Genomic DNA, 57372 nt, shown 5'->3' on the forward strand with positions numbered 1-57372 from the left:
CTTTTGAGGTCAATGCGGCGTTTTGCCGGGCCTGCGGTGCGGAAGCGCCAATTCGGCATGCGATAAGATGCAAGGTTGCACGGTGCGGCGGCTGTGTTGCTGCGAGGCCGCAGCAGAAAGCCGCCAGCCTTTGGGCCAGCGGCTCCCTCTTGTTGTGGTGGGGGAGATCAGGCGAAGCGGACGGTCGTGTTCGCCGCCCGACGGCGGCGGAGCGCGCCACCTGCCATGCCGACGCCGGCAATCATCATCGCCCAAGCAGTGGGTTCTGGGACCGCGGATGCGGTGGCAATCTGCTGTACGCCAGCCTGAGAGATGCCACCCCCGAAGTTCTTAACAGTGATGCTGATGCGGTTGTAGCTGCCGCCGCAGAGAGCGCTGCCGGTATAGCAGAGAAAGTTGATGGTCGAGCCAACCTGCGGGTTCTGGAACAGAACGGCCCCGGAGCCGGAGAAATCGAAGAACAGGCCCGTTGCCGTTGCGGTCAGCGCGGGGGCGTTGAAAAACAGAAGTTGTGAATTGGAGGGGCCATTGATCAGGAACGATCCGCCGGCGTCCGTGAGGTTAAACTGCCAGTCGAGGACGTTGACGCGCGCGAGAAGGCCCAGCGTCCCGTCGGTCTCGATAGAACCTGTTGCGCTGACGCCGTTGCCCGACACGTTTACGATGTAGGTGGCCGCAGAAGCAGGCGTGGCCATCGCCATCGCCGTCGCTGCCGCAAATGCAAGCATCTTGGTCTTCATCATGCCTATCCCCTCCAAAACGGGTTATGTTGCCGTTGCAGGATATATTTAACGAAGTCCGCGCACGTATAATAGTATGAAGTTTTTGGAATAGTCACAGAGTCCCGAATCGGGACTTTAGTCAGATATCGAGTTAGATTTACGCTAGCGGCACAAGAACTTAGCACCCGTATTTGAAATTTCCGGATTTGGATGTCCAAACGATGTAAAGACAAATGTCGACATACAGGAATATGTCAACGACCGCACTGGGCAGGAGGCGCTAGTGTGGAATTGCTGATGCCGAGCACCACCGCTGCGCGACCCATCAGGACTGCCATCGGCCGGTTTCAGCCCAAACGGTCGTTCTTACCCGTTTATGGGAACGGCTTAAGTTGGTCGACTGCGGCCTCCGCGTGCTGCTGATCGGCAGTGGCGGCGTTTCCCATACGACTAACCTCGATTGTCAGCCGCTTGTCCGAACTTTCCGTTCAACACCTTCGCACCGTCGCGCAGGAAGTCGAGGTGGTCGGACCAGTGCTGCATCATGCGCACGCGTTCGTCCCAATATTCGCCTCGGGTGTAGGCGCGGCGGACGGCATTGTTGTCGCAGTGCGCGAGCTGTCGTTCGACGGCGTCGGGGTGCCATAGACCCATTTCGTTGAGCAGCGTGGCCGCCATCGCGCGGAAGCCGTGGCCGGTCATTTCGTCCTGCGCATATCCCATTCGGCGGAGTGCCGCATTGATCGTGTTCTCCGACATCGGCTTTCGGACGGATCGGAGGGATGGGAAGAGATAGCTGCTATAGCCTGCGTCGTGCTCGATCGAGGCGAGGATCGCGAGCGCCTGGCGGGAGAGGGGGATCGCATGCGCTCGCCGCATCTTCGTCTTGTGCGGCGGAATGGTCCAGATCGCCCGTTCCAGATCGAAGTCCTGCCATTCTGCGAAACGTAGCTCGCCAGGGCGGACGAAGACGTGTGGCAGGAACCGCAGCGCCGCGAGGGTGTTCGGCTGCCCCTGGAATCCCTCTATGGCCCGCAGAAGCTCTCCTGCGGCCTTTGGCGTGGTAACTGCGGCACGATGTGCTGGCTTGGGCGCGATCAGTGCGCCGCGGAGGTCGGCGGCGACGTCACGCTCGGCGCGTGCGGTCGCAATCGCGTAGCGAAATACCTGCGAGCAGGTACTGCGGAGCCGCTTTGCCGTCTCGTAACGCGCGTTGCCCTCCATCTTCCGCAGCATCAGAAGCAGTTCCTGTGCGGAGATCGCAGCGATCGGACGTTTGCCGATCGACGCGTTGATGAAACCGAGGAGCCAGCGAAGCTTCTTCATCGTGACCGGCGAACGGCCTTCTTTTTCGACCTTGGACAGCCATTCGTCCGCAACCGCTTCAAAGCTGTTGGAGGCAGCCACGGTCGCCGCTACCCGATTGAGTTTGATCCGCTCGGCGGGATCTTCGCCGCGGGCCAGCACCTTCCGCGCGGCATCACATTCGGCGCGTGCTTCTGCCAGACCGGTGTCGGGCCAAACGCCGAAAGCGAGGGTCTTTTGCTTCCCGTAATGCCGATAGTTCATGCGCCAATAGCGTCCGCCGGATGGCGTCACGAGCAGGTAGAGCCCGTCTCTATCACTTAGCTTGTACGCCTTGCCGCGAATCTCTGCGGCTTTGATGGCAACCACCGACAGCGCCATGATGGTATCTCCCGTCGAAGCGACCGGCACATGCCATCAAAAATACCATCAGCTTGCTGGTATGTAGTGGGATTCTGCCAGCTTGAACGAGAGACTTATACCACCAAAAAACCGCAGAAAACAGCCAGTTATGGCATGCTCTGGAATGCCTTGGGAAGGCAATTTGGTGACCCCTACGGGAATCGAACCCGTGTTTCAGCCGTGAAAGGGCCGCGTCCTAACCGCTAGACGAAGGGGCCAACTGCGTGGCGTGGAGCGGCCGAATAGGGGGCGATTCCAAAGCCGTCAAGCACTCATTCTGCCCATGCAGCATCTTCTATGTGCAATTCTGCTGCCGGGCGGCTCCCCCAGGTGTCCACCTTGGCGCGGCCGGCCAGCCACAGGCGGCGGTGCGACGGGGCGGAGAGCAGCGCCTGGCCCAGCTCCGAATCGGCTTGGCGGAAGGCGACGGCCTTCAGGCTCTGCCCGTCCGGCCCGGCGACGATCACGCGGACATGGCCACCCGAGCCGACCACATCCGCCTTCAACACCCGGACCGGACCCGCCGCGATTCGCGGTGCCGGCCAGCCCATGCCATATGGCCCGCCCGCTTCCATCGCCTCGACCAACGACGGGTTCACGCCCGCCGGGCTCAGCACCGCATCGAGGAGCAGGGCGCGCTCGCCCCGCGCCGCGGCGATTCGCCCGGCAAGGCGCTCCTCAAGAAACGCCGCCAACGCTTCCACCTGGTCGCCCGCTACCGTAACGCCGCAGGCCATCGCATGGCCGCCGCCGGCGATCAGGAGGCCGGCATCCTTGGCCGCGAGCACGGCCGCACCCAGATCGACGCCGGGGATCGATCGACCCGATCCCTTGCCGATCCCGTCCTCGCCCAGCGCGATGACCAGCGCGGGCCGGCCGAACTTCTCCTTCAGCCGTCCGGCGACGATGCCGATCACGCCTGGATGCCAGCCGTCTCCGGCGACCAGCGCGACCATCCGCTCGCCGCTCGCCATGCACAGCGACTCGGCCGCGGCCTGCACCTCCGCCTCGATCGCCCGGCGCTCCTCGTTGAGCAGGTCCAGTTCGGCGGCGATGGCGCGCGCCTCGGCGGGGTCGCGGGTGGTGAGCAGGCGGACGCCGAGATCCGACTTGCCGACCCGCCCGCCGGCGTTGATTCGGGGGCCCAGCGCGAAACCCAGATCGGTGCAGGTCGGCGCGCGGGTAAGGCGCGAGGACTCGATCAGCGCGGCGATGCCGATGTTCCGGCGCTGGGCCATGACCTTGAGGCCCTGCGCCACGAAGGCGCGGTTCAGCCCCTTGAGCTGCGCCACATCCGCGACGGTGCCGAGCGCGACGATATCGAGCAGGTCGAGCAGGCGCGGTTCGGCCCGGGTGGCGAAATAGCCGCGGGCCCGCAGGGTGCGCACCAGCGCCGCGCCGAGCAGGAAGGCGACGCCCACGGCGGCGAGGTGGCCATGTTCCGCGCCTTCGGTCTCGTCCAGCCGGTTCGGGTTCACCAGCGCGTGGGTGACCGGCAGTTCGGTCGTGCATTTGTGATGATCGACGACGATCACATCGGCATTGGCATCCCGCGCCATCGCCAGCGCCTCGAATGCCTGCGCGCCGCAATCGACCGTGACGATCAGCCCGTGGCCCTGTTGCTTCAATCGCACCAGCGCCTCGCCGGACGGGCCATATCCCTCCATCAGGCGATCGGGGATGTAGGGGGTCGCTTCCAGTCCCAGATCGCGGAGCAGCAGGATCAGCAGTGCGGCGGAGGTGGCGCCGTCCACGTCGTAATCGCCGAAGATCGCGACCTGTTCGCGCCCCTCGACGGCGTCGGCCAGGCGTTCGGCGGCGCGGTCCATGTCGCGGAAGATCGAGGGGTCGGGCATGAACGCGCGGATGCTCGGGGTGCGGTGCCGCTCGAGGTCGGCGCGGTCGACCCCGCGGGTCAGCAGCAGCTGGGTGACGAGATCGTCGGGAGCGAAATTCGGGTCGCGCGCGTCGGCGGCGAGACCCCGCCAGCGCCAGGGCTGACCGAGGATCGAACAGTGAACATTTAGAGCTGGGGACATGGCCCTGATGTGGCCGGGGGGGTGCCGAATGTCGAGGGGGCGCATCGAAACGCCCGCCCGGCACGCGCCGCGAAACGGCGTGCCGGGCGGGCAGGCTGTTCAGGCGGCCTGGAGCATGTGCTCCAGATCGGTGCGGGCATCGCCGGTCGGGCGGATGTCGAACTTGTCGATCAGGATGCCGAGCACTTCGGGGGTGAGGAACTGCGGTAGTGTCGGGCCCAGATGGATCCGGCGCAGGCCGAGGTGCAGCATGGTCAGCAGCACGGCGGTGGCCTTCTGCTCGAACCAGCTGATCGCGTAATGCAGCGGCAGGTCGTTGACGCCGACGTTCAGCGCCTCGGCAACGGCGGTGGCGATGCGGATCGCCGAATAGGCGTCGTTGCACTGGCCGATGTCCAGCACGCGGGGAATGCCGTTGATGTCCCCCAGATCCTCCCGGTTGAAGCGGAACTTGCCGCACCCGAGGGTAAGCACCAGGCTGTCCTTAGGCGTCGCCATGGCGAGGTCGTGGAAATAGTTGCGCCCTGGCCGCGCACCGTCGCAACCGCCGATCAGGAACAGGTTGGTCACCTCGCCCCTGCCGATCATGCCGAGCAGCGTATCGGCCACGCCCATCACCGTGTTGCGGCCGAAGCCGATGGTGATCGTCTGCTCCGGCGCGTCTTCCGCAAAGCCGGGCTGGCTGAGGGAGCAGGCGATGGCAGGTGCGAAATCATGGTCCGTCAGGTGCGGCAGGCCGTTCCAGCCTACCGGCCCGGCAGTGAAGATACGGCCGGCATAGCCCTTCAGGTTCGGGTTGATCAGGCAGTTCGAGGTCATCACGATCGCGCCGGGGAAGGCGTCGAAATCCTTCTGCTGGTCCTGCCAGGCGCCGCCATAGTTGCCGGCAAGGTGGCTATACTTCTTCACGCCAGGATAGGCATTTGCGGGAAGAAGCTCACCATGGGTGTAAACGCGGACGCCGGTGCCTTGCGTCTGCTGGAGAATGGCTTCCAGATCGCCCATGTCGTGGCCGGAAACCAGCAGGCACTTGCCGGCGCGCGGCGTCATCCGCACGGCGGTGGGCTCCGGGTGGCCGAAGCGACCGGTGTTCGCCGCGTCGAGCAGTTCCATCACCTTGAGGTTGAGCGCGCCGATGGCAAGCGCGTTGCCGAGCAGCGCGTCGACATCCGTGGGATCGGTCGCGAGGAAGGCAGCGATGCGGTGGAACTCGGTGCTGATGGCGCCGTCTTCGAAACCGAGCACGCGGGCATGCTCGCCGTATGCGGCCGTGCCCTTGAGGCCATACAAGATCAGGTTGCGCAGGCCGACGATGCTCGGGCCGTCGCGGTCCATGTAGCGCTGGATCGCTGCGAACGGCGCCGCGGCGGCGAGCTCGGACGGCGTGGTGCCCGGGTTCCAGGTCGCCGGCTCCGGCAGGGCGGAGAGATCGGCGCCGGCATTCTCGGCCAGCGTACGCGCATGGGCCCGCATCGCCAGGGCCTTGGTGATCAGCGCCACGAAGCGGGTGTCGTCGAAATTGACGTTGGTGAGGGTGGTGAACCAGGCATGCGGCGTGAAGGCATCCACTGCTGCATCCCGCGCACCACGGGCCGCCGCGCGATCGGCATAGACCGACACGCCCTGCATCACCCGCAACAGCACGTCCTGCAGGTCGGCGACCTGCGCCGTCTTGCCGCAGGAGCCCATTTTGGCGGCGCAGCCACCCTTGTTCGATTGTTCGCACTGGACGCAGTACATCGCCGGTCTCCGGTAAAGCTGAATTGCAAATTCCGGTTATGCCGCGTTCAAGCTCCGCTCTTTGACCGGCATCAAACCCTAGTAGATGTCCCAGGTGCATCTGCACGTTTCGACAGCTAGGGAGCGGATGTCCCATGCAACTGACCCGCCATACCGATTACGCACTGCGGCTGCTGATCCACCTGGGCAGCATGGCAGAGCCGCGTATCGCCATTGCGGCGGTAGCGGAGGTGCAGGGGATCTCGGCAACGCATCTCATGAAAATCGCCAACGGCCTGGCCCATGCCGGCTTCATCGAGGCGTTGCGCGGCCGGGGCGGCGGCATTCGGCTGGCGCGCGATCCGGCAGAGATCAATCTGGGCGCCGTGCTGGAGGTCACCGAGCCACGCTGTGCACTTGTCGATTGCACCGGCTGCCGCCTCGCGCGGCGCTGCAGCTTGCCAGGGGTGCTCGACGAAGCAAGGCGCGCCTTCATGGCGGTGTTGCAGCGCTACACCCTGGCAGACGTTCTGCGCGGCCGTGTTGCCGGGATTATCGCGCCTGTAGCCGCGTAACGCTCAGTCCGCGTCGGCGTCGACCACGCCCGAACGATAGGTCTGGATCGGCGCCTTTATCCAGGCGGCTTCACGGAACCACTTGGTGATGATGTACTTGGTGCCTTCCACCACGCGCATGCCCTCGTGCAGCGTGTCGTAGTTGGGACTGCCGTCCGGGAGCATGTTGTTCCACATCACCAGCAGCCCGCGCTTCGGCTTGAAGCGGATGCCGGCGCGCGGAAACCAGGTGGCGCCGCCCTCCTCGACATTGTTGAGATACGCCATCGCCGTCCAGGTGCGCTGGCCGCCGGTTTCCAGCATCTTTTCCCAATAGACGCTGTCTTCGTGGAAATAGTCGCAATGCGCGCGGAACTGCTGGTTCTCCGCATAGCGCTGGCCCTGCATCGTTTCGGCATTCTCCACGGGAATGCCGAGCAGATCGGCGATCCGGTTGTCGACCGCCAGCACGTCCGGCGACCAGCGGTACAGGTCGGAGCTGTGGCTGGTGCGGTATTCGGGATCGTCCGTTGCAGCGAGCAGGGTAGAGGGGCGCGCATTGCTGTCGATCAGCGCCATCAGCATGTCGCAATCGGCGTCGCTGAAGAAATCAGGATAGGTATAGACCTGGGCGCGCTCCACCTTGGCGCGCCGCACGTTCGGATTGGCATCCAGCCGCGCCGCCACCTCACGCCCGATCCTCGCCCGTTCGGGGGAGGGCGACCCCTTGCTGTTGCCGTTCGTCTTGCTCACGGCAAAACTCTTTGCCGTCCACTTCGACGATTGCAAGCGGGAGCGGACGGCATCGCGGCCGCCCGCTCCCCTCGCTCACCAGAAGATGCCGTAGATCACGTCGACGACTTCGCCGGTATCGACGTCCACCAGCAGCGCATCGTCGTAATAGCGGACCCAGCGATACGGTCCCCAGACCTCCGGAAGGCGGTAGGAATAAGGATTGCCGATCCAATATTGCTGCGCGAACAGGAAACTGTCGAGCCGGTAGCCGATCGAGAACCGGCGGTATCCGTAGTTCCAGCGCGCCGGCGGGTAATAGCGCGGCAGGCGGTACAGGCTGCGGTTATAGTCGCGATAGCCGCGCCAGTCATAGCGGTGGTCGTTCCGCCAGCCATTGTTCCACACACCGCGGTCGCCTCGCCACCGATCGCCGCGATCCCAGTCACGGCGATCGTTCCAGCGACGATCCCCATCGCGACGTCCCCAGTCGCGGCCGCTGTTCCACTGGGTACGCGAACGATCGTCCGTGCGCCTGTCCTGCCAGGACTGCGGGCTGCGCACATCGCCGCGGTTTTGCCAATCGGGTCGCTGTCCGCCGCGCCAGTCACGCTGCGGCTGGACGGGGGCGGGGGTGCCCTGCGGCTGCTGAAAGGCCGGCCGGGGCTGGCCTTCGGGCCGGCGCCAGTCGCCGCGATCCATCGCCTGCGGAGCGCCCTGCGGGCGTTGCCAGCCGGGATTGCCCTGCGGTCGCTGCGCCGCGCCGCCATCCTGTGCCTGCGGCACCCCTTGCGGACGCTGCCAGCCCTGGCCGCCCTGCGGCCGCTGCCAGTTGCCGCGATCCTGCCCTTGTGCCTGGCCGCCACCCCAGCGCTGTCCGTCGCCGCGCGGTCCCTCGGGCCGGCTCCAGCCGCCGCGATGCTCGCCACGCTCCTGCGCGAGCGCGGCGGCGGGAACCAGCGCGGTTGCGGCGGCGATTGCCGCCAACAGCATCCTCTTCATCGAACCATTCTCCGGTGGCAGCAGCGAAGTCGCCCTGCCGATGCTGCTCTGATACGCGCGAAAGGCTGAGCCGGTTCTGAACTGCCCCGTCAGCCGATTGAAAGCTTTCATCCACCTTCCGCAGGGTCGCCGCGGGCGATGCGGGCCGCGTCCTGGATCGCGGCGACCAGTCGCGGATAGATCCCGCAGCGGCAGATATTGGGAATGCCCTGGCGAATGTCTTCCTCGGACGGGTTGCGATTGGTGCGGATCAGTACCGACGCCGCCATCACCATGCCGGGAATGCAATAGCCGCACTGGACGAGGTTGGCGGCAAGGAAGGCCTGCTGCACCGGGTGGCTGCGATCGGGCGACAGGCCTTCGATGGTGGTGACGAAGGTCCCCTCGATCGCGCCGATCGTCTCGCGGCAGGCGAGCCGCGCCGCCCCGTCGATGTCGACCGTGCACGCGCCGCAATCGCCGGTGCCGCAGCCATATTTGGTGCCGGTGAGGTTCGAGGCGTCGCGCAGCGCCCAGAGCAAAGGCGTCTGCGGATCCATGTCGTACTGGACCGGCTGGTTGTTGACGGTGAACCGAGTCATGGCGGCGACCCTAGCGGGAAACGACGGGTTTCCGAAACCGGCATTGTCGTGGGCGGCGGCGCGAGCGACATTCCGGCCATGACCTTACCCGCGCTCTTCCTCCCCCATGGCGGCGGCCCCTGCTTCTTCATGGACCCCGCCGGCGGCCCGCCCGATCCGATTTGGCAGCCGATGCAGGCCTATCTCGCCGGGCTGATCGGCAGCCTGTCCGAACACCCGCGCGCCATCCTGCTCGTCTCGGGCCATTGGGAAGAGCATGACGTTACGGTGCATGTCGGAGATGGTCAGCCGCTGCTGTTCGATTATTACGGCTTTCCCGAGCACACCTACCACCTGCGCTGGGACGCGCCCGGCGCGCCGGACATTGCGATGCGCGCCAAGGCATTGCTCGACGCAGCCGGCTTCGCCACCGGCGTCGAGCGCGAGCGCGGCTGGGACCACGGCGTGTTCGTGCCCATGAAGGTCGCGGTGCCGGGTGCGGATATCCCGCTTGCCCAGCTGTCGCTGCGCGCGGACCTGGACCCGGCCACGCATGTAGCGATCGGCAAGGCGCTCGCCCCCTTGCGCGACGAAGGCGTGCTGATCGTCGGCTCGGGGATGAGCTTCCACAATCTCCGCGCCCGTGGGCCGCAGGTGACGCCCTATGCCGATGCGTGGGACGATGCGCTCGTCGCGGCGGCTACCGATCCTGACCGAGCACGACGAGAGCAGCGGATCGTCGCCTGGCGCGAGTTGCCCTATGCCGAGTTCGCTCATCCCCGCGAGGAGCATCTTCTGCCGCTGATGGTGGCGATGGGCGCGGGCGGCGAGGGCGGCGAGGGCCCTGCAGTCTGCGATTACCGCGACCATGTGTTCGGCTGGGCAGTGAGCGGCTTCCGGTTTGGGTAAATGACCGAGTGCCTGGCGCTGCTACTTGGTCAGCCATACCTCTGAGACAGCACCATCGCACTTCGCGATATGAAGCGAAAGTTGACCGCCGCCGTGCGTGATGCGCATCTCACCATTCGGCAGCTTCTCTGGCGGTCGCGAGCGATACACGGACCAGTAGGATCCATGATCGACGGCCTTCACGGCCGGAAAACCATGCTTGTCCGGTTTGATGCTGAAGTCGTCAGCGATGGCCGTGTAGATCGCCCTCGCTGTCGCGGCGCTTTTCACAAGCGGTTCACCGGGTTTGCCCCATCGTTGCGGGCACATCACAGGTTCTGGGTTAGGCAGCCAGACCGCGACAATCAGCATCGGCAAGATCATAGGAACCTCTCGTTACCCAGCCTGAAAGTTGCACGCCCAGCGCCTCTCAGCAACTCAGGCGTATGACGCCTGCCGATTACGCCTACAGTCTAGTCCCGCCAGCTGCGATCGATGCGATCCACCAGCCGCACCATCGCCGCGAAGTCCGCAGCACCTGGGCCGCCGGGCACCTGCGCCATGTGCACGTCGCGCTGGTGGACGGCGACGACCTCGGGCGAAATCTCGATCGGCTGGCCCATGCTCATCGTCGCGACCTGGATCTCGCAGGCGCGCTGCAGCGCCCAGTGCTTGACGAACGCCTCGGGCAGCGTGCGCCCCATGGCGAGGATGCCGTGATTGCGCAGCAGCATCATGCGCTTGTCGCCGAGATGGGCGAGCAGCCGTTCGCCTTCCTCGTCGCGTACGGTGACGCCTTCGAAATCATGGTAGGCGATCTGACCGATGAAGTTGCACGCGTAGAAATTGGTTGCTCGCAGCCCGCCTTCCAGCGACGCGACCGCCATGCCGGCGGTGGTGTGGCTGTGCATGATGCAGTGCGCGTCGGGCAGATGCCGGTGGAACAGCGCGTGCTGGACGAAGCCCGCGCGGTTGACCGGATAGGGCGACTCGTCGAGCTTGTTGCCGTCGATGTCGATCTTGACGAGGTTCGAGGCCGTCACCTCGCTGAAGTGCAGCCCGAACGGGTTGATCAGGAACGCGCCTTCCTGGTCCGGCAGCTTCACCGTGATGTGGTTGTAGATCATCTCCGACCAGCCGAGCATGTCGAACACGCGGTAGCAGGCGGCGAGCTGCCGGCGCGCCTCCCACTCGGCGTCGCTGACCTGCGAAGTGGGGGCGAGCGCGGTTGCCATGGAACCTCTCCGATATCTTTTTAGAGGTTCGGGTATGCCATGAAGCGCCGGGCGCCCGCAAGCGTCAGCGAAAGCCGTAGGGCACGGCGCGGCGGCGATCGGGATCGATCTCGATCACCGATCCGGCGGGCGGGAAGGCGCGCTGGTCGCAGTCGAGTCGCGGGCAGATGCGGCACGATGCGCCGATCGGCGTCGCCGCGCCGCCGGTGCGCAGCGCGTCGGCATAGACGAAGTCGGCGGCGTGGGCCTCCTCGCAGCCCAGCGCCACCGCGTAGCGCCGCGGCGGGCGGGCAAAGCTGCCCGAGGGTTTCACCAGCCCCTTGGCCATCGAGACGTAGCGTGTCCCGTCGGGCATCTCGGCGAGCTGGACGAGGATGCGGTCCGGGATCGCCACCGCCTCATGGACGATCCAGAGCGGGCAGGCGCCGCCCAACGCCGCGAACTGCAGCCGCGTCGCCGAGTGCCGCTTGGTGATGTTGCCCGCCATGTCGACGCGGCAGAAGAACATCGGCAGCCCTTGCGCGCCGGGGCGCTGGAGCGTGGAAAGCCGGTGGCAGGCCTGCTCGAAGCTCACCGCGAAACGCTGGCGGAGGCGGTCGATGTCGTGGCGCACTTCATAGGCGGCGGCGCGGAAGCGGCCATAGGGCATCAGCAGCGCCCCCGCGGCATAATTGGCGAGCCCGACGCTCAGCAGCTCGCGCGCGGCGGGTGAGGCGAGGCCGGCGCGATCGATCACCACGCGCATTTCGTTGGCGAATTCATAGCGTACCAGTCGATGCGCGAGCAGGAAGGCGCGGCTTTCGGGCGGCAGCGCGTGATTGAGCGCCAGCGTCCGCGCGGCCTCGTCGAAGCGGCTGAGCTCGCTGCCGTCGCCTTGCGCGCCGATCACCCGCACGCCGTGCCACAGCCGCAGCCGGTCCTCGAACGCGCGGACGACATTGTCGTCGTCCAGCGCCAGCGCGTCGGCGAGCCCCTCGGCGGAACGATCGATCGCGTCGATATAGTTGCCCTCGGCCTGGAACCAGTCGCGCACTTCCTCCCAGGGCAGTGGCGCGGCGTCGCTCGAGCCGGTGTCGAACCGATCGTCGAGCACGCGCAGCTGCTCCTGGCTGCGGCGATAGGCGTCGTGCAGCGCGACCATCCGCCGCGCGAGCAACGGCTGCTGCTCGATACCGCGGCGGACATCGGCTTCGTCGATCCGGTCGGCGGCGACGCTGCTGTCGGTCGCCGCGTCGATCGCGCGGAGCAGCGCGGCGGTGCCGCCCTCGCCATTGATCTCGGCGGCCTCGACCGGAAATTCGCGGGCCAGCGCCAGCAGTACCCCGTCGGTGATCGGCCGGTCGTTATTCTCGATCTGCGAGAGGTAGGAGACGGAGATGCCCAGCCGCTGCGCCATCGCGGCCTGGGGGATGTTCAGACGGCGTCGCAGATCGCGCAGCCGAAAGCCTTCGAACAGGCGGCGGCGCGGGAGCAGGGGGGCGTGGCTGGCCATGGGTTCGCATAGTCTGCAAACCTCAAGCCCGCAACTTTGCAACATTGCATTTGCAGGGCTGCCGTGGCCCGGTGCAGAAGCCGCGTCCACGGAGAGAGATGCCGATGTCGTCGACGATCGAGGAACTGGAACACCGCCGTGCCGCTGCCCGCCTGGGCGGTGGCCAGAAGCGGATCGACGCGCAGCACGCCAAGGGGAAGCTGACGGCCCGCGAGCGCCTCGACGTGCTGCTCGATCAGGGCAGCTTCGAGGAGCTCGACATGTATGTCGAGCACAATTGCACCGATTTCGGCATGCAGGATCAGGTGATCCCCGGCGACGGCGTGGTCACCGGATCGGGTACGATCAACGGCCGCCTCGTCTTCGTGTTCAGCCAGGATTTTACCGTGTTCGGCGGGTCGCTTTCGGAGCGGCACGCGCAGAAAATCTGCAAGATCATGGACATGGCGATGAAGGTCGGCGCACCCGTGATCGGCCTCAACGACAGCGGCGGCGCGCGGATCCAGGAGGGCGTCGCCTCGCTCGGCGGCTATGCCGAGGTATTCCAGCGCAACGTGCTGGCCTCGGGCGTCGTTCCCCAGCTCAGCCTGATCATGGGGCCCTGCGCCGGCGGGGCGGTGTACAGCCCCGCAATGACGGACTTCATCTTCATGGTGAAGGATTCGTCCTACATGTTCGTCACCGGCCCGGATGTAGTGAAGACCGTTACCAACGAGATCGTCACGCAGGAGGAGCTGGGTGGAGCGGTGACGCATACCACGAAGTCGGGGGTCGCGGATGTGGCCTTCGAGAACGATATCGAGGCGCTGCTCGCGGCCCGCGACTTCGTGGACTTCCTTCCCGCCTCGAACCGCGAGGTGCCGCCCGAACGCGCCAGCGACGATCCCTGGGACCGGATCGACGAGAGCCTCGACACGCTGATCCCGCCGAGCGCCAACCAGCCGTACGACATGCACGAGCTGATCCGGAAGACGCTCGACGAAGGCGAATTCTTCGAGCTTCAGCCAAGCCATGCCGGCAACATCCTGATCGGCTTCGGCCGGATCGAGGGGCGCACGGTCGGCGTGGTGGCGAACCAGCCGATGGTGCTGGCGGGGTGCCTCGACATCAATGCTTCCAAGAAGGCGGCGCGGTTCGTGCGCTTCTGTGATGCGTTCGAGATTCCGATCGTCACTTTCGTCGACGTGCCGGGCTTCCTCCCGGGCGTCGGGCAGGAGCACTCGGGCATCATCAAGCACGGCGCGAAGCTGCTGTTCGCCTATGCCGAGGCGACGGTGCCGAAGATCACGGTGATCACGCGCAAGGCCTATGGCGGCGCCTATGACGTCATGGCGTCGAAGCATCTGCGCGGCGATCTCAACTATGCCTGGCCGACCGCAGAGATCGCGGTGATGGGTGCCAAGGGCGCGGTGGAGATCATCTTCCGTGGGCGTACGCCCGAGGAGATCGCCGAGCGCACCGCGGAGTATGAAGCGCGCTTCGCCAACCCGTTCGTGGCGGCGAGCAAGGGCTTTGTCGACGAGGTGATCATGCCGCACTCCACACGTCGGCGGATCGCGCTGGGTCTTCGCAAGCTGCGCAACAAGCAGCTCGAAAATCCTTGGAAGAAGCACGACAACATCCCGCTGTGAGGGTTCATGGCTAAGCTAAGTACGAAGATTGTCGGTGCAGCAGGCCAACACTTCGTTATGTACGAGCTGCTTCGCCGGAACTTTGTGGCAGCACTTACGCCGGAGGGTGTTCCAAGCGTAGATATTCTTATCTCCGATTTGGATGGTGGGAACTTGGCATCTCTTCAGGTAAAAACAGCCAGCGCCTCCAGGTCAACATGGACACTTGGGGCGAAGAACGAAGCTTTGGTGGCAGCCCGCTTATTCTATTGTTTCGTTATGCCGCGGGATGAGGAGATGGCATCACCAGACTGCTGGATAGTGCCACGCAGCGTTGTTGCGGAGCACGTACGGGTATCGCACAGAACCTGGCTCGAGGGCCAACCGAAGCGCGGACCATCGAGGAATGATAGCGACCGTCGAGCGATGCATAAAAGCTGTGAGCCTTTAGACCGGTATCCGGTCGGGTGGCTCGATCGATACAAAGATAACTGGGAAATCCTCAGAAAATGAAACTCGGCCGTCTCAACCATGTCGGCGTCGCCACGCCGTCAATCGAAGCGTCGATCGCTTTCTATCGTGACGTGATGGGCGCGACGGTAATCCGGGAACCCTTTGACCTGCCGGCGCAGGGCGTGAAGGTGTGCTTCGTCGATACGCCCAACAGCCAGATCGAGCTGATCGAGCCGCTGGGTGAGGGGTCGCCGATCCATGGCTTTCTCGCCAAGAACCCGGCCGGCGGCCAGCATCATCTCTGCTACGAGGTGCCCGACATCCACGAAGCCAAGGCATGGTTCGAAGCGAAGGGCTGCAAGGTCCTCGGCGAGCCCCGCATCGGCGCGCATGGCACGCCGATCTTCTTTGTCCATCCCAAGGACATGGGCGGTATCCTGACGGAAATTATGGAGACGCCGCGTGACGCGCATTGATCCTACCCGCGCTCCTGCGAAAGCAGGTGCCCAGAGCCACGGGCGATGCGCTTGCAACCCTGCGCTCCTGCTTTCGCAGGAGCACGTGGCGTGACCGATAAGCCGACGCTCGACCGATGGTCCGCCGCCGCTTCGAAAGAAGTGAAGGGCAAGGACCTCACCTGGCAAACGCCCGAAGGTATTGCCGTCAAGCCACTGTATACCCAAGAGGATGTTGCAGGCGTCGATCCCGGCCTGCCGGGCTTTGCGCCGTTCACCCGCGGCGTGCGCGCGTCGATGTATGCCGGTCGCCCATGGACGGTCCGCCAGTACGCCGGCTTCTCCACCGCCGAGGAATCCAACGCCTTTTACCGCCGCAATCTTGCCGCCGGGCAAAAGGGCCTGTCGGTCGCCTTCGATCTCGCGACGCATCGCGGCTATGACAGCGATCATCCGCGGGTGGTCGGCGATGTTGGCAAGGCGGGGGTGGCGATCGACAGCGTCGAGGACATGAAGATCCTGTTCGACGGCATTCCGCTCGACCAGATGTCCGTCTCGATGACGATGAACGGCGCGGTGATCCCGGTGCTGGCCTTCTTCATCGTCGCGGGCGAGGAGCAGGGGGTTCCGCAGGAGAAGCTCGAAGGCACGATCCAGAACGACATCCTCAAGGAGTTCATGGTTCGGAACACCTATATCTATCCGCCCGAACCGAGCATGCGAATTATCTCGGACATTTTCGCCTATACCAGCCCGAAGATGCCGAAATTCAACAGCATTTCCATATCCGGCTACCATATGCAGGAAGCCGGCGCGACGCAGGTGCAGGAGCTCGCCTTCACCATCGCCGACGGCATGGAGTATGTGAAGTACGGCGTCGCCAGCGGGCTGGATATCGACGCGTTCGCAGGACGTCTGAGCTTCTTCTTCGCAATCGGTATGAACTTCTTCATGGAAGTGGCCAAGCTGCGGGCCGCGCGCGTGCTGTGGCACCGAGTGATGACTCAGCTCGGCGCGCAGGACGAGCGTTCGAAGATGCTGCGCACGCACTGCCAGACTTCGGGCGTGTCGCTCACCGAGCAGGACCCGTACAACAACGTCGTCCGCACCACGATCGAGGCGATGGCGGCGATGCTGGGCGGTACCCAGAGCCTCCACACCAACGCGCTCGACGAAGCGATCGCGCTGCCGACCGACTTCTCCGCCCGCATCGCCCGCAACACCCAGATCGTGCTGCAGGAAGAAACGGGGATGACCAAGGTCGTCGATCCGCTCGGCGGCAGCTATTATGTCGAGAGCCTGACGCAGCAGCTGGTCGACAAGGCCGGGGAGATCATCGCGCGGGTCGAGGCCGAGGGCGGCATGGCCAAGGCGGTCGCCGCAGGCTGGCCCAAGGCGATGATCGAGGAAGCAGCGGCCGCGCGCCAGGCGCGGGTCGATCGCGGCGAGGACGTGATCGTCGGCGTCAACAAATATCGGCTGGCGAGCGAGGATCTGCTCGAAACGCTCGAGGTGGACAACGCAGCCGTGCGCGAAGGCCAGATCGCCCGTATCCGGCGCGTGAAGGAATCGCGCGACGAGGCGGCCTGCCTGGCGGCGCTCGATGCCCTGCGCGAAGGCGCGCGAGGCGGCGACAACCTGCTCGAACTGGCCGTCGTGGCGGCGCGCGCCCGCGCAACGCTTGGTGAAATCAGCGCGGCGATGGAGGACGTGTTCGGCCGTTACGCGACGCAGCCGACGCCGGTGAAGGGCGTCTACGCCGCACCCTATGCCGAGGACAATCGCTGGGCGGAGGTCGTGCGCGGCGTCGAGGCGGTCGAGCGTCGGCTGGGGCGCAAGCCGCGCCTGCTCGTCGCCAAGATGGGGCAGGACGGGCATGATCGTGGTGCGAACGTCATCGCCTCGGCCTTTTCCGACATGGGGTTCGAGGTCGTCAGCGGGCCGCTGTTCCAGACGCCGGAGGAAACCGTGGTGCTGGCGCTCGACAGCGGCGTCGACGTGGTAGGTGCCTCCAGCCTGGCTGCCGGGCACAAGACGCTGGTCCCCGAGCTGATCCGCGGGCTTCGCGAGGCCGGGCGGGGCGACATCAAGGTGATCGCTGGCGGCGTGATCCCACCGCAGGATTATGAGATGCTGCGCGCGGCGGGCGTGCAGGGCATCTATGGGCCGGGTTCGAACGTCGTCGAATGCGCGGCGGACGTGCTTCGGCTGCTCGGCCACAACATGCCGCCGATCGAGGCCGCTGCCGAATGAGCCTGGGCTTCTCCGTCGAGGCGCTGATCCCGCGCGCCCGCGGCGGAGGGCCGCTGCGCATGGGACTGGTGCGGGTGCCGGAGGCCGCGTGGCTGACCCCGGAGGCGGACCTGACGGCGCGGGCGGCGGCGTTCGCGGCGGTGCCGGATTGTGTGCAGGTGCTGCCGGAGGCGGAAGCGGCGGTAGAAGAAGTCGCGGCCATGCTCCCATATCAAACTCGCGCCCAAAGCCGTCATCCCGGCGGAAGCCGGGATCCATTCGCGTCACCGTCTGACGATAGAGCCGAACCGCAGCGGGCAATGGATCCCGGCTTTCGCCGGGATGACGGCCTAGAGGGAAAGCGCCCAATTACCGACGTGCTGCGTGCCGCCGCTATGTGCGTGTGGGAAGACCTGTGCATACTAACCCCGGACGCTTCCGGGCAATACCGCCTGACCGCCGCCGCGCTGGCCTTTCCCACCGACTGGCACCTCGCCGAAAAGCTCCGCCAGGCGCTCACCCCCATCCACGCCCCGATCCACGGCTATGCCGAGCAGCTTGCCGCGGGCGTCGACCATTTCTTCGCGACGCTCCAGCCGGGCCCGATCTTCGGTCGCACCAACTGGTTCGTCGTGGCGAGCGATGCGTGGCGCTATCTGCCGCAGGGCGACGCGCAAACCCGCTTCGCGCATGTGACCGCCGACAATGCCGGCGCGACGCTGTTCGTCCGCTGCGAACGCCAGACGCTGCGCCGGCTGCCCCAATCTGGTGCAGTGCTGTTCACCATCGGCATCCATGTCGAGCCGCTCGATCGCCTGAGCAGCGCGGCGGTCGCCTGCGTGGCCCAGTCCGTCGGGGCGATCGGCACCGGCGAACACGAACGCCGCGCCGCGCCCTTTTACGCCGAGGCTCTCACCCGCTATGCCGAGCGGCGTAACCGAACTCCGGAGTTGATTGCTTGACCCTCGAATCCACCCCCGTGCGCACCGACTGGACCCGCGACGAGATCGCCGCGCTGTTCGACCTGCCGTTCACCGAACTCGTGTTCCGCGCGGCCGAAGTCCACCGCGCCAACCATCCGGCGAACCAGGTCCAGCGCTCGACCCTGCTCTCGATCAAGACCGGCGGCTGCCCCGAAGATTGCGGCTATTGCAGCCAGTCGGTGCATGCCGATAGCGGCCTCAAGGCGACCAAGCTGATGGATCCGCGCGCGGTGCTGCAGGCGGCGGCGCAGGCCAAGGACCATGGCTCGACCCGCTTCTGCATGGGCGCCGCCTGGCGCAATCCCAAGGATCGCGACATGCCCGCCATCGTCGAGATGGTGAAGGGCGTCCGCGCGATGGGCATGGAAACCTGCATGACGCTGGGCATGCTCACCGACGGCCAGGCGAAGACGCTCGCCGATGCCGGGCTCGATTACTACAACCACAATATCGACACCTCTCCGGAGCGGTACGGCGAGGTGATCACCACCCGCAGCTTCGAGGAGCGGCTGGAGACGCTGGAGCATGTCCGCGAGGCGGGCATCAACGTGTGCTGCGGCGGCATCGTCGGCATGGGCGAGACGCGCGGCGACCGGGTAGGCTTCATCCATGCGCTGGCGACGCTGCCGGTCCATCCGGGCAGCGTGCCGGTCAACGCGCTGGTGCCGGTGAAGGGCACGGTGCTGGGCGACATGCTGGCCGACACGCCGCTCGCCAAGATCGACGATATCGAGTTCGTCCGCACCGTGGCGGTGGCGCGCATCACCATGCCGGGCTCGATGGTCCGCCTCTCGGCCGGGCGCGAGAGCATGAGCGATGCGACCCAGGCGCTGTGTTTCCTGGCGGGCGCCAACTCGATCTTCACCGGCGACAAGCTGCTGACCGCCGGCAATGCCGGCGACGACAAGGACGCCGCGCTTTTCGCACGCCTCGGCATCACGCCGATGGCAGCGGAGTGCAAGGTGGAGCTGGAGGCGGCGGAGTGAATTTACCTCGCAAGCTGGCATTGGCGGGCTTTGTTGTTCTTACCGTTTGCTCGCTTGCGTATATTCCGCTTCTTTGGATCTCAATGAACCTGTTGAGCTATCCTTGCGAAGATCCGGCAGGCCAGCTGTCTTGCCAAGAAGTCGTGATCCGGGATTTTGCCTACCAGGTAGTTCCGCTTCTTCTGTTTTGGTTGGCCCTCGCATGGCTTTCATTCCGCAAATGGGGAAAATAGTGTTCAAGAAAATCCTCGTCGCCAACCGTGGTGAAATCGCGTGCCGGGTGATGCGGTCGGCCAAGAAGATGGGCATCGCCACGGTCGCGGTCTATTCGGATGCGGATGCCCGCGCGCCGCATGTGCGGATGGCGGACGAGGCGGTGCGGCTCGGGCCCGCGCCGGCGGCGGAGAGCTATCTGCGGGCGGACCTGATCCTGCTCGCGGCCAAGGAGACCGGCGCCGACGCGATCCACCCGGGCTATGGCTTCCTCTCGGAGCGGGAGAGCTTCGCCAAGGCCTGTGCCGAGGCGGGCATCGCGTTCGTCGGCCCGCCGCCGGGGGCGATCGCGGCGATGGGCGACAAGATCGAATCGAAGAAGCTTGCCAAGGAAGCCGGCGTCAACGTCGTGCCCGGCTTCCTGGGAGAGATCGCCGATACCGAGCATGCGGTGCGGATCGCCACCGAGATCGGCTATCCGGTGATGATGAAGGCCTCGGCCGGCGGCGGCGGCAAGGGCATGCGGCTTGCCTTTAGCGAGCAGGACGTGCGCGAAGGCTTCGAGGCGACCAAGCGCGAGGGGCTGGCCAGCTTCGGCGACGACCGCGTGTTCATCGAGAAGTTCATCGAGAGCCCGCGCCATATCGAGATCCAGGTGCTGGGCGACCAGCACGGCAACATCGTCTATCTCAACGAGCGCGAATGCTCGATCCAGCGCCGCCACCAGAAGGTGGTGGAGGAAGCCCCGTCGCCCTTCGTCACGCCCGAAATGCGCAAGGCGATGGGTGAGCAGGCGGTCGCCCTCGCACGGGCTGTCGGCTATTACAGCGCGGGCACGGTCGAGCTGATCGTCTCGGGCGCCGACAAGACCGGGCAGGGCTTCTACTTCCTCGAGATGAACACCCGGCTCCAGGTGGAGCATCCGGTGACCGAGGCGATCACCGGGCTCGACCTGGTCGAGCAGATGATCCGCGTCGCCGCCGGCGAACCGCTCGCCTTCGGGCAGGACGGGGTGAAGCTGGACGGCTGGGCGATCGAGAACCGCGTTTATGCCGAGGATCCCTATCGCGGCTTCCTGCCGAGCACGGGCCGGCTGGTGCGGTATCGACCGCCAGCGGCGGAGAATGCAGGGCAGGGGTACATTCGCGTCGACGACGGTGTGACCGAAGGCTCCGAGATCAGCATGTTCTACGATCCGATGATCGCCAAGCTGATCACCTGGGCGCCGACCCGCGACGAAGCCGCCGACCTGCAGGTGCGGGCGCTCGACCGCTTCCGCATCGACGGCATCGGCCACAATATCGATTTTCTCTCGGCGATCATGCAGCATCCGCGCTTCCGCTCGGGCGAGCTGACCACCGGCTTCATCGCCGAGGAATATCCGGAAGGCTTTCACGGCGCACCGGCGGACGAGGGCCTGGTGCGGCGCCTCGCAGCCGTCGCGGTGGTGCTGGACCTTGCCCGCACCGCGCGGGCTGCGGAAATCTCCGGCCAATTGGGCGGCCATGCGGCGCTTTCCACCGAACGATCCGTGCGGATCGGCACGCACCACTTCGACGTGACGGTGGACGGCTGCGCGACCGGACTGCTGGTCAACCTGTCCAGCGACGAGGCGCCGCTGGAAGTCTCCGGCCACTGGCGCGCGGGAGACCCGCAGTTCGTCGCGCGCATCGATGGGGCGGAATTCGCTACCGCGGTCGACCGGACCCGCACCGGCTGGAAGCTCACCGCGCACGGCGCCGCGCATTTGGTTGAGGTGCTGCCGCCGCACGTCGCGGAGTATCGCGATCACATGATCGAGAAGGTGCCGCCGGACATGAGCCGCTTCCTGCTCGCGCCGATGCCGGGGCTGCTCACCCGGCTGCACGTCCAGCCCGGTGACAAGGTCGAGGCGGGGCAGGCGCTGGCGGTGATCGAGGCGATGAAGATGGAGAACATCCTCCGCGCCGAGCGTGCAGGCACCGTGAAGCACGCCCATTTCGGCGCCGGAGACAGCCTGGCCGTCGATGCCGCGATTCTTGAATTCGAGTGACTTAGGATCGATACGTCTCACATCGATACGACGTCGTATCGTTTTTGCAATTGCCCTCCTTCTGTTTCCGGGCTTGTGGGGTTTGGTAAACTCGTGTCTCAATCGCGGTACAAAGGACACGATCGACGGCTCACCCCGAAGACCGCAAGCCCTCAGAGGATGGCAACGTGCAGGAAGAGGATGGCTTCACCCGCTGGATCGAGGCGTGCGCGGCGGGCGAGTTGCTCGGCATCGGTGCTGCCGCATTGTGGTGGGTTACCGTCGATCGCTTTGACCCCGTGCCGGTGGGGGCAGCGGCCGAGTGGCTGGTATTTTTCGGCAAGGCCCTGAGCGGATTGATCCAGGGATTGATGCTCGGCCTGCTGCAAGGCTGGGCGCTCCGGCGCCAGTTCCCTGCACTTAACCTGCGTGCCTGGGTGGCGGCGACGTCGCTGGTCGGCGTTGCCGTGTGGTCGATCGCGGCCTGGTATTCGGTATTTCCGCCGCTTGACGGCGATCCGCTGCTGCCGCCGGTGGAAACGCTGTTCCAGACCGCTGTTGCCTCGGCCGGCTTCGGGCTTGGGCTGGGCATCCTGTTCGGGGCAGCGCAGGCGCTGGTGCTGTACCGTGCGGCCGGCCAAGTGCATTGGTGGGTGGCGGTGAGCGCGATCGGCTGGGGCGCGGCCTTGCCGTGCATCTATGTCGCCGCCTCGGTCGGCAGCGCCCAGCCGAACAGCCTTGAGATTGCCTTGCGCGGGCTCACCGGCGGCGTCGTATCCGGTGTTGTGCTCGGCACGATCACCGGCCTGTCCTTTGCGGTGATGCCGGCGCGCCGTCTCGCCTGAGCCGCTCAGCCCAGGTGCGGCGCGAACAGTTCGAGAAGCCGTCCGTACAATGCGCGCTTGAACGGCACGATGAGGTCCGGGAGGTCGGCTGGCTCGGCCCAGCGCCACGCGCGGAACTCGGGATGCGCCGTGGCGATGTCCACGTCCGCATCCTCGCCCAGGAAGCGCAACAGGAACCAGCGCTGCCGTTGGCCGCGCCACTTGCCCTTCCACACCTTGCCGATGAGATCGTCGGGCAGGTCGTACTGCAGCTCTTCGGGCGCCTCGGCGATCAACTCGGCATGGTGCCGGGCAACGCCGGTTTCTTCCCACAACTCGCGGAACGCTGCTTCCAGCGCTTCCTCGCCGGGATCGATCCCGCCCTGCGGCATCTGCCACGCCTCCAGCGTCGAATCGAGCCGCTGGCCGACGAACACGCGGCCGTCGCGGTTGAGCAGCATCACGCCGGCACAGGGACGGTAGGGGAGCGAAGCGATATCGGTCATGGGCCGACCCTAGGGCGGCGAACGACCTGGCGGAAGGGGCGTCTTTCGATCGCGATCACGGCTTCCTAGATGGTCGGCGTGATACCCGTCGTGCACCACCCCGATTATGTCGCACCGGCCCCGGCGGGCAGCGCCTATCTGTGGAACAAGAATGGTCTGGTGCGCGACCTGCTGCAGGCCGAAGGGGGCCGCATCGCCTGGCATGTGCCCGACGCCATGCCGCCGCACTGGCTGGAGGCCGTCCACGATCCCGATTATGTCGCCGAGGTGCGGGACGCGCGGGTGCCGGCGCACAAGACGCGGCGGATCGGTTTTCCCGTCACCCCCGCGGTCGCGCGGCGATCGGAGCGGGTTCCGGGCGGGACCTTTCTCGCAGCGCAGATCGCGCAAGCCGAAGGCTATGCGGCGAACAGCGCGGGTGGCAGCCACCATGCACTGGCCGATACCGGTGCGGGGTATTGCGTGTTCAACGATCTCGCCATCGCCGCCGTGCGGCTGACCGAGGAGGGCCATGCCCCCCGCGTGCTGATCGTCGACTGCGACGTGCACCAGGGCGACGGGACGGCCGCATTGACCGCCGGCCGGCCGGAGATCGCCACCTACTCGATTCATGCGGAGAAGAACTTCCCGGTGCGCAAGGCGCGCTCGACGCTCGATGTCGGGCTCGCCGACGGTACCGGAGACGATGCGTATCTCGAAATGTTGGAGGCGACCTTGCTCCCGCTGCTCGCCCAGTTCGATCCGCACCTGGTGCTCTACCAGGCCGGCGTGGATCCGTTCGCGGACGATCGCCTGGGTCGGCTCGCGCTCAGCGGCGCAGGGCTGGTCGCGCGCGACCGCTGGGTGGCGGAGACGTTGCGGCGCCGCGGCATCCCGTTCGCCAGCACGCTGGGCGGTGGCTATGGATCGGACGCGCTGGAGGTGGCGCAGCGGCATGCCACCTCGATCCTCACGCTCGGCACGGCGGCGCTTGGCGACGCTTGCAACCTGCGCAACCAAGGCGCATCTGACGCCGCATGAGCCAATACCCCGCGCTTCGCCTCCGCCGCTCCCGGGCTTCGGCCTGGAGCCGTCGCCTTCATGCCGAAACGGTGCTCACTCCGGCCGATCTGATCTGGCCGGTATTCGTCACCGACGGCGAGGACGAGGAGCCGATTGCGGCGCTTCCCGGAGTGTCACGCTGGGGGCTGAAGGGCATTGTCGACCGCGCGCGGGAGGCGCGGGATCTCGGCATTCCGTGCCTAGCGCTGTTCCCCAACACCCCGCATGCGCTGCGGACCGAAGATGGGCGGGAGGCGCTCAACCCCGACAACCTGATGTGTCGCGCGATCCGCGCGATCAAGGATGCGGTGCCGGAAGTCGGCGTGCTGACCGACGTGGCGCTCGATCCCTATACCAGTCATGGGCATGACGGGATCGTCGACGCCGCCGGCTACGTCCTGAACGACGAAACCTCGGCGGTGCTGACCGAGCAGGCGCTGGTCCAGGCGCAGGCAGGCGCGGACATCGTGGCGCCCAGCGACATGATGGACGGCCGCGTCGGCCAGATCCGCAGCGCGCTGGAGGCGAACGGCCATGTCAACGTGCAGATCATGGCCTATGCCGCCAAATATGCGAGCGCCTTCTACGGCCCGTTCCGCGACGCGGTCGGCAGCCGCGGGCTGCTGAAGGGCGACAAGAAGACCTACCAGATGGATCCGGCCAATGCCGAGGAAGCGCTGCGCGAAGTGGCGCTGGACCTCGCCGAGGGTGCGGACAGCGTGATGGTCAAGCCGGGGCTGCCCTATCTCGACATCGTCACCCGCGTGAAGAGCGCGTTCGAAGTGCCTGTGTTTGCCTATCAGGTTTCCGGCGAATATGCCATGATCGAGGCCGCTGCCGCCGTCGGCGCGGGGGATCGAGAGGCATTGGTGCTGGAGACGTTGATGGCGTTCAAGCGGGCGGGTTGTTCGGGCGTTCTCACCTATCACGCGCCGCTGGCGGCACGGCTGCTCGGCGCGTGATCGAGACGGAGCGGCTGCTGTTGCGGCCGCCCGAGCCGCGCGATTTCGAGCCGCTGCACGCAATGTGGAGCGACCCGGAGGTGATGCGCGACCTTGGGCCGGTGAAAACGACCGCGCACAGCCGGGCGACGATCGCCCGGCACCTCGGCTATGGGCCTAGCCACGGGATAGGCTTCCACGCCGTCGAGCGGCGCGAGGACGGCGCGGTGATCGGCTTTTGCGGCCTCAAGCCCGGCGCCCCCGATACGCCGATCGCGGATGAGCTGGAGATTGGCTGGATGTTCGCGCGTGCCTGCTGGGGCAAGGGCTATGCCCGCGAGGCGGCCGCAGCGTGGCTCGACTGGGCCTGGCGGCACCGGGCAGAGCCGCGCGTCGTGGCGATCACCGCCGCCTGCAACCTGCCCAGCCAGGCGCTGATGGCGCGGCTCGGCATGCGCTGGCTCGTCGATTTCGAACATCCCGTGCAACCGCAGGGGCATCGCTTGCGCCCCAGCGTCGCGTTTGCGATCGACCGACCATGATCGAGACCGAACGACTATTGCTGCGCGGCTGGACCGACGCCGACCGTGCGCCGTTCCACGGGATGTGCAACGATGCCGCGGTGATGGCCTTTATCGGCCCGCCGCAATCGCGCGCGGAAAGCGATGCCGCCATCGACCGGCAGTTGGGCTTCCTTGCACATCAGGGCCATTGCTTCTGGGCGATCGAGCGGCGGGAGGACGGCTTGTTCCTCGGCTTCTGCGGATTGAAACCCGGAGCGGCGGGCACGCCGATCGAAGGCGAGATCGAGATCGGCTGGCGGCTTGCCGCCGCGCATTGGGGCCAGGGCTATGCGCAGGAAGCCGCGCGCGCCAGCCTCGCCTGGGGCTGGCAGCATCTCACAGTGCCCGGCATCGCGGCGATCGTCGCGGAGGGGAATGCGCGCAGCTGGGGCCTGATGGAACGGCTCGGCATGCAGCGCGCGATCGACGGCGATTTCGATCACGCCGCCGCCATCCCGGCACTGCGACGCCATCGTACCTATCGCATTTCGCGTCCGTGAACGAGACGAAGCTGGCCCCGCGCGCCGACGGCGCTGCACGCCGTGCGATGTTCGTGGCGGCGATCCTGGGGGGATCGTTCCTGCTGTTCCTCGTTCAGCCAATGGTCGCGCGCATGGCGCTGCCGCGGCTGGGCGGAGCGCCGGCCGTATGGAACTCGGCGATGCTCGTCTACCAGGCGCTGCTGCTGCTCGGCTATGGCTATGCGCACTGGCTGGGGCGGTTTCGCGTTCGGACGCAGGCGGGTCTGCACCTCGGCCTGCTGGCGCTCGCCGCGCTCTGGCTGCCGATCGGCCTGGGGACGATGCAGGTGCCCGTCGGCGCGGAGCCGGCCCTGTGGGTACCCTGGCTGCTCGTTGCCGCGATCGGCCCGCTGTTCCTTGCGATTTCGGCGCAGGCGCCGCTGCTCCAGCGCTGGTTCGCGGTGGCCAGCCACGGGCGTGACCCCTATGCGCTTTACGCCGCGTCCAACATCGGAAGCTTCGCCGGTCTGCTCGCCTATCCCCTGCTGGTGGAGCCACTGCTGCGGCTGCACCAGCAGAGCTGGCTGTGGACGCTCGGCTATGCCATCGTCGCACTGCTCGTGCTCGGCTGCGCAAGCCGACTGCCGCGGGACGATACCCCGCCGAAGCCGCGGACGGATCGCCCGGCCACAGTGGCGCGGGACTGGGTCGGCTGGATCGCGCTGGCGCTCGTTCCTTCGGGACTGATGCTGGCGACGACGACCTTCCTCACCACGGATATCGTCGCTGTTCCGCTGCTCTGGGTGTTGCCGCTGGGGCTGTATCTGCTGAGCTTCCCCGTGGCCTTTCGCAGCTCCGCATTGCTCGACGACCTGCTCGAGCGTTGCGTGCCGCTGGTCCTGCTGCTGTTCGGCGCGACGCTGGTCGCAGGGGACTCGCGGCTCGCCTATGTCAACGCGCTGATCGGCCTCATACTGCTGTTCGCGGTTGCGGTTGCCTGCCACGCCCGCCTCTACGCGCTTCGACCACCGCCGGAGCGGCTGACCGGCTTCTATCTGGCGATGGCGGTCGGCGGGGCGCTGGGCGGCGTGTTTGCCGGGCTCCTCGCGCCGGTGCTGTTCGACTGGACCTATGAATATCCGTTGCTGATCCTGGCGGCGGGGCTGCTGATCCCCCAGCGCGCGCTCACCCGCGAGTTCACCCAGCTGTGGGCGAGCCGCTACCGGCATCCCGCAGCGGCGGCGCTCTGCTTGCTGGTGGCGCTGATCGTGTGGGCGGCCGTGGACGAACGGCTGTTGGGCCCCATGCATGTCCAGCTCGGCTTCGTCGCGGTCGCGGTGATCGGGCTGGTCGCGGTCGGCGCGCGCTGGCCCTTCACGGTGGCGCTCGCCGGCGGGCTGTTCCTGTTCGGCGGCTACAGCGCCATCCAGACCTCGCTGAGCGGCGCACGGACCCGCAGCTATTTCGGCGTCTACACCGTCGGCGACAAGCCGGACCAGCGCCGCCTCGCGCATGGCACCACGGTGCACGGCATCCAGCTGAAGGGGCCCCGAGCGCGGCGTCCCACCACCTACTATCAGGCAGGATCGGGCGTCGGGCAGGCGATGCTCGCGGCGCCATCGCTGTACGGCGCCCATGCTCGGATCGGCGTGGTCGGGCTGGGGACCGGCACGCTGGCCTGCTACGCCCGACCGGGGCAGGACTGGCGCTTCTTCGAGATCGATCCGGCGGTGGTGCATCTCGCGCGCGATTCGGGCGCGTTCAGCTTCCTGCGGCTGTGTGCGCCGCAGGCGCAGATCCTGGTGGGCGATGCCCGGCTGCGGCTGGTCGAACTGCCCTCCGGCGGCCTCGACCTGCTTGCGCTCGATGCCTTTTCTTCGGACGCGGTGCCGATGCACCTGATGACGGCCGAGGCCTTCGCCGCCTATGGCCGTGTGCTGTCGCCCGAGGGGCTGCTGCTCGTCCACATCTCCAACCGCTTCCTGGCGCTGGCCCCGGTCGTCGCCGGGGCCGCCAGGGCAGGCGGCTGGCAGGGGCTGCGGCTGGTCCATGTGCCGAGCGCGCTGGAGCGGCAGGACGAAGGCGCGGTGTCCGACTGGATCGCGCTGAGCCGGTCGCCCCGGGCACTCGCAGCGCTCAAGGCGCGCGACGGGGAGTGGCGTCCGCTCGTTGCCCAGCCCGGTTTCGCGGGCTGGACGGACGATCATGCCTCGCTGGTGCCGGTGCTGCGGCTGTTCCGCGGGAGTTCGGAGTAGGGGATCAGTCCTTGCGGCCGAGTTCGCGCGCGATCGCGACGAACTCGGCGACGCTGACCGTCTCGGCGCGCCGGCTGGCGTCGATCCCCAGCGCCTCCAGTGCCGCGAGCGCACCGGGCACCGACTTGAGGCTCTGGCGCAGCATCTTGCGGCGCTGGCCGAACGCGGCGGCGGTCACCGCTTCGAGCAGGCGAAGCCGGACGCCCTCCGGCACGTCGCCGGGGACGACGTGCACCACCGCTGACATTACCTTGGGTGGCGGGGTGAAGGCGGAGCGGTGGACGTTCATCGCGATCCGCGGCGTGCTCCGCCACTGGGCGAGCACGGCAAGACGGCCATAATGTTCGGTACCCGCCTGCGCGACGATGCGCTCGGCGACTTCCTTCTGGAACATCAGCGTCAGGCTCGCCCACCAGGGCTGCCACTCGGCCGAGAGCCAGCCGATCAGCAGCGCGGTGCCGACATTGTAGGGAAGGTTGGCGACGACGTGCGGCTTGCCCGCGAACAGCGCCGGCGCATCGACCTCGAGGGCATCGCCCTCGATCACGCGGAGCTTCTCGGGAAAATAGCCGCCCAGTTCCTCCAGCGCGGGGATGCACCGCCGGTCGCGCTCGACGGCGGTAACCTGCGCGCCGGCCTGGAGCAGCGCGCGCGTCAGGCCGCCGGGGCCGGGCCCCACCTCGAAGACCTCGGCACCGGCGAGGTCGCCGGGCACCTTGGCGATGCGACCGAGCAGCTGGCCGTCGAACAGAAAGTTCTGGCCCAGCGCCTTGCTGGCGCTCAGTCCATATTTCGTAATGACGTCACGAAGCGGGGGAAGCACAGTCACGCGGAAGCTTCCATCCTGCGCTGCGCCGCAGCGGCAGCCATCTTGATCGCCGCGATCATCGCACCGGGATGCGCCGCATCGCGACCGGCGATACCGAAGGCGGTGCCATGGTCCGGCGAGGTCCGCACGATCGGAAGGCCCAGCGTCATGTTCACGCCGTCGTCGAAATGCAGCGTCTTGATCGGGATCAGCGCCTGATCGTGATAGAGGCACAACGCCGCATCATATTCGGCGCGCGCACGGGCATGGAACAGGGTATCCGCGGCGAACGGACCGGCGGCATCGATACCTTCGGCACGCAGCCGCTCGATCGCCGGGATCAGCACCTCGATCTCCTCGCGACCGATCGCGCCGCCTTCACCTGCATGGGGGTTCAGCCCGGCAAAGGCGAGGCGCGGGCTGGCGATGCCGAAGTTGCGTTGCAGCCCGCGCGCCGTCACGCGCCCCTTGGCAACGATCAACTCGACGCTGATCAGCGAGGGGACCTGCGCCAGCGGCACATGCACGGTGATCGGCACTACCCGCAGCGTCGGCCCCGCGAGCATCATCACGGCATTGTCCGCGGTGATGCCGCAGCGCTCCGCGACAAATTCGGTCTGGCCGGGATGGGTGAAGCCGATCGCGTAGAGCTGCGCCTTGGACACGGGGCCGGTCACCAGCGCACCCGCGGCACCGGCACTGGCGAGACCGGTCGCGACCTCCAGCGATTGCAGCGCAATATGCGCGGTGCCCAGCGACGGCGTGCCGGGGATCACCGGGCCGGTATCGCCGATCGGCAGGATCGGCAGCGCCTCGGCAAACAATGCGCGTGCTTCGCGGGGGTCGCCGATCGGCGCGATGGGCCCGTTCCATACTGCCCGAACGGCCTTGGGGTCGCCCACGGCGAAAAATGGCGCGAGGCCCTCAGCCCCGCGCGCAGCCCACGCCTTGGCAGTGATTTCCGGCCCGATCCCCGCCGAGTCGCCCATGGCGACGGCGAGCGGAGGCAGGGTAGCGCCTCCTGCCGTCACGTCAGCGATATTCGATCAGCGCGTCGCGGCGCAGGTCGCGCAGCATCCGCTCGGCGCGAAGGTTGACGCGCTGGTCTTCCAGCTGCTCCTGCACCTGCTCCACCGAAGGGGTATTGGCGGCGGGCGGATCGTCGCGGCCGCAGATCACCAGCACGCGCACGCCGTCCTCGATCGAACCGAAAGGCTGGGTCGACTGGCCGACCTGAAGCGGCAGGATCAGGTTCTGCAGCGCGGGCGGCAGGTCCTTGATCACGATGTTGTCGCGGTCGACGACTTCCGCGCCCTCGGCGGCCGCGACCTTGCTCACGTCGCCGCAGCCGCGGATCGCCTGGGTCGCCTTGGCAAACGAGGCAGCGCGGCTGCTCGCCTGCGCCTCGGTGGTCCCCTTGGTGAAGGCGAGCGAGAGCTGGCGGAGGCTCAGCTTGGCGTCCCGCGGGTCAGAGATGCCGACCTTGTGCTTGTCCGCCAGATACACGATCGAGAACCCGGCCGAGAGCGGGATCGGCCCGGCGACCTGGCCCGGCTGCATTTCCTGCACCGCCTGGGCCAGCGCCTCGGGCAGCATGGCAGGCTGGATCCAGCCCAGATCGCCGCCGCGCGCGCGGGTCGAGCTCTGCGAATAGGTGCGGGCAAGATAGTCGAACGGCGTGCCCGAGCGCATCTGCTCGATCATCTTCTGCATGCCGCCGGAAACTTCCTGCGCCCGATCGGGCGTGGCGTTCTGGTAGATCTCGTAGACGTGATACTCGTCGGTGCCCTTCTGTGCGGTGAGGCGATCGATCATCGCCTTCACCTCGGCTTCGCCGACATTGACGTTGACGCGGCGGCGCAGCAGGCGGCTCCAGGCCAGTTCCGCTTCGATCTGGCGCTTGATCGAGCGCTCGGACGAGCCGATCTCGCGCAGCCAGGCGCGCATCTGGTCGGGCGTCTTCTGAAAGCGGGTGCCGACGCGACTGAAGCTGTTCTCGACCTCGCGCGCGTCGACCTTGATCTCGTTGGCCTTGGCCTCCTGGATCTCCAGCGTCTCGTCGATCAGCTGGCGGAGCATGGCAAGCTTGAGCTGCTCGCGCTCCTCGGGCTTCAGCGTCAGCTTCTGCATGCCGGTGACCAGCGCCACGCGCTGATCCACCTCGGTACCGGTGATCACATAATCGTTGACGATCGCGGTGGGCTTGCGGACGTTCGGGTCGGCCTTGCCGAAGATTTCCAGCGTGCTCGGTAGATCGAGACCGTTGTTGACGCTCCCCTGGCTATCCTGCGCAGGCATGGTCTGTGCGACCGCCATCGTCGCCAGGGCAGCAATCCCTGCGCCGGCCAGCCACTTCGCACCCGTTCCCGCAATCCTGCCCAAACCCATCATCACTTCAGAACGACCCTTATCTCAAACGGGAAGCAGCGCTTATAGCGCAATTGTGCCTGAACCAAGGCTGAGCGCCGAATCCCCCAAGCGGGTTCTTCTAGCGCCCGAGGTTCTTGAAGGCGAGGGTCAGCAAATACGAGTTGCCGCGCTGCGCGTCGCCGGTGGTGGCATAGTCACGCCGCCAGGTCGTGCCGATGCGCAGGCAATCGTCTTCGTAGAACAGGCCGATGCGGTGCCGGATCGGCTGGAAGCCGTTGGACAGCGAAAGGGGATCTTCCTGCTTGTCGGTCAGGTCGATCAGGGTCGAACCCGACAGCGACCAGAAACGCGCGAACTGCACGCGGGCGCCGAGGCGGAGTTCCTCGCGGTCCTGCAGGTCCTCCAGCGTCGGATCGACATTGCGGTTGAGCCGCAGATAGCCAACCGTGACATAGGTCGCGCGTGAGCCGAGCGACATGTCGATCTCGTTGCGGCGCACCGCCAGCCCGGTCTTGTCGAGCCGGTACCGGTGGGTCAGGCTGAGGAAATCGTGGAAGCGGATCACGGTCCGCCCGACGATGTCCGACATGCTATCGGTGAGCCCGGTGCCGTTGGGGAAAAGCGAGGGCCGGTTGGTCAGGCGGTAGCTCTGGCCGACATTGGCCTCGACGCTGAAGCCCGGCAGGTAGAGCGCATAATCCAGCCCGTAGGTGAAGCGGGTCGAATCCTCGAAGCGATCATAGCCGGCGAAGCGGTTGAGCGCGAAGAGGTTGGAATCTTCAAGGTCGACGGCGCGGGCGTCCTCGTTGGGCACGTCGATGTTCGCCAGATGGGGCGCCGCGACGACCTGGACCCGCGGGGTGATGCGTTGCGTTCCGCCCAGGAAGTCGCCGACAAAGGGCCACTTCACATCGAGCGCGCCGGCGGCGATGCCGCGAAACCGGAAGCCGTTCTCGCCGCGATAGCTCGCCACCGTCGTCGCGAGGGCGTCCGACGTGTTGTAGACGTCGCCGCGGGTATAGGCGGTGAGGCTGACTTCCTGGCCCCAGTTCGTCAGGCGCCGGATGCTCCACTGCGCGCTGGTGAAGGCGCGCTGGGTATCCTGGCCGCCGGTCCGGGTGAGCGCCAGCGTGTTGACCTGGAAGTCGAACTTGCCGCCGAGCAGCCCGTCGTCGAGCCGGCGGCGATAGTCGATCTCCGGCAGCGCCACCGGTTGCAGCCCCTGGCGATCGCCGACCCGCAGGGTCTGCACGGCCCAGGCGTTGATCACGAAATAGCTGTCGGCGTCGATCCGCTCGATCGCGACGTTGTTGCGCAGCCGGTCGTCGCGCGAGATGTCGTAGCGGCGCAGGAAGGTGCGGTCGCTCGCCACGCGCAGCGAGGCGCGCACGTCCCAGCTGGGGGTCAGCTGGTATCGCCCGATCAGGTCGAGATAGCCGCGGAAGTCGTTGCGCAGCGTGGCCGGTGTCGGCGCGACGGTCAGGTCGTCCGAACGGCGGCTGTACGTGCCATAGGCCTGCACCCGGAACGAACCCAGGCTGTTCAGCTCGCGATAGTCGGCCTGCAGCATCGGCAGCGCGCCCGTAAACACGCGCGGAGTGACGGTCAGGTCGCGATTGGGGGCGATGCTGAAGAAATAGGGCAGGGCGACCTGGAAGCCGTTGGTGCGGCTGTAGCGGGCATCCGGCGTCAGGAGGCCGGAATCGCTCTGGCCACCGGCCGGGTGCGAGAAGGCCGGCAGCGGGATCGTCGCGAACCCGAACACGGAGATGCGCGCGCCCTTGTAGCGCAGGCGGTGCTTGGCCGGATCATAGACGACGCGGTCGGCGGTGATCTTCCAGGAAGGCTCCTTCGGGCAGCCCGAGCTGTCGGTCACCGAACAAGGGGTATAGGCGGCATTCTCGACCGTGATCACGCCGCCGTCACTGCGCGAGCCACGTTGCGCGGCGATACGGCCGCCGGCCTCGAGCACCACCAGCATGTTGTCGACCACGCCGTCCTTCAGCGTGTCGGTAAGCTCGATGCTGTCGCCATAGGCCGCGTCGCCCTGCGGGTTGGCGACGACGATGTTGCCGGTCGCCATCACCTTGCCGGTACGACGGTCCCAGGTGACCTTGTCCGCACGGAGGCGATTGCTCTCGCGGTAGAGGCGGACGTCGCCGCTCGCGGTCACGACATCGCTGTTCATGTCGTAATCGAGCTGATCGGCGGTGAACTGCACCTGATTGGGATCGTCGGACAAGCCGCCCGGCGGGGGCGGGGCGGGCTCGGCAGGCCGATCCTGCAAATTGGCGGCCGGCACCGAAGCACCGGCGGCCTGATCGGCGGGCAGGGGGCGCGAATCGGGCGCCTGCTGGGCACGCGCCTGGGCTGACAGGCACAGACCGAGCGCGGCCGGAAAGAACATGGCCTTGCGCTTCACGAAAACTCCCACCTTTATCGTCACTCCCCGGCAACGGGCATCCTCGTGCCCTATCGCAGCGATTGCGCCACCGCAACGGCAGCCGCGTTGGCCCCAACGCACATCCGGGCTAAGGAGCCCCGCATGCAGGTTGATTTCTATCATCTCACGCTAGCGCCGATCGATCGCGTGTTGCCCTCGATTGCCGAACGCGTGCTGGGTAGCGGCGGACGGCTGCTGATCGTGGCCGGGGATCCGGCGCTGCGCACCCGGATCGACCAGCTGTTATGGAGCTATAACGCCGCGAGCTTCCTCCCCCATGGCCAGGCGGGCGAGGACTGGGATGCCGAGCAACCCGCGCTGATTGCCGACACTGTGGCACCTGCCAACGGTGCACGCAACGTGGCGCTCGTCGACGGCATGTGGCGCGACGAGGCGCTCGCTTTCGAACGCGCCTTCCACCTCTTCGACGAGGAAAGCATCGGCGCCGCGCGGGTCGCATGGCGTGCGCTGGGGGAGCGCGAAGGCGTCGAGCGGCGCTATTGGCGCCAGGACGAGAATGGCCGCTGGGCGCAAGTCGCCTGAGCTTGCATTGAAGACGTTGCGGGACTAGGGAGCCGCGACTTCCTTTCATCACCAACTACAGGAGCCGCACGGCCATGGCCGCGACCCGGACCTTTTCGATCATCAAGCCCGATGCCACCCGCCGCAACCTGACCGGCGCCGTCACCAAGATGCTGGAAGAGGCCGGTCTCCGCGTCGTCGCTTCCAAGCGCATCCAGATGACCCGCGAGCAGGCCGAAGGCTTTTACGGCGTCCACAAGGAGCGCCCCTTCTTCAACGACCTCGTCTCGTTCATGATCTCGGGTCCGGTCGTGGTGCAGGTGCTCGAGGGCGAGGACGCCGTGCAGCGCAACCGCGACATCATGGGCGCGACCAACCCGGCGAACGCCGAGCCGGGCACGATCCGCAAGGAACTGGCCGAGTCGATCGAAGCCAATTCGGTTCACGGTTCGGACTCGGAAGAGAATGCCGCGACCGAGATCGCCTTCTTCTTCAAGCCGGAAGAAATCGTCGGCTGAACCGCCGACGATTTTCGGAAACAAGTGGGCTGCGCTTCTCTAGGGAAGCGCGGCCTTTTTGTTGCCGTTCCAGGCCACCCCTGAGCCTTTCTCAGGGTAGAAAGGGGCACTCACCGCGGCAGCGTGATCGTCGCGATCAGCCCGCCGCCGTCGCGGTTCACCAGCGCGATCGTCCCGCCCGCATCGTTGACGATCGCTCGCGCCAGCGCCAACCCCAGCCCGATCCCGCCGGTATCGCGATTGCGCGATTGTTCCAGCCGCGTGAAGGGATTGAACACCGCCTCGAGCTTGTCTGGCGGGATGCCGGGGCCGCGATCGCATACCTCGATCGTCACCCGTTCGCCGGCCGGGATCAGCCGCACTTCCGCGCCGCCGCCATATTTGACGGCATTCTCGATCAGGTTGCGCACGGCGCGGCGCATCAGCGTCGGTCGCAGCCGCATCTTGAGCCGCTCGGGCTCTTCGAAGGTCACGTCGTGATCCAGATCACGAAAATCCTCGACCACGGCATCGACCAGTGCGCCCAGGTCGACATCGGTATTCGGCTCGCTCGGGCGGCCGAGCCGCGCCAGCGAGAGGATGTCGTCAAGCGTGCGACTCATCTCGTCGACGGTGTCCACCATCCGTGCACGATCGTCTTCGTCCTCGACGGACTCGATCCGCACCCGCAGCGCCTGAAGCGGCGTGCGCAGATCATGGCCGATCGCGCCGAGCATCCGGTCCTTCTCGTCCAGCATCGACGTGACCCGGCGGCTGAGGGCATTGTAGGCGGCGATCAGCGCGCGCACGTCGCTGGGCCCCCGCTCGCGGATGGGGGCCGTGTCGTCACCGGGGCGGAAGGTGCGGGCGGCATCGGTCAGCGTCCGCAGCGGCCGCGCGATCCGCCCGCCGACCAGCAGCACGGGCACCAGCACGACGACGTAGAGGATCAGCGTCTGGGCGGCGAGCTGCCAGATCAGGTCCAGATCCGTGCGCGGCCAGGGCGTGGCGAGCGTGAGCCAGCCCTTGCCGGGCAGTTCGACCGCCACCAGCATCTCCGCGCCCATGCGCCGCAGCCGCTCGGCGCGAAGCGGGTCCAGCTTGGGGTCGAGCAGCCGCTTGGGATTGACCGGGCGCAGCGCTGCCATGATGGCGCCCGCGCGCAGCCCCGCATCCTCCAGCCCGCGCCGCAGATCGCGCTCGACATCGGGGCGGCGATGCTCGGTTTCGCCGGCAAAGGGATTTTCCGCATGCAGCCGTACATGCGTGCGGGGATCGGAAAGGAACCGGTTCTTCGCCGCGCCGGGCTGCAGCGGCGCTTCCCGCTGCAGCGCGAGCAACCGTTCGGCCGCATCGGCCAGGCGGGTGGTCGCAGGCACGATCACCAGTGCGAAGCGGGCCTTTTGCCGCTCATGCAGGAGCAGCCCGAAGTTGATCGCCTGCGCCACGAACAACGCGGCAGCCACCAGCAGGGCAATGCGCGCGATCAGGCTGGTGGGGAGGAACCGCCTCAAAGCCGGGTAACCTCGGCGGCAAGCGTATAGCCGCCGCCCCACACCGTCTTGATGATCGAGGGGTTCTTCGGATCCGGTTCGATCTTCTTGCGCAACCGGCTGACCTGGTTGTCGATCGCACGGTCGAACGCCGCCGCCTCGCGGCCCTGGGTGAGATCGAGCAGCTGGTCGCGGGTGAGCACCTGGCGGGGCCGGGTGACCAGCGCATGCAACAGATTATACTCGCCGGTCGAGAGCGGCACCGACACGCCCTCGCGGTCCACCAGCGTGCGTTCGCCGGTGCGCAGCACCCAGCCGGCAAAGGCGAAGGAACCGGTTTCCGGCCCATGCTGCTTGGCGCCGCCTGCCGACCAGCGCCGCAGCACCACCTTGATCCGTGCAGCGAGTTCGCGCGGGCTGAACGGCTTTACGACATAATCGTCCGCGCCCATCTCCAGCCCCACGATACGGTCGGTTTCCTCGCTACGCGCGGTGAGCAGGATGACCGGCGTCTCGCTGGTTTCGCGGATATGGCGGCACAGGCTCAGGCCGTCCTCGCCCGGCATCATGATGTCGAGCACCACCAGATCGATCGCATAGGCGTTGAGCCGAGCCCGCGCGCTCTCGGCATCGCCCGCCTGGGTGACGCGGAAGCCCTGCTTCGTCAGATATTGCGCGAGCGGCTCGCGGATCGAACGCTCGTCGTCGACGAGCAGCAGGTGCGGGATTTCGGACATGGTCGACAACGTAGCGCCTTTGCCAGCGGGGAAAAGAGCCGGGCGGGAGGGAGGAGATCCGCAAGCGATCGCGGGTAAGCGACAGGGGAGGCGCTAGCGATCCCGACGGGGACGGGATCGGCGATGCCCGCGGCCTCCCGCCCGGCTGCTCCGGCTGGCGTCAGTTGCCGCCGGCCGGAGGAGGGGGAGGCGGGGGCATGTCCCCCGACGGCGGACCCTGGCGGCCGCGCCAGCCGCCGCCACGCATCCGCATCATGCGATCCGCCGCGGCCTTGCGCTCGCCGGTGTCGATCTTGCCGTCATGGTTGGTGTCGACCATGTCGAACATGCGGGTAGCGCGGGCCTGCTCGTCCGCAAGCGTCAGTTCACGCTTCGGCGCCATGCGGGCGCCCATGCCGGTACGCTGCTGCGCGCCAAAGGCTTCGCGCTCCTCGGGCGTCACCTTGCCATCGTGATTGGCATCCATCGCGGCGAACCGCTTCGCGATCCCCGCGAGCATCTCGTCGCGGGTAACGACACCGTCCTTGTTCTGGTCCGCCATGGCGAGCGGATCGCGCCGGTGGCCGCGCGGACCGTCCTGCGGCTCGGCCTGGGCAGCGAATGCAGAACCCGCGAGCAGCGAGGCTCCGAGCGCGGCGATGGTGAGACGTTTCAGCATCGGAAACTCCTGAAAGAGGGGCGCCAGGAAGCGGGCCGGCCCCGCGGCACGTCCTTCGTTTCGCGGATGCGTGTCGCACCCGTTTGTCACACCGGCGCCAAAGTGTCGCAAATTGTCGCCTAGGGCGTGCGCGCCGCCTGGACGCGCGGCACGACTTTCCACTCGATCAGCAGCAGCGCGCCGAACGCGAGCAGCGCGGCGACGGCGAAGTTGCCGCCCTGGAAGCCGCGTTCCGCACCGAACGCGAGTGCCTGGCTGAGGACCAGCGGTCCCACGATCAGCGCGACGCTGCCCAGCGCCGCCATGCCGCCCTGCAGCGCACCCTGGCGGGACGGATCGGTCATGCGGGAAAGCAGGGCGTTGACCGACGGGAACGCCAGGCCCTGGAAGGCGCCGAACGGGATGATCGCGAACACCATCCAGGTGTCGCGCGCGAAGCAATAGCCGAGAAAGGCAAGGCCGCCGGCCAGCATGCCCAGCACCACGGTCCGCTCCTCGCCCCACGCGGCGATCGCGCGGCCCGTTACGAAGCTCTGCACGAGCGCCATGCAGATGCCCGATGCGGCGAGCGACATCCCGATCATCCGTTCGTCCCAGCCGAGCGCGATCTCGCCGTAGAACGCCCAGGTCGCGGGATAGACCATATGGGCAAGCTGCCACAGGAACGCCGCAAGCAGCAGCGGCTTCGCCTTGCCGGCCGCAAACAGCGGCCCGAAGGCGGCGAGAACATGGGCGTCGCGCAGGCGGAAGGGGCGACGTCGCTCCGGCACCATGGTTTCGGGAAGCAGGAACAGGATCCACAGCGCGTTCAATCCTGCAAGCGCCGCGGCGGCGATGAACGGTGCGCGCGGGCCGAAGCCGGCAAGGAGGCCGCCGATGGCGGGCCCAAGGATGAAGCCGATACCGAACGCCGCGCCCATCAGCCCGAAGGTTGCGCCGCGCTTCTCCGCCGGCGTCACGTCCGCCAGCACGGCGTTGGCCGGGCCATACACCGCCCCCGCGATCCCTGCGACGACCCGCCCCAGAAAGAGCCAGCCGATCGTCGGCGCGGCAGCCATCAGGAGATAGTCGATCGCGAACGCTGCCATCGAGAACAGCAGCACCGGCCGTCGACCGATGCTGTCGCCGAGCGAGCCCAGGATCGGTCCGGCAAGGAACTGCGCGACGGCGAATGCAACGAGCATGTATCCGCCGATCCGCGCAGCATCGTCCAGGCTGGCATGCGACAGTGCGACGATCAGCCGGGGCAAGACCGGCAGGATGACGCCGAAGCCGATCGAGTCGATCAGTACGGCCGCCAGCACGATCGGCACGGCGCGGTGGTGAAATGTCATGCATGACCTCCCCAGAACACCGGTCTTGTACAGCAGGCAGCGCGCTGGAGCCACTGTCCACCCGATTTGCGAAGGCGCCAACGGTCAACCCTTTACCTGCCCCGCCTGTGACGCGCCGTTTGCGAAGCGCCGATCCGGTTCGGCAACACTGTGCCTTTCCTGCAACGATGGAATTCAAGTGGCATTTTGCAACTTTAGTTTTGCTTGACGACGCTGACGCGAAGGCGTGTATTCGAGGTTCGGGTATGGAGCGGAAACACAGCTCCAACCTCGGTGGAGAGGATAGATATGCGGCTACGCCTTATGTCGGCCTGTGCAGTGCCGGCACTCGTGATGGCGCTTGCAGCGCCCGCGCACGCTCAGGAAACCCCTCAGGATCAACAGGACACCTCGACGCCGTCGATGCAGTCCGATAACGAGATCATCGTCACTGCGCAGGGCCGCGCCCAGGCGCTGGCGGATGTCCCGCTGGCAGTGTCCGCCATAAGCTCCGACACGCTGCAGCAGACGGGCGCGAACGACATTCGCGCGCTCAACCAGGTGGCACCGTCGCTGCTGGTCTCCTCGACGGGCAGCGAGGCTAATGGCTCGGCCCGTATTCGTGGTATCGGTACGGTCGGCGACAATCCGGGTCTGGAAAGCTCGGTGGCCGTGTTCATCGACGGCGTCTACCGCTCGCGCTCGGGCATTGGGCTCAGCGAACTGGGCGATCTCGAGCGGATCGAGGTGCTGCGCGGCCCGCAGGGGACGCTGTTCGGCCGCAATGCCTCCGCCGGCCTCATCAACATCGTCTCGAAGATGCCGCAGTCGACCTTCTCGGCGGGCGCGGAGGCGACCTACGGCAATTACGATACGATCCGCCTGCAGGGCTTCGTCAACGTGCCGCTCAGCACGAGCGTTTCGGGCCGGTTGGACGGCGTCTACATGAAGCGCGACGGCTTCTACCGCGACGTCACCAACAATCGCGACGTCAACAATCGCGACCGCTATTTCCTGCGCGGTCAGCTGCTTTTCGAACCGACGAGCGACCTGCGCATCCGGGTGATCGGCGACTATACGCATCGCAACGAGGAATGCTGCGGCGCCACCTATGTCGACTCGTCGATCAACCCCTATATCGGCAATCTGAACAGCCCGACCTCCAACAACATCGTCCGCGTGCTGCGCGATCTCGGCCAGCCGATGGCGGCGTTCAGCAATCCGTACAGCCGCAATCTCTATGTCTCTTCGGGGCGCAGCTATGGCGGCATCACCGAGGATTGGGGCGGCTCGGTCCAGCTCGACTGGAGCCTGGGCAATGTGAAGCTCACCTCGATCACCGGCTATCGCAACTATTTCTCCAGCCAGGGCGCGGATACCGACTATAGCGCGGTAGACTTGCTCTATCGCGCCCCCAACGCCAATTCCTCGCGCGCGTTCGAGACGTTCAGCCAGGAGCTGCGCCTGAACGGCACTGCCTTCGGCGAGAAGCTCGACTGGCTGGTCGGCGGCTATTATGCCAATGAAGACCTGACGTTGGTCGACAACCTTCGCTTCGGTACGCAATATGGCCGCTTCGCCACCTGCCGCATCGTCTCGGGCAGCGCGCTGTCGGCGCTGTACAATCCGGCTGCTGCCGGCTGTCTTGCAGCACGCCCGGCGCTGTTCGGCGCCGCGTCGTCGTCAATCTACGCCGCGTTCGACCGGCTGGACGGCATCAACGACCGCGGAACCACGCGCGACCTGTTCAAGCAGAACAGCCGCAACTGGGCGCTGTTCACCCACAATATCTTCCATGTCGCCAAGGGCTTGGATCTGACCGTCGGCCTGCGCTACACCAATGAGCGCAAGCGCCTGAACGCAACGTTCGGCAACGACAACACCGCCTGCGTCGCAAACCAGAGCGCGCTGCTGCCGCTGCGGTCGGTGGCATCGCTCACTGCCACGATCGACGGCATTCTGGGCCTGTCCTGCCAGGGGAATTCGACGGCCGAGCTCAACGGCGCATCGATCCGCGACACCCGCAAGGAAGACCAGTTCACCGGCACCGCGATCCTTTCGTACAAGCCGACCGACGACGTGTTGGTCTATGGCAGCTATTCGCGCGGCTACAAGGCAGGGGGCTTCAACCTCGACAAGTCTGCCCTCAAGGTGCCGATCCTGCCCTTCGCATCGGTCGGTGGTGCACAGGCGCTGGTCAGCAACCTGCAGTTCGCGCCGGAGACGAACAATGCGTTCGAGATCGGCCTGAAATACTCGACCCGCAAGTTCAGCCTGAACTTCTCGGCGTTCCGCCAGCAGTTCAAGAACTTCCAGCTCAACACGTTCAACGGCACCGTTTTCCTGGTGCAGAACATCAACGGCTGCACCGCGAACCTGAACGGCGGCGATCGCGACCAGAGCAAGTTCAGCACGGCCACCAACTTCAACGCCGCGGCCTCGGCGACCGGCGTCTGTTCCTCGTCCAACGTCGGCTATGGCGTCGTGTCGCAGGGCGTCGAACTGGAAGCCTCGCTGGTCCCCGTCCGCGACTTCCGGGTGGGCCTGGGCCTGACCTATGCCGATACCCATTATCGCAACCAGCTGGTCGGCAGCGACAGCGGCGCACCGCTCGATCAGGCGCTGCGGCTGCTCCCTGGCAAACAGCTCTCCAACGCGCCGGAGATCGTCACCACGGCGTCGGTCGCCTGGACGCCGAAGCTCGGCAATTCGGGCCTCAGCGGTCTCATCTATTTCGACGCGCGCATGACCGGCGACTATAATACGGGATCGGACCTGTTCCCGCAGAAGATCCAGGACGGCTATACGCTGGTCAACGGCCGCATCGGCATCCGTGGGAAGGACGAGCGCTGGGCAATCGAGTTCTGGGGGCAGAACCTGCTGAACCAGAACTACACGCAGGTGGTGTTCAACTCGCCCTTCCAGGAAGGCGCCGCCAGCGCGCCGTTCACCGATCCCAACTATCCCGGCGGCCGCCAGATCTTCTCGGCCTATCTGGCCGAGCCGCGCACCTACGGCATCACGCTGCGCACGCGCTTCTGACTTTCCTGGGGAGGAAAGCACTGGGCCGGGGGAGCGATCCTCCGGCCCCTTTTCCTTGCACCGGGTGACGTGCGCAGGTCGGTCGGGTCAGGCGTCCTCCGCGCGCTGCTCCGTCAGTGGAGCAGGGCCGCGTCCGAAGCGCCGCCGCTTGCCGCCGCCCGCGTCTGAAGCAGTGGTGCCTTCGCCGCGCGCAGGATCTCGGTCGCGCGGTCCGCGCTTACCGCCGGGGAGAACAGATGTCCCTGGCCAAAGGCGCAACCGATGCTGCGGAGCCGTTCGGCCTGGAGTTCGGTTTCCACGCCCTCTGCGATCACCCGCATGTCGAGTTCCTGCGCGATGTGCAGCACGCCTTCGACAATGGCGCGGCTGGCGCTGTTCTGCAGCAATTCGTCGGTGAAGCTCTTGTCGATCTTGATGAAGTCGACAGGCATGGTGAGCAGGTGGGTCAGCGAGGCATAGCCGGTGCCGAAATCGTCCAGCGCCACCAGCAGGCCCTGCGCCCGGAACCAGCGGAGCGTGTCGGCGACGACCGTGTCCCCCTGGCCGAGATAGACGGTCTCGGTAATCTCCAGCGTCAGATGGTGCAGGGGAACGCCGTATCGCCCGAACGTCTCCGGGATCATCTCGCGAAGCCGTGCGCCATGAAAGTCGCTCGACGAGAAGTTCATGCCGACATGCGGCGGCGCGATGCCGAGGTCGCACCAGCGGCGAAGATCGGCGGCAACGCGGTCGAGCATCCGGGCGGTGATCGCGCCGGCGACCTTTCCGTCGGTCGTCGCCTCGAAGAATTCGGCGGCGGAGACGATCCGGTCCGCGGTCCGCATGCGGCATAGTGCCTCGAAACCGAGGATTTCGCCCGTCTTCAGGTCGAACAGCGGCTGGTAATGGGGGAGCAGCCGATCCTCGGCGAGCGCGCGCTCCACCGCGTGGATGGCGTCCAGCCGGCGGGCCATGCGGGTCGCGATACCGGGGACGTAGCGGACATAGCTGCCGCGCGCGGTCTCCTTGGCGTGATAGAGCGCGAGATCCGCATTGAGGCGGACCTGCTCCGCCGTTTCGCCTTCGCCTATCAGCGCGCCGCCGGCGGTGGCGCGGGGAACCACGTTGCGTTCACCGTCTTCCATCGGCTGCGCAAGCGCATCGAGCAGCCTGCGCGCGGTTTCGGCGGGATCGGCAAGGGCCGCGGGGCTTTGCAGCAGCACCGCGAACTCGTCGCCACCGAGGCGATAGGCGCGATCGGGCGCCGCCGCATCGGCCAGGCGGCGCGCCGCCTGGATGATCAGCCCGTCGCCGGCGACATGCCCGAAGGTGTCGTTGACGATCTTGAGATTGTCGAGGTCGAGGAGGATCAGCCCCCAGGCCCCCGGCTCGGCGCAGTCGAGATCGCCGAGCGAGGTGGTGAAGGCGGAGCGGTTGGGAAGGCCGGTGAGGCCGTCGAGCTGCGCACGCCGCACCTGCTGGGCACGCCAGATGTCCTGCTCGATCGCGATGGCGCAGAGATGGATGCAAACCTGAACGATCCGCTTCTCCTGCGGCGTCGGCCCCCGCGGGACGCGATAGTAGAAGGCGACCACCCCCGTCACGTCGCCGCGGCCGTTCTTGATCGGGTTCGACCAGCAGCCGCGCATCTCGAGAGGCCGGGTCAGGTCGAGGAACTTGGTCCAGTTGGGGTCGGTCTCGATGTCCGTGCTGACATAGGGCTGGCCGAGATAGGCCGCGGCACCGCAGGAGCCGACTTTGGGGCCGATCATCAGCCCGTCGATGGACTGCAGATAATATTCGGGCAGGCTGGGCCCGGCGACCGGATGCAGACGCCCTGCGACATCCACCCGCAACACCGTGCAGCGCACGTCGGGCAGCCGCAGCTCGACTTCGCGACAGAGCCTGTCGGTTGCCGATGCAAGGTCAACGCCTTTGGCGACCAGCTCCAAGATGTTGTTCTGAAGCGAGATGTCCACGCCGGTCGTTACCTTCTGCAACTCGGTGCACCCTGCTCTGCGGGGGCTTGCCCGCTGGATAACAAGCATGCCTGTATAAATACGTAGAAATGTAAAGATGCGCGGTTAGGAGGCGCCATGTTCACGATCCTCAACCTCCGGGGCGCTTGCACGCGCCCACGCTCCGCCGGCCGTGCATGGAGGGTCGCATGATCCGCGCGGGCATGGCAGCCGTGCTGTCGCTGGTCCTGGCGGCGACACAGGCCGGCGACACCCACCCGTACCTGACCGCCGATCAGTATCCCGACGGAATGGCAATCCTGCCGCCCCCGCCCGCGGCGGGAAGTGCCGCGGCGCAGCTGGACATGGCCGTGTTCCGCGCGACACGAAAGCTCCAGGGGAGCGCCCGCTGGCGGATCGCCGCCGACGACGTCACCAACGATCCGCTCGGCCGGAACGCCTGCGCCATGCAGATCGTGCTCGATGCGGCGCGCGCGCCGGTGCTGACGCAGTTGCTGGCGCGCGTCGGGACGGGCCCGGTGGTGGGGAAGGTAAAGGCCGCGTACCAGGTGCCGCGCCCCTATCTGCGCGAAGAAGGCCCGATCTGCGAAGCGAAGACCGCGCACCTTGCCGGCAATGGCGATTACCCGTCCGGCCACACCGCCAATGGCTGGCTGGAAGCGCAGATCCTTGCGCAGGTGATGCCGGACAGGGCCTCCGCCATCCTGGCGCGCGGCCGCGCCTATGGCGAAAGCCGGGCCATCTGCGGGTCGCACAGCAAGAGCGCGGTGGAGGCCGGCTATCTGGCAGGCGCATCGGTTTTCGCGGTCCTCCAGACCTCGCTCGCCTACCAGCGCGATCTGGCAGCAGCCCGCCAGGAGGTTGCACGGCTTCGCGCCACGGCACCGCGGCCCGACGGGGCCGCCTGTGCCGCGGAAGCTGCGGCACTTCGGGTCCGCCCCTGGTGAGGGAGGCGCCGTTGACTGCGATGTCATGAAGCCGTCGCGCATGCAGGGCACAAGCGCGGCGATTTCTTGAGGAAGTGAGATGGACGGTGACGGCGCGCCTGCCCGGGCGCAAACCGCTTCGGGCTTGGCGCTGTTCCTGGGCGGCCTTGCGGCGTTCGGCGCCTATTTCGCCATGTACGCGTTCCGCAAGCCGTTCGCGGTGGGCACCTATGCGGATGTCGCCGGCTGGCATTTCGCCGTCGATTACAAGGCGGCGCTGCTGATTGCCCAGGTGATCGGCTACGCCCTGTCCAAATTGATCGGCGTACGCGTGATCTCCGAAACAGGCCGGCAGGGCCGCGCCCGCATGATCCTGGCGCTGATCGGCACGTCGTGGATCGCGCTGGTCCTTTTCGCGCTGATGCCGGCACCGTGGAACGTCGCCTGCCTGTTCCTCAACGGCCTGCCGCTGGGGCTGATCTGGGGCCTGGTCTTCAGCTATGTCGAGGGGCGGCGTGCGACCGAGCTGCTCGGCGCGATGCTGTGCGCCAGTTTCATCCTGTCGTCGGGCGTGGTGAAATCGGTGGCGATGCTGCTGATGGGAGCGGGCGTGGCCGAACGCTGGATGCCCGCCGCGACCGGGCTTGCCTTCGCCCCGCTGCTGTCGATCGCCTTGTGGCAGCTCGAGCGATTGCCGCCGCCCGATGCGCGGGACGAGGCGGAGCGCACGGTCCGCGTGCCGATGCATGCGGCCGAGCGGCGGGCCTTTCTGCGCGCCCATGGCTCGACGCTGGTGATGCTCGTATTCGGCTATGTCCTGCTCACGGCCTTGCGCGACCTGCGCGACAACTACGCGACCGAGCTCTGGACGTCGCTGGGCTATGGTGGCGAGGCGGCGGTGTTCTCCGCCAGCGAATTGCCGGTGGCGCTGCTGACGCTCGCTGCGCTGGCGCTGCTGATGCTCATCCGGGACAATCTCCGGGCGCTCCTGGCGATGCACGGGCTGATCCTGCTGGGTGCGGCGTGCCTGGGCGGATCGACGCTGGCCTTCCAGGCAGGCCTGCTGGCGCCGCTCCCTTGGATGATCGTGGCGGGCGCGGGGCTGTACCTGGCCTATACGCCGTTCAACGCGATGCTGTTCGATCGCATGATCGCGACGATCGGCACGGCCGCCAATGCCGGCTTCCTGATCTATATCGCCGATGCCTCGGGCTATGTCGGCAGCGTGGCGCTGCTCCTCGTCCACAGTCTCGGCGTGCCGGACGTGCGCTGGCTGACATTCTTCATCGCCTGCTGCTATGCGGCCGCGGTCGCGGTGGGGATGCTCACGCTACTTTCCGCGCTGCACTTCCTGCGGGCGGCGCCGAACGGTGGCCTGCCGCTGCGGCGGGCGGGACTTTCGCTCTAGGCCGTGGTTGATCCGATCCGGGTGTTGTCCTACCAAGGCAGGATGATCGCGCCGGTGCCCCGACGAGGGGCTTAATCGGGAATGCGGTGCGGGAGCCTGGGCTCCCAAATCCGCGGCTGTCCCTGCAACTGTGAGCGGATAGCGCGATGCACTGGCCTCCACCCGAGGGGCAGCCACTGGGCCGATCCGGCCTGGGAAGGCGTGCAGCGCGCCGTGACCCGCAAGCCAGGAGACCTGCCGGCGTCCGGTCGCTCTTGCCCTGGCCCAGGGGATGGCCGCGGCACGGTGTACTCCGTCTGAGCGACGCTTGAGCGGCGGGGGCCGTTCGTGGTCGCGTGGCCCGGTCGCTTGGGAAGCGTCCGGCCGGGGTGCACGACCGGCCGTTCGCGGTGGGCCCCGGCCAGGTCGCACGACGCCGCCGGAGTGCCCTCGCTTGTCTTTCCTTGCCCTGCGTGGCCGCGTGGCGCTGCTGTTCGCAGCCCTGGTCGCGGCCAATCTCGCCGCCTGGGGCTGGGCCTTCGCCCTGTTCCATGCCCAGCCCTTGATGCTCGGCACGGCATTGCTTGCCTGGGGGCTGGGCCTGCGCCACGCCGTCGACGCCGACCATATCGCCGCGATCGACAACGTTACCCGCAAGCTGATGAACGACGGGCAGCGCCCGATCGCGACGGGCCTGTGGTTCGCAATTGGCCATTCGGGGATCATCGCCATCGCCTCCACGGGCATCGCGCTCACCACCAGCGCGCTGGCGGGCATGGGCGCGTTCAGGGAGGTGGGCGGCGTGGTCGCCACCTGCGTATCCGCGCTGTTCCTGTTCGCGATCGCGGCGATGAACCTGATCATCCTGCGCTCGGTATGGAAGACGTTCCAGCATGTCCGTGCCGGTGGCGCCTATGCGGAGGACGATCTGAACCTGCTGACGGGCTCACGCGGGCCGCTGTCGAAGCTGTTCGGGCCGATGTTTCGGCTGGTCAGCAAGAGCTGGCACATGGCGCCGCTGGGTTTCCTGTTCGGCCTGGGCTTCGACACCGCGACCGAAGTCGCGATCCTGGGCATGTCGGCAGGACAGGCCGCGCACGGCGTCTCGCTCGGCACGCTGCTGGTGCTGCCGGCGCTGTTCGCCGCCGGCATGGCGCTGGTCGACACGCTCGACGGCGTGGTGATGCTGGGGGCCTATCAATGGGCATTCGTGAAGCCGATCCGCAAGCTTTACTACAACGTCACGATCACGCTCATCTCCGCGCTGGTCGCGATCGTGATCGGCGGCATCGAGACGCTGGCGCTGGTCGGCGACAAGATGGGCTGGACGAGCTGGCCGTTCGGGCTCGCGGTCGATCTGGGGGCGCATTTCAACGGGCTCGGCTTCGCGATCATCGGCCTGTTCGTCGGCTGCTGGCTGATCAGCTTCGCCATCTATCGCTGGCAGAGGCTGGACGAGATCGAGGTGCGCGTATAGAGCCGGGGGCGAAGGCCCGGCTTGGGCCCTCGAAGATCGCGCCGGTGCCCCGACGAGGGGCTTAATCGGGAATGCGGTGCGGGAGCCTTAGGCTGCCAAATCCGCGGCTGTCCCTGCAACTGTGAGCGGATAGCGCGATGCACTCGCCCCTCGGGGCTGCCACTGGGCCGATCCGGCCTGGGAAGGCGTGCAGCGCGCCGTGACCCGCAAGCCAGGAGACCTGCCGGCGCAACGGTCGCTCTTGCCTTGGTCCAGGGGATGGCCGCGGCACGGTCTTGCTTCCGTTCGAGCGACGAAGCTGTGCGGCTGGGGCTGCACGGTCGCGTGGTGAGGGGTGCCTTCGCGCCCGCCCGTCGTCGCGCGCCGGCCGGACGTTGTTCCGGGAAGCCCAGCCCGTTCGCTCCGGCGCGGGGGGAAGACTGTTCATGACCGACCTTGCCAAGGTTCCCGTCACCATCGTCACCGGCTTTCTGGGCGCCGGCAAGACCACGCTGATCCGCCACCTGATCCAGAATGCCGGCGGCCGTCGCCTGGCGGTGGTCGTCAACGAGTTCGGCACGCTGGGCGTCGACGGCGAGATCCTCAAATCCTGCGCGATCCCCGATTGCCCGGCGGAGAACATCGTCGAGCTGGCCAATGGCTGCATCTGCTGCACCGTCGCCGACGATTTCATCCCCACGGTCGAGCGCCTCCTCGCGCTCGAGCCGCGCCCCGACCATATCCTGATCGAGACCTCGGGCCTGGCACTGCCCAAGCCGCTGCTCAAGGCGTTCGACTGGCCCGCGATCCGCAGCCGCATCACTGTCGATGGCGTCCTGGCGCTCGCCGATGCCGAGGCGGTGGCCGAGGGCCGGTTCGCGCCCGACCTGGAAGCGCTGGAAGCCCAGCGTGCCGCCGATCCGGGCATCGACCACGAGACGCCGCTCGCCGAAGTCTTCGAGGACCAGCTCGCCTGCGCCGACATGGTGCTGCTCACCAAGGTGGACCTTGCCGGACCCGAGGGGGTCGCCGCCGCCCGGGCGGTGATCGCCGCCGAGGCCCCGCGGCCGGTGCCGGTGGTCGAGATCCGCGAAGGCGCGATCGACCCGCGCGTGATCCTGGGGCTGGGCGCCGCCGCAGAGGACGATCTCGCCGCGCGCCCCTCGCACCATGACGGCACCGACGATCACGAGCATGAGGATTTCGACAGCACCGTCGTGACCTTCGGCGAGATCGCCGATCCCGCCGATCTGGTCGCCCGGATCGAGCTGCTGGCGCGCGAGCACAAGGTGCTGCGGGTGAAGGGCTATGCGGCGGTGACCGGCAAGCCGATGCGGCTGCTGGTCCAGGCGGTCGGCGCGCGGGTGCGGCATCAATATGATCGGCCCTGGCGGCCGGGGGAGCCGCGCAGCACCGCGCTGGTCGCGATCGCCGAGCATGACGACGTCAGCCCCGAAGTCTTCCGCGCGGTGCTGGCCGGCTGAGGCAGGCGGGCGATGCACGTCCTTTTCCGCGAGACGCACGGGCTGGAGGAGAACGCCGCGCCCCAGGATCTCGGGCAGGCGCCCGCGGACCTGGTGGTGCTGTCCTTCTCCGACAGCGATCTCGGTGCGTTCGCGGCTGCCTGGCGTGCAGGGCAGGGGAAACGCCCCTCGCTGCGATTGGCGAACCTGGCGGCGCTGATGCACCCGCTTTCGGTCGATACCTATGTCGAGCGGACACTCTCGGGCGCGAAGGCCATCCTGATCCGCCTGATCGGCGGCATGCCCTATTGGAGCTATGGGCTCCAGCAGGTCGAGGCGCTGGCGCGCGAACGCGGCATCGCGCTGGCGGTGCTATCGGCGGACGGTCGCCGCGACGAACGGCTGGAGGCCGCGTCGACGGTCCCCGGCTCCGTGCTGCGCGAGCTGGCGCTACTGTGCGACGCGGGCGGGGCCGAAGCGGCGCAGGCGGCGCTGGGGGTCTTGGCCGAGGCAGCGGACCTGCCTTCGGCTGCGCGCGCGCCCTACACGCCGTTGCCGGCATTCGGCTTCTGGCATCCGGCGCTCGGCGCTTACCGGCCCGACAATCTCCAGCCCCGCGAAAGCGCGCTGCGGGTGCCCCAAGGCTGCCCGTGGCAACGTGCGGACAAGCCGCTGGTGCTGATCGTCTTCTATCACTCCTATCTTGCGGCCAGCGACGTCCAGCCCTTCGAGGCGCTGCACCACGCCTTCGAGGCGCGCGGCTTCGATACGCTGTCGGTCTTCGTGCCGTCGCTCAAGGCGCCCGATGCGCGCGCGCAGGTCGAGCAGTGGGTGCGCGATCTCGCACCCGCCGCCATTGTCAACGCCACTGCCTTTTCCGCCCGCGACGAACAGGGGCGATCCCCGCTCGACGCGGCGGGCGTGCCGGTGTTCCAGCTGGCGCTCGCCACCGCTCCCCGTGAGGCATGGGCGGGCTCGGATCGCGGTTTGTCGCCCGCCGATCTGGCAATGCACGTCGTGTTGCCGGAGATCGATGGCCGCATCTTCGCCGGCGTCGCCAGCTTCAAGCGGGCCGAGGCACGTGACGCCGATCTCGGCTTCGCCCGCACCATCCACCGGGCCGAACCCGAGCGGATCGCCGCCATCGTCGAGCGCGTAGCCCGCTGGATCGCCCTTGCCGTGAAGCCCGCCGCGGAACGCCGCGTTGCGCTCTTGCTCTCCACCTATCCCGGCAAGACCTATCAGCTTGCCCATGCCGTGGGTCTCGACGCGCTCGCCTCCGCCGAGGCCATCGCGGCCGATCTGGGCGAGGCTGTGGCGGGACTGGCGACGCGCTTGCAGTCCGAGACGCTGGACTGGCCCCTGCGCGACTATGCGCAAGCGCTTGCCCGTCTGCAGGAACCGCTTCGCGCCGCTCTGGTCGATGCCTGGGGCGCCCCGGAGGCGGACCCCGCCGTCATCGACGGGGCCTTCCGCTTTCCGGCACTGCGCGCCGGCAGGATGCTCGTCGCGCTTCAACCCGAGCGCGGCGACACGGGCACCCGCGAGGACAGCTATCATGACGTCACGCGCGTGCCCCGTCATGCCTATGTGGCCTTCTATCTGTGGCTGCAGACGCAGGGGATCGACGCGCTGGTCCATGTCGGCGCGCACGGGACGCTGGAATGGCTGCCGGGCAAGGCCGTGGCGCTGTCGGACGGCTGCTGGCCCGAGGCGCTGACCGGCAGCCTGCCGATCCTCTATCCGTTCATCGTCAACGATCCCGGCGAGGCGGCGCAGGCGAAGCGGCGTACCGGCGCGGTGACGATCGGCCATCTGCCACCGCCGCTGAAGACCGCCGGCACGGGCGCGGGCCTGGCGCGGATCGAGGCGCTGCTTGACGAATTCTCCAACGCGGTCGGGCTCGATCCCGCGCGGCGCGACCGGCTGCAGGCCGCCATCCGGGACGAGGCCCGCGCTGCAGGCGTGGAGGCCGAGCTTGGCCTCGACACCGCCATGAGCGCCGCCGAGGCGATCACCCGTATCGACCGGTTCGTCTGCGACGTGAAGGAGGGCCAGTTCGGAGACGGGCTGCATGTGTTCGGCCGCGGCGCCTGCGGTTCGGCGGAGCGGGACGGGCTGCTGACGGGGCTGGCGGGCAGGCGCGTCGCCGCGGGACCGGCGGGGTCGCCCCATCGGGGACGGACCGACGTGATGCCCACCGGCCGCAATCTCTACGCGATCGATCCGCGCGCGGTGCCGAGCCGCGCCGCGCATCTGCAGGGCATCGTGCTCGCCGACGAGCTGATCCGGCGGCACCTCCAGGACCATGGCGATTATCCGCGCGGGCTGGTGGTGGACCTTTGGGGCTCCGCGACCATGCGCACGGCGGGCGAGGAGTTCGCGATGGCGCTGCACCTGCTGGGCGCCGCGCCCGTCTGGGACCCCGCCTCGGAGCGGGTCACCGGCGTGGAGATCCTGCCGCTCGCCATGCTGGACCGGCCGCGCATCGACGTGACGCTCCGCGTGTCGGGCCTGTTCCGCGATGCCTTCCCGACACTGCCGCAGCTGTTCGGCCAGGCGGTGCGCGCACTCGCAGGCCGCGAGGAGGCGGCGGAATGGAACCCGTTCGTCGGCCGCGACGCTGCCCCGCGCGTCTATGGCCCCAGGCCGGGCAGCTATGGTCTCGGGATGGGCGAAGCGGCCGACACCTATACCGACGAGGCCCGTCGCCGCGCGGGCGAGGCCTGGCTGGCGGCTTCGGATCACGCCTTTGACGGGCAGGAACCGCAGGCGGATGCAGACGGCATTCGCGCGCGGGTCGCGGCTGCGGATGTGTTTGTTCACCTCCAGGACCTGCCCGAAACCGACCTGCTGCTCGCCGCCGATTACCCGGCGCACGAAGCCGGGTTCGCAGCCGCCAAGGCGCTGGGCGGCGGACGTGCCGCGCTGTACCATCTGGATGCGCGGGACGTGACCAGGCCGGTCGCCCGCCCGCTGACCGAGGAGATCGCCCGCGTCGTGCGCGCGCGCGCCGCCCATCCGGGCTGGATCGCGGGCATGTGCCGCCATGGCTTCCGTGGTGCCGCGGAGATCGCCGCGACGCTCGATCATCTCGGTGCTTTCGCCCATCTGGCGGGCGCGGTGCCGCCGCAGCTGTTCGACCTCTATCACGATGCCACGCTTGGCGATGCGACGGTGCGCGACTTCCTGGCGCGCGAGAACCCGGCGGCGCTGGCGGCGATGGAGGCCCGCTTCGCGGCCTTGCACGCCGCGGGCCTGTGGCAGACGCGCCGCAATTCGATCCTCGCTGGCCTGGGAGGCGCTGCATGAGCGGCTTCGCGGTACGCGGCTGGTGCCCCGATGCGTGGCGGCCGATGGCGGCCGGCGACGGGTTGCTGGTACGGGTGAAGCCGCGTCTGGCGCGGCTCACGCAACGGCAGCTGCACGGCCTGTGCGAGGTATCGCTCGCGCATGGCAACGGGCTGATCGATCTTACCAACCGGGGCAATCTGCAGCTGCGCGGCGTTTCGGATGCTGCCTGGCCGCTGCTGATCGAACGGTTGATCGCGCTCGATCTCGTCGATGTCGATCCGGATATGGAGCAGCGCCGGACCTTCCTGGTCGCGCCCGACTGGCGCGTGGGCGACGACACGCACCGCATCACCGGCGACCTGCTCGCGAGGCTCGATGCCGTGCCGGCGCTGCCGGGCAAGATCGGCTTCGTGATCGATGCCGGCCCGGAGCCGCTGCTGCGCGACGCGCCGGGGGATTTCCGCATCGAGCGCAGCGGGGAGGGGGCGCTGATCCTGCGGCTGGATGGAAGGACCGCCGGAACGGAGCTGTCGTTCGGAGACGAGGCGAGCGCGCTCGTCCGGCTGGCGCGCTGGTTCGTCGAAAGCGGCGGGCTCACGGCCGGGCGAGCAGCACGGCACGATGCAGCGCTGCCCGACTGGGCGCCTGCCCAGCTGCCGCCCGCAGCCGGAGGGGCGCCGCTGCGACCGGGGCCGCACGCGCTCGGCGCAGTGCTCGGCGTCGCCTTCGGGCAACTCGATGCGCGGCAGTTGCTCGGCGGCGGGATGGACAATCTTTCGCCGGTGCGGGTCACGCCCTGGCGCATGCTGCTGATCGAAGGCGCCGCGCCCGTCGATCTCGCGCTGATCACCGATCCGGCAGACCCGCTGCTGCGCGCCGATGCCTGTGTTGGCGCGCCGGCATGCCCGCAAGCCACCGTCGAGACGCGCACCCTCGCGGCCCGCCTCGCCCCGCTTGTCACGGGGCGGCTGCACGTCTCCGGCTGCGCCAAGGGATGCGCCTGTGCCCGCGTCGCCGATGTGGTGGTGACCGGACGCGAAGGGTTGCTCGATCTCGCCTTTGCCGCGCGCGCCGGGGGAACGCCCGCGCATGCCGCGCACACGCCCGACGCCCTGCTTTCCCTCTTCGGAACCACCTGATGCCCCATTGCTACGAAACCGATGGCGCCGCCATCTATCGCCAGTCCTTCGCGACGATCCGTGCGGAAGCCGATCTCGCGCGCTTCTCACCCGAGGAGGAGCCCGTGGCGGTGCGGATGATCCACGCGGCGGGGATGGTGGAACTGGCGCCGTACATCCGATTCTCGCCGGGCTTCGTGGTCGCGGCGCGCGCCGCGCTGGCAGGCGGTGCGCCGATCCTGTGCGATGCGCGGATGGTTTCGGAGGGGATCACCCGGCCGCGCCTGCCTGCCGACAACACCGTGCGCTGCACGCTCCACGATCCACAGGTGCCGGAACTGGCCCGCGCGATGGCGAACACCCGTTCCGCCGCGGCGCTGGAGCTGTGGCGGCCGCATCTGGCCGGGGCAGTGGTGGCGATCGGCAACGCGCCGACGGCACTGTTCCACCTGCTCAACATGCTGGAGGACCCGGCCTGTCCGCGTCCGGCGGCGATCATCGGCTGTCCGGTCGGGTTTGTCGGCGCGGTGGAATCCAAGGCGGCGCTGTGGACGGCGGCCCCGGTGCCCTGCTGCATCGTCGAGGGGCGGCTGGGCGGCAGCGCGATCACCGTTGCCGCGGTCAACGCACTGGCAAGCCGGGCCGAATGAGCGCCGGGACCATTCACGGCGTCGGGCTCGGGCCGGGCGCGCCGGACCTGCTGAGCGTCCGCGCCGACCGGCTGGTGCGCGGGGCCCGTCACGTCGCCTATTTCCGCAAGGCCGGACGGCCAGGCCAGGCGCGGCGGATCGCCGACGGCATGCTGCGCGCCGACGCGATCGAGCTGCCGATGGAGTATCCGGTCACCACCGAAATCCCGCTGACCGATCCGCGCTACAACGCTATCCTCTCCGCCTTTTACGCCCAATGCACCGATCGGCTGCTCGCGCTCGCGCAGGCGGGCGAGGATGTGGTGGTGCTGTGCGAGGGCGACCCGTTTTTCTACGGCTCGTTCATGCACCTGCACACCCGTCTCTCGGGTCGCGTGCCGGTGGCGGTGGTGCCGGGGATCACCGGCATGGCGGGCGCTTGGAACGCCACCGGGCAGCCGATCACCTGGGGTGACGACGTGCTGACCATCGCGATGGCGACGCTGCCCGAGGAGGAACTGGTCCGCCGCATCCGCGATACCGACGCGCTGGTGGTGATGAAGATCGGCCGTAACCTGGCCAAGCTGCGCCGCGCCGTGGCGGCGGCTGGGCGCGAAGACGAGGCCTGGCTGGTCGAGCACGCCGCCATGCCCGAGCAGCGCGTGACCCCGCTCGCCGAGGCGACACACGTCACCCCCTATTTCTCGATCCTGCTGATCCACGGCCGGGGGCGTCGTCCATGAGCGGCTGGCTCGCCGTTGCCGGGCTAGGGCCGGGGGACGCGGCGCTGGTGACGCCCGAGGTCACCGAGGCGCTGGCGCAGGCGACGGACGTGATCGGCTACATCCCCTATGTGGCGCGGGTGGCGCCTCGGGAGGGACTGGTGCTGCACGCCTCCGACAATCGCGTCGAACTCGATCGCGCCGCACTGGCGCTCGGTCTTGCCGCCGAGGGCCGCCGGGTGGTGGTGGTCTCCTCCGGGGACCCGGGCGTGTTTGCGATGGCGTCGGCAGTGTTCGAGGCGCTGGAGGCGGGCCCCGAAGCCTGGCGCGCCATCGACATCCGCGTGCTGCCGGGAATCACCGCCATGCTCGCCGCGAGCGCACGCGCGGGGGCCCCGCTCGGCCATGATTTCTGTACGATCAACCTCTCGGACAATCTGAAGCCCTGGAGCCTGATCGAAAAGCGGCTGCGACTGGCTGTCGAGGCCGATTTCGCGATGGCCTTCTACAATCCGCGTTCCAAGGCGCGGCCGCACGGCTTTGCGCGCGTCCTTGATCTCCTGCGCGCGCTGTGTGGAGCCGATCGTCCCATCCTGTTCGCCCGCGCCGTCTCGACCCCGGAGGAGGCGCTGCACGTCGTGCCGCTGGGCGAGGCGAGGCCCGAAATGGCCGACATGCGGACGATGGTGATCCTCGGCTCCAGCACCACCCGCCGTATCGAACGTCCGGCGGGGCCGATCCTCTACACGCCGCGCTTCGCCGGAGAGGGCGCATGATCGAGCCAGGCCAGCACCGCATGCGGATCGGTGACCTCGGCGCGCGGCGGCAGCGCTGGGCGCTCGATCATCACCACCGGGACGCCCAGCGCCCGGGCGGCGGCCAGCTTCGCCGCGGCACCGGTGCCGCCCGCATTCTTGCACACCACCAGATCGATGCCGTGCCCAACCATCAGCGCGCGGTCGCCTTCCACGGTGAAGGGGCCGCGGTCGACGATCAGATGGTGATCGGGCAGGGCGGGCGGCGCCACTGCGGCATCGACGAAGCGCAGCACATAATGGTGCTGCGGTGCGGCGGCGAATGCCGCGACATGCAGCCGGCCGAGCGCGAGCAGGATGCGCCGCGGCCGGCCCCCAAGTGCCGCGACCGCGCCCGCGATGTCCGGGACATGGGTCCATCGGTCACCCGCCGCAGGCAGCCAGGCGGGGCGGGTGAGCGCAAGCAGCGGCACGTCCGCGGCGCGGGCAGCCGCTACCGCGTTGGCGCTCATCGTCGCGGCAAAGGGATGGGTGGCATCGACCAGATGCGTCACCCGTTCGTCGCGCAGGTAGCGCGCCAGCCCGTTGACGCCGCCAAAGCCGCCGATGCGCATCGGGATCGGCTGCGCCCGCGGCTTTTCGGTACGTCCGGCATAGCTGAGCGTCGCAGCTACGCCGCGCTCGGCAAACAGCCGGGCCAGCGCGCTGGCTTCGGTGGTGCCGCCCAGCAGCAGGACGTTCGGCATGGCTGATCTTCCCTGGCTGACCATCGTCGGACTGAGCGAGGCTGGCGCGGAGGACCTCTCCTGCGCTGCCCGGCAGGCGCTGGAGACGGCCGAACTGGTGCTCGGCGCCGCCCGCCACCTTTCGCTGCTGCCGGGGCTTAGGTGCGAAGTGCGGGAATGGCCAGTGCCCTTTGCCGACGGCGTGCCGCTGCTGCTGGCCGAGCGCGGGCGACGCGTGGTGATGCTCGCCTCGGGCGATCCCTTCTGGTTCGGCGCGGGCACCAGCGTCACGCGGCATCTGGCCCGCGACGAATGGATTGCGCATCCGGCGCCCTCCAGCTTTGCGCTGGCCGCCGCGCGGCTGGGCTGGGCGGTGCAGGATGTCGATTGCCTGGGCTTGCACGCCGCGCCCTTCGCGCGGCTGCGTCCGCACCTTGCACCCGCGCGGCGCCTGCTGGTGCTGGTGCGCGACGGGAGCGCCGTGACCGAACTGGCGGGATATCTGTCGGAGCAGGGCTTCGGGGCCTCGACGCTGCACGTGCTGGAGGCGCTGGGCGGCACCCGCGAGCGGGTGCGGGCAACGCAGGCTGCCGCGTTCGCCCTGGACGACGTCGCGCATCCGGTGGCGATCGGGATCGACGTGGCGGGCGCAGGCGCGGTGCTGCCGATCGCCGCAGGGCGACCCGACAGCTGGTTCGATTCCGATGGCCAGCTCACCAAGCAGCCGGTGCGCGCGCTCACCCTGTCGGCCCTGGCGCCGCGACCGGGCGAACTGCTGTGGGACATCGGCGCCGGCTCCGGCTCGATCGGCATCGAATGGCTGCTGGCGCATGCCGCCAACCGGGCGATCGCGGTGGAAGCCGACGCCGTCC

The 57372-nt window shown here is 67.6% G+C and carries 48 protein-coding genes, 1 tRNA gene and 2 riboswitches (1 of these 51 only partly in view); of the genes, 27 read left to right on the forward strand and 22 right to left on the reverse strand.

All coding sequences use genetic code 11. The features are described 5' to 3' along the window. Positions 1–167: 167 nt before the first annotated feature. From SPI01S_RS02575 to hcp, 5 genes are all read right to left on the reverse strand, one after another. Complete coding sequence (locus SPI01S_RS02575; RefSeq protein ID WP_066717749.1) at positions 168–743, reverse strand: PEPxxWA-CTERM sorting domain-containing protein; 576 nt, start codon at positions 741–743, stop codon at positions 168–170. Between the two features lie 429 nt (positions 744–1172). Further along, a complete protein-coding gene (locus SPI01S_RS02580) occupies positions 1173–2408 on the reverse strand; it encodes a tyrosine-type recombinase/integrase (protein ID WP_066717752.1) in 1236 nt (411 codons plus the stop codon). A gap of 164 nt (positions 2409–2572) precedes the next feature. Further along, positions 2573–2647: transfer RNA gene (locus SPI01S_RS02585), tRNA-Glu, on the reverse strand. 54 nt (positions 2648–2701) lie between these two features. Next, on the reverse strand, positions 2702–4468 hold the full coding sequence (gene recJ / locus SPI01S_RS02590) for a single-stranded-DNA-specific exonuclease RecJ (protein WP_066717755.1): 1767 nt from the start codon (positions 4466–4468) through the stop codon (positions 2702–2704). Between the two features lie 99 nt (positions 4469–4567). Continuing rightward, the gene (hcp, locus tag SPI01S_RS02595; protein ID WP_066717758.1) at positions 4568–6208 is read right to left on the reverse strand and encodes a hydroxylamine reductase; all 1641 of its coding nucleotides are present in this window, start codon (positions 6206–6208) and stop codon (positions 4568–4570) included. Positions 6209–6342: 134 nt separating this feature from the next. Between hcp and SPI01S_RS02600 the strand changes: the two genes are divergently transcribed. Then, positions 6343–6762 (forward strand): RrF2 family transcriptional regulator, encoded by a 420-nt coding sequence (locus SPI01S_RS02600; RefSeq protein ID WP_066717761.1) that lies wholly within the window; start codon positions 6343–6345, stop codon positions 6760–6762. A 3-nt stretch (positions 6763–6765) separates the two neighbouring features. Here the strand turns inward: SPI01S_RS02600 and SPI01S_RS02605 are convergent, their stop codons facing one another. The 3 genes from SPI01S_RS02605 to SPI01S_RS02615 all read right to left on the reverse strand — a co-directional run bounded on the left by SPI01S_RS02605 (position 6766) and on the right by SPI01S_RS02615 (position 9056). Continuing rightward, entirely contained in the window at positions 6766–7494 is a 729-nt protein-coding gene (locus SPI01S_RS02605; RefSeq protein ID WP_066717765.1) for a 2OG-Fe(II) oxygenase, read from the reverse strand. Positions 7495–7569: 75 nt separating this feature from the next. Beyond that, on the reverse strand, positions 7570–8475 hold the full coding sequence (locus SPI01S_RS02610; RefSeq protein WP_066718863.1) for an RcnB family protein: 906 nt from the start codon (positions 8473–8475) through the stop codon (positions 7570–7572). A gap of 107 nt (positions 8476–8582) precedes the next feature. Beyond that, positions 8583–9056: a (2Fe-2S)-binding protein gene (locus SPI01S_RS02615; protein WP_066717767.1), complete on the reverse strand. Its 474-nt coding sequence runs from the start codon at positions 9054–9056 to the stop codon at positions 8583–8585. A 78-nt stretch (positions 9057–9134) separates the two neighbouring features. Here SPI01S_RS02615 and SPI01S_RS02620 point away from each other — a divergent pair, with 78 nt between their 5' ends. Beyond that, complete coding sequence (locus tag SPI01S_RS02620; RefSeq protein ID WP_066718866.1) at positions 9135–9944, forward strand: DODA-type extradiol aromatic ring-opening family dioxygenase; 810 nt, start codon at positions 9135–9137, stop codon at positions 9942–9944. 21 nt (positions 9945–9965) lie between these two features. On the opposite strand, the gene SPI01S_RS02625 is transcribed toward SPI01S_RS02620, so the two are convergent. The 3 genes from SPI01S_RS02625 to SPI01S_RS02635 form a co-directional block, all read right to left on the reverse strand. Continuing rightward, a complete protein-coding gene (locus tag SPI01S_RS02625; protein WP_157084539.1) occupies positions 9966–10307 on the reverse strand; it encodes a hypothetical protein in 342 nt (113 codons plus the stop codon). An 89-nt stretch (positions 10308–10396) separates the two neighbouring features. Beyond that, on the reverse strand, positions 10397–11158 hold the full coding sequence (locus tag SPI01S_RS02630) for a class II aldolase/adducin family protein (RefSeq protein ID WP_066717773.1): 762 nt from the start codon (positions 11156–11158) through the stop codon (positions 10397–10399). 64 nt (positions 11159–11222) lie between these two features. Further along, positions 11223–12650: a helix-turn-helix domain-containing protein gene (locus SPI01S_RS02635; protein ID WP_066717776.1), complete on the reverse strand. Its 1428-nt coding sequence runs from the start codon at positions 12648–12650 to the stop codon at positions 11223–11225. A 104-nt stretch (positions 12651–12754) separates the two neighbouring features. Between SPI01S_RS02635 and SPI01S_RS02640 the strand changes: the two genes are divergently transcribed. The 7 genes from SPI01S_RS02640 (at position 12755) to SPI01S_RS02670 (ending at position 22438) form a co-directional block, all read left to right on the forward strand. Next, the gene (locus tag SPI01S_RS02640; RefSeq protein ID WP_066717779.1) at positions 12755–14281 is read left to right on the forward strand and encodes an acyl-CoA carboxylase subunit beta; all 1527 of its coding nucleotides are present in this window, start codon (positions 12755–12757) and stop codon (positions 14279–14281) included. 488 nt (positions 14282–14769) lie between these two features. Continuing rightward, the gene (mce, locus tag SPI01S_RS02645) at positions 14770–15189 is read left to right on the forward strand and encodes a methylmalonyl-CoA epimerase (protein WP_066717782.1); all 420 of its coding nucleotides are present in this window, start codon (positions 14770–14772) and stop codon (positions 15187–15189) included. 90 nt (positions 15190–15279) lie between these two features. Next, a complete protein-coding gene (scpA, locus tag SPI01S_RS02650; protein WP_066717785.1) occupies positions 15280–17421 on the forward strand; it encodes a methylmalonyl-CoA mutase in 2142 nt (713 codons plus the stop codon). Next, positions 17418–18362, forward strand: coding sequence for a heme-dependent oxidative N-demethylase family protein (locus SPI01S_RS02655; RefSeq protein WP_066717787.1), 945 nt, complete (start codon positions 17418–17420; stop codon positions 18360–18362). The genes scpA and SPI01S_RS02655 overlap by 4 nt, the downstream gene beginning before the upstream one ends. After that, entirely contained in the window at positions 18359–19369 is a 1011-nt protein-coding gene (gene bioB / locus SPI01S_RS02660) for a biotin synthase BioB (protein ID WP_066717789.1), read from the forward strand. Before SPI01S_RS02655 ends, bioB begins: the two co-directional genes overlap by 4 nt. A gap of 232 nt (positions 19370–19601) precedes the next feature. Further along, positions 19602–21614 (forward strand): acetyl-CoA carboxylase biotin carboxylase subunit, encoded by a 2013-nt coding sequence (locus tag SPI01S_RS02665; protein ID WP_066717791.1) that lies wholly within the window; start codon positions 19602–19604, stop codon positions 21612–21614. A 167-nt stretch (positions 21615–21781) separates the two neighbouring features. Beyond that, positions 21782–22438, forward strand: coding sequence for a hypothetical protein (locus tag SPI01S_RS02670; RefSeq protein ID WP_066717794.1), 657 nt, complete (start codon positions 21782–21784; stop codon positions 22436–22438). A gap of 5 nt (positions 22439–22443) precedes the next feature. Here SPI01S_RS02670 and SPI01S_RS02675 read toward each other — a convergent pair whose 3' ends face one another. Further along, positions 22444–22923 (reverse strand): RNA pyrophosphohydrolase, encoded by a 480-nt coding sequence (locus SPI01S_RS02675; protein WP_066717796.1) that lies wholly within the window; start codon positions 22921–22923, stop codon positions 22444–22446. Between the two features lie 78 nt (positions 22924–23001). On the opposite strand from SPI01S_RS02675, the gene SPI01S_RS02680 reads away from it, so the two are divergent. The 5 genes from SPI01S_RS02680 to SPI01S_RS02700 are packed head-to-tail and all read left to right on the forward strand — an operon-like array spanning position 23002 to position 28184. Continuing rightward, positions 23002–23943, forward strand: a complete 942-nt coding sequence (locus tag SPI01S_RS02680) for a histone deacetylase family protein (protein ID WP_066718868.1) — start codon at positions 23002–23004, stop codon at positions 23941–23943. Beyond that, positions 23940–24926, forward strand: coding sequence for a porphobilinogen synthase (gene hemB, locus SPI01S_RS02685; RefSeq protein ID WP_066717798.1), 987 nt, complete (start codon positions 23940–23942; stop codon positions 24924–24926). Before SPI01S_RS02680 ends, hemB begins: the two co-directional genes overlap by 4 nt. Beyond that, positions 24923–25447: a GNAT family N-acetyltransferase gene (locus SPI01S_RS02690; protein ID WP_066717800.1), complete on the forward strand. Its 525-nt coding sequence runs from the start codon at positions 24923–24925 to the stop codon at positions 25445–25447. The genes hemB and SPI01S_RS02690 overlap by 4 nt, the downstream gene beginning before the upstream one ends. Next, entirely contained in the window at positions 25444–25968 is a 525-nt protein-coding gene (locus SPI01S_RS02695) for a GNAT family N-acetyltransferase (protein ID WP_066717802.1), read from the forward strand. The genes SPI01S_RS02690 and SPI01S_RS02695 overlap by 4 nt, the downstream gene beginning before the upstream one ends. A 47-nt stretch (positions 25969–26015) precedes the next feature. Next, positions 26016–28184 (forward strand): fused MFS transporter/spermidine synthase family protein, encoded by a 2169-nt coding sequence (locus tag SPI01S_RS02700; protein WP_066718871.1) that lies wholly within the window; start codon positions 26016–26018, stop codon positions 28182–28184. Positions 28185–28188: 4 nt separating this feature from the next. Here SPI01S_RS02700 and rsmA read toward each other — a convergent pair whose 3' ends face one another. The 4 genes from rsmA to SPI01S_RS02720 all read right to left on the reverse strand — a co-directional run bounded on the left by rsmA (position 28189) and on the right by SPI01S_RS02720 (position 33769). After that, a complete protein-coding gene (gene rsmA / locus SPI01S_RS02705) occupies positions 28189–29013 on the reverse strand; it encodes a 16S rRNA (adenine(1518)-N(6)/adenine(1519)-N(6))-dimethyltransferase RsmA (RefSeq protein ID WP_066717805.1) in 825 nt (274 codons plus the stop codon). Continuing rightward, complete coding sequence (gene pdxA, locus SPI01S_RS02710) at positions 29010–29981, reverse strand: 4-hydroxythreonine-4-phosphate dehydrogenase PdxA (protein WP_066717808.1); 972 nt, start codon at positions 29979–29981, stop codon at positions 29010–29012. The genes rsmA and pdxA overlap by 4 nt, the downstream gene beginning before the upstream one ends. Positions 29982–30024: 43 nt before the next feature. Continuing rightward, the gene (locus tag SPI01S_RS02715; protein ID WP_066717810.1) at positions 30025–31383 is read right to left on the reverse strand and encodes a peptidylprolyl isomerase; all 1359 of its coding nucleotides are present in this window, start codon (positions 31381–31383) and stop codon (positions 30025–30027) included. A gap of 97 nt (positions 31384–31480) precedes the next feature. Then, the gene (locus tag SPI01S_RS02720) at positions 31481–33769 is read right to left on the reverse strand and encodes an LPS-assembly protein LptD (RefSeq protein WP_245653475.1); all 2289 of its coding nucleotides are present in this window, start codon (positions 33767–33769) and stop codon (positions 31481–31483) included. 138 nt (positions 33770–33907) lie between these two features. Here SPI01S_RS02720 and SPI01S_RS02725 point away from each other — a divergent pair, with 138 nt between their 5' ends. Next, positions 33908–34348: a DNA polymerase III subunit chi gene (locus SPI01S_RS02725; RefSeq protein WP_066717815.1), complete on the forward strand. Its 441-nt coding sequence runs from the start codon at positions 33908–33910 to the stop codon at positions 34346–34348. Between the two features lie 74 nt (positions 34349–34422). Further along, a complete protein-coding gene (ndk, locus tag SPI01S_RS02730) occupies positions 34423–34845 on the forward strand; it encodes a nucleoside-diphosphate kinase (protein ID WP_066717818.1) in 423 nt (140 codons plus the stop codon). A 110-nt stretch (positions 34846–34955) separates the two neighbouring features. Here ndk and SPI01S_RS02735 read toward each other — a convergent pair whose 3' ends face one another. The 4 genes from SPI01S_RS02735 to SPI01S_RS02750 all read right to left on the reverse strand — a co-directional run bounded on the left by SPI01S_RS02735 (position 34956) and on the right by SPI01S_RS02750 (position 39046). Then, a complete protein-coding gene (locus SPI01S_RS02735) occupies positions 34956–36338 on the reverse strand; it encodes a sensor histidine kinase (protein ID WP_066717821.1) in 1383 nt (460 codons plus the stop codon). After that, a complete protein-coding gene (locus SPI01S_RS02740) occupies positions 36335–37054 on the reverse strand; it encodes a response regulator (RefSeq protein ID WP_066717823.1) in 720 nt (239 codons plus the stop codon). Before SPI01S_RS02740 ends, SPI01S_RS02735 begins: the two co-directional genes overlap by 4 nt. Before the next feature lie 160 nt (positions 37055–37214). After that, a complete protein-coding gene (locus tag SPI01S_RS02745; protein ID WP_066717825.1) occupies positions 37215–37712 on the reverse strand; it encodes an EF-hand domain-containing protein in 498 nt (165 codons plus the stop codon). A gap of 119 nt (positions 37713–37831) precedes the next feature. Further along, a complete protein-coding gene (locus tag SPI01S_RS02750; protein WP_174539064.1) occupies positions 37832–39046 on the reverse strand; it encodes an MFS transporter in 1215 nt (404 codons plus the stop codon). Positions 39047–39334: 288 nt separating this feature from the next. Between SPI01S_RS02750 and SPI01S_RS02755 the strand changes: the two genes are divergently transcribed. Then, positions 39335–42067 carry a TonB-dependent receptor gene (locus SPI01S_RS02755; protein WP_066717829.1) on the forward strand — a complete coding sequence of 911 codons (2733 nt, stop codon included), beginning with the start codon at positions 39335–39337 and terminating at the stop codon, positions 42065–42067. A gap of 113 nt (positions 42068–42180) precedes the next feature. Here SPI01S_RS02755 and SPI01S_RS02760 read toward each other — a convergent pair whose 3' ends face one another. Then, positions 42181–44046: a sensor domain-containing phosphodiesterase gene (locus SPI01S_RS02760; RefSeq protein WP_245653446.1), complete on the reverse strand. Its 1866-nt coding sequence runs from the start codon at positions 44044–44046 to the stop codon at positions 42181–42183. Between the two features lie 167 nt (positions 44047–44213). Between SPI01S_RS02760 and SPI01S_RS02765 the strand changes: the two genes are divergently transcribed. From SPI01S_RS02765 to cobJ, 9 genes are all read left to right on the forward strand, one after another. Continuing rightward, on the forward strand, positions 44214–44972 hold the full coding sequence (locus SPI01S_RS02765; protein WP_169804445.1) for an acid phosphatase: 759 nt from the start codon (positions 44214–44216) through the stop codon (positions 44970–44972). A 79-nt stretch (positions 44973–45051) separates the two neighbouring features. Beyond that, positions 45052–46359, forward strand: a complete 1308-nt coding sequence (locus tag SPI01S_RS02770; protein ID WP_066717835.1) for a DUF5690 family protein — start codon at positions 45052–45054, stop codon at positions 46357–46359. A gap of 35 nt (positions 46360–46394) precedes the next feature. Beyond that, a riboswitch (cobalamin riboswitch) is annotated at positions 46395–46615 on the forward strand. Between the two features lie 177 nt (positions 46616–46792). After that, complete coding sequence (locus SPI01S_RS02775) at positions 46793–47815, forward strand: HoxN/HupN/NixA family nickel/cobalt transporter (RefSeq protein ID WP_245653447.1); 1023 nt, start codon at positions 46793–46795, stop codon at positions 47813–47815. A gap of 25 nt (positions 47816–47840) precedes the next feature. Then, positions 47841–48057: riboswitch (cobalamin riboswitch) on the forward strand. Between the two features lie 183 nt (positions 48058–48240). Next, positions 48241–49278, forward strand: coding sequence for a cobalamin biosynthesis protein CobW (gene cobW, locus SPI01S_RS02780; RefSeq protein ID WP_066717838.1), 1038 nt, complete (start codon positions 48241–48243; stop codon positions 49276–49278). Positions 49279–49290: 12 nt separating this feature from the next. Next, positions 49291–52569, forward strand: a complete 3279-nt coding sequence (cobN, locus tag SPI01S_RS02785; RefSeq protein ID WP_066717841.1) for a cobaltochelatase subunit CobN — start codon at positions 49291–49293, stop codon at positions 52567–52569. Next, positions 52566–53690 (forward strand): ferredoxin-like domain-containing protein, encoded by a 1125-nt coding sequence (locus tag SPI01S_RS02790; RefSeq protein ID WP_066717843.1) that lies wholly within the window; start codon positions 52566–52568, stop codon positions 53688–53690. Before cobN ends, SPI01S_RS02790 begins: the two co-directional genes overlap by 4 nt. Next, the gene (locus tag SPI01S_RS02795) at positions 53690–54319 is read left to right on the forward strand and encodes a precorrin-8X methylmutase (protein ID WP_066717846.1); all 630 of its coding nucleotides are present in this window, start codon (positions 53690–53692) and stop codon (positions 54317–54319) included. Before SPI01S_RS02790 ends, SPI01S_RS02795 begins: the two co-directional genes overlap by 1 nt. Next, entirely contained in the window at positions 54316–55041 is a 726-nt protein-coding gene (gene cobI, locus SPI01S_RS02800) for a precorrin-2 C(20)-methyltransferase (RefSeq protein WP_066717849.1), read from the forward strand. The genes SPI01S_RS02795 and cobI overlap by 4 nt, the downstream gene beginning before the upstream one ends. Continuing rightward, positions 55038–55796: a precorrin-3B C(17)-methyltransferase gene (cobJ, locus tag SPI01S_RS02805; protein ID WP_066717852.1), complete on the forward strand. Its 759-nt coding sequence runs from the start codon at positions 55038–55040 to the stop codon at positions 55794–55796. Before cobI ends, cobJ begins: the two co-directional genes overlap by 4 nt. On the opposite strand, the gene SPI01S_RS02810 is transcribed toward cobJ, so the two are convergent. Continuing rightward, complete coding sequence (locus SPI01S_RS02810) at positions 55763–56521, reverse strand: cobalt-precorrin-6A reductase (protein WP_066717855.1); 759 nt, start codon at positions 56519–56521, stop codon at positions 55763–55765. The two genes, cobJ and SPI01S_RS02810, sit on opposite strands and share 34 nt — an antisense overlap. Between SPI01S_RS02810 and SPI01S_RS02815 the strand changes: the two genes are divergently transcribed. Next, positions 56520–57372 carry the 5' portion of a bifunctional cobalt-precorrin-7 (C(5))-methyltransferase/cobalt-precorrin-6B (C(15))-methyltransferase gene (locus tag SPI01S_RS02815; RefSeq protein WP_066717858.1) on the forward strand. 344 nt of this gene lie beyond the right edge of the window, so only the first 853 of its 1197 coding nucleotides appear in the window; its start codon is at positions 56520–56522; the stop codon falls past the right edge of the window. The genes SPI01S_RS02810 and SPI01S_RS02815 overlap by 2 nt on opposite strands.

This window comes from Sphingomonas pituitosa NBRC 102491 (assembly GCF_001598435.1).
In the GTDB taxonomy this organism is placed as follows: domain Bacteria; phylum Pseudomonadota; class Alphaproteobacteria; order Sphingomonadales; family Sphingomonadaceae; genus Sphingomonas; species Sphingomonas pituitosa.

Excerpts from the sequence above, each read along its gene's own strand:
- SPI01S_RS02575 (WP_066717749.1), bottom strand. The coding sequence starts at position 743 with ATGATGAAGACCAAGATGCTTGCATTTGCGGCAGCGACGGCGATGGCG.
- SPI01S_RS02580 (WP_066717752.1), bottom strand. The coding sequence starts at position 2,408 with ATGGCGCTGTCGGTGGTTGCCATCAAAGCCGCAGAGATTCGCGGCAAG.
- recJ (WP_066717755.1), bottom strand. The coding sequence starts at position 4,468 with ATGTCCCCAGCTCTAAATGTTCACTGTTCGATCCTCGGTCAGCCCTGG.
- hcp (WP_066717758.1), bottom strand. The coding sequence starts at position 6,208 with ATGTACTGCGTCCAGTGCGAACAATCGAACAAGGGTGGCTGCGCCGCC.
- SPI01S_RS02600 (WP_066717761.1), top strand. The coding sequence starts at position 6,343 with ATGCAACTGACCCGCCATACCGATTACGCACTGCGGCTGCTGATCCAC.
- SPI01S_RS02610 (WP_066718863.1), bottom strand. The coding sequence starts at position 8,475 with ATGAAGAGGATGCTGTTGGCGGCAATCGCCGCCGCAACCGCGCTGGTT.
- SPI01S_RS02615 (WP_066717767.1), bottom strand. The coding sequence starts at position 9,056 with ATGACTCGGTTCACCGTCAACAACCAGCCGGTCCAGTACGACATGGAT.
- SPI01S_RS02620 (WP_066718866.1), top strand. The coding sequence starts at position 9,135 with ATGACCTTACCCGCGCTCTTCCTCCCCCATGGCGGCGGCCCCTGCTTC.
- SPI01S_RS02625 (WP_157084539.1), bottom strand. The coding sequence starts at position 10,307 with ATGATCTTGCCGATGCTGATTGTCGCGGTCTGGCTGCCTAACCCAGAA.
- SPI01S_RS02630 (WP_066717773.1), bottom strand. The coding sequence starts at position 11,158 with ATGGCAACCGCGCTCGCCCCCACTTCGCAGGTCAGCGACGCCGAGTGG.
- SPI01S_RS02635 (WP_066717776.1), bottom strand. The coding sequence starts at position 12,650 with ATGGCCAGCCACGCCCCCCTGCTCCCGCGCCGCCGCCTGTTCGAAGGC.
- SPI01S_RS02640 (WP_066717779.1), top strand. The coding sequence starts at position 12,755 with ATGTCGTCGACGATCGAGGAACTGGAACACCGCCGTGCCGCTGCCCGC.
- mce (WP_066717782.1), top strand. The coding sequence starts at position 14,770 with ATGAAACTCGGCCGTCTCAACCATGTCGGCGTCGCCACGCCGTCAATC.
- SPI01S_RS02655 (WP_066717787.1), top strand. The coding sequence starts at position 17,418 with ATGAGCCTGGGCTTCTCCGTCGAGGCGCTGATCCCGCGCGCCCGCGGC.
- SPI01S_RS02675 (WP_066717796.1), bottom strand. The coding sequence starts at position 22,923 with ATGACCGATATCGCTTCGCTCCCCTACCGTCCCTGTGCCGGCGTGATG.
- hemB (WP_066717798.1), top strand. The coding sequence starts at position 23,940 with ATGAGCCAATACCCCGCGCTTCGCCTCCGCCGCTCCCGGGCTTCGGCC.
- SPI01S_RS02695 (WP_066717802.1), top strand. The coding sequence starts at position 25,444 with ATGATCGAGACCGAACGACTATTGCTGCGCGGCTGGACCGACGCCGAC.
- SPI01S_RS02700 (WP_066718871.1), top strand. The coding sequence starts at position 26,016 with ATGTTCGTGGCGGCGATCCTGGGGGGATCGTTCCTGCTGTTCCTCGTT.
- pdxA (WP_066717808.1), bottom strand. The coding sequence starts at position 29,981 with ATGGGCGACTCGGCGGGGATCGGGCCGGAAATCACTGCCAAGGCGTGG.
- SPI01S_RS02715 (WP_066717810.1), bottom strand. The coding sequence starts at position 31,383 with ATGATGGGTTTGGGCAGGATTGCGGGAACGGGTGCGAAGTGGCTGGCC.
- SPI01S_RS02720 (WP_245653475.1), bottom strand. The coding sequence starts at position 33,769 with ATGTTCTTTCCGGCCGCGCTCGGTCTGTGCCTGTCAGCCCAGGCGCGT.
- SPI01S_RS02725 (WP_066717815.1), top strand. The coding sequence starts at position 33,908 with ATGCAGGTTGATTTCTATCATCTCACGCTAGCGCCGATCGATCGCGTG.
- ndk (WP_066717818.1), top strand. The coding sequence starts at position 34,423 with ATGGCCGCGACCCGGACCTTTTCGATCATCAAGCCCGATGCCACCCGC.
- SPI01S_RS02740 (WP_066717823.1), bottom strand. The coding sequence starts at position 37,054 with ATGTCCGAAATCCCGCACCTGCTGCTCGTCGACGACGAGCGTTCGATC.
- SPI01S_RS02745 (WP_066717825.1), bottom strand. The coding sequence starts at position 37,712 with ATGCTGAAACGTCTCACCATCGCCGCGCTCGGAGCCTCGCTGCTCGCG.
- SPI01S_RS02750 (WP_174539064.1), bottom strand. The coding sequence starts at position 39,046 with ATGACATTTCACCACCGCGCCGTGCCGATCGTGCTGGCGGCCGTACTG.
- SPI01S_RS02755 (WP_066717829.1), top strand. The coding sequence starts at position 39,335 with ATGCGGCTACGCCTTATGTCGGCCTGTGCAGTGCCGGCACTCGTGATG.
- SPI01S_RS02765 (WP_169804445.1), top strand. The coding sequence starts at position 44,214 with ATGATCCGCGCGGGCATGGCAGCCGTGCTGTCGCTGGTCCTGGCGGCG.
- SPI01S_RS02770 (WP_066717835.1), top strand. The coding sequence starts at position 45,052 with ATGGACGGTGACGGCGCGCCTGCCCGGGCGCAAACCGCTTCGGGCTTG.
- cobW (WP_066717838.1), top strand. The coding sequence starts at position 48,241 with ATGACCGACCTTGCCAAGGTTCCCGTCACCATCGTCACCGGCTTTCTG.
- cobN (WP_066717841.1), top strand. The coding sequence starts at position 49,291 with ATGCACGTCCTTTTCCGCGAGACGCACGGGCTGGAGGAGAACGCCGCG.
- SPI01S_RS02790 (WP_066717843.1), top strand. The coding sequence starts at position 52,566 with ATGAGCGGCTTCGCGGTACGCGGCTGGTGCCCCGATGCGTGGCGGCCG.
- SPI01S_RS02795 (WP_066717846.1), top strand. The coding sequence starts at position 53,690 with ATGCCCCATTGCTACGAAACCGATGGCGCCGCCATCTATCGCCAGTCC.
- cobI (WP_066717849.1), top strand. The coding sequence starts at position 54,316 with ATGAGCGCCGGGACCATTCACGGCGTCGGGCTCGGGCCGGGCGCGCCG.
- cobJ (WP_066717852.1), top strand. The coding sequence starts at position 55,038 with ATGAGCGGCTGGCTCGCCGTTGCCGGGCTAGGGCCGGGGGACGCGGCG.
- SPI01S_RS02810 (WP_066717855.1), bottom strand. The coding sequence starts at position 56,521 with ATGCCGAACGTCCTGCTGCTGGGCGGCACCACCGAAGCCAGCGCGCTG.